Origin of the sequence: Nostoc sp. (assembly GCF_036916575.1) — a bacterium.
Classification (GTDB): Bacteria; Cyanobacteriota; Cyanobacteriia; order Cyanobacteriales; family Nostocaceae; genus Nostoc.
Window position 1 is genome coordinate 1 of record NZ_JBALGC010000095.1, and the last position, 57,671, is coordinate 57,671.

Genomic DNA, 57,671 nt, shown 5'->3' on the forward strand with positions numbered 1-57,671 from the left:
AAGAATGCCGGAGTCTCGAAGGTGATATTTCCACCTGTGCCTTTAGGAGCATAAGCGAGGATATCGCTGTCGTCGAAAGCAACGATGGAGTCAGCGGTCAATTTAATGTCGCCGCCGCCCCCTGCACCTTGGGCAACGAAGGTTGTGATATCACTGTTACCAAATAGGTGAATCTGATCAGCAGTTATGGTGATATCTCCCCCAGAAGACTGATTGGAGGACGTTGCGATCATACCATTTCTGGCTGTTAGGTTTGCGGTGTTAATTGTTACCTTACCAGCAGGAGCCGCATTAGTTGACTGGGCAAGCAAACTCGCCTGATTCAGGTCTAGAGATTGTGTAGCGATTACTGTGATGTTGCCGCCTTTTGCGGGTGAACTAGGGGAGGAGGTGGAAGCGGATACCTGTGCTTCATCCTGAATTGTTAGCCTTTGCGTGGCGATCGTCAAGTTTCCCGCTACCCCAGCGCCGCTCGTCTCGACTAAGAGTTGACCATTGCCCTTAATTGTGACTGCCTGCGGTGCTGTTACCAATAGGTTCCCTCCTTGACCACTGCTAGAGGTAGAAGCGGAGATTTGAGCATTATCTTGGAGATTTACCGTCAAACTCTGCCCGTTGTTATCGGGATTCAACGTCAATGATCCAGCAGGTGCGGCTCCTTGTGTCTGGGCAAATAAGCCACTGTTATTGTCAGAGAGATTAACCTGAGAGGAATTCACCTCAATATTGCCACCCTGTGCCGTGGTGGCAGCAGCAGCCGTCGCCGTGGCAGAGACATTGCCTCCATCGGTAACGGTCAATTGTGGGGTATTAATCATCACATTACCTGCTCCCCCAGCACCGCTTGTCTCGACTGAGAGTTGACCATTGCCCTTAATTGTGACTGCTTGCGGTGCTGTGACAAATAGGTTCCCTCCTTGACCACTGCTAGAGGTAGAAGCAGAGATTTGAGGATTCTCTTGGAGATTTACCGTCAAACTCTGCCCATTGTTATAAGGCTGCAACGTCAATGATCCAGCAGGTGCGGCTCCTTGTGTCTGGGCAAATAAGCCACTGTTATTGTCAGAGAGATTAACCTGAGAGGAATTTACCTCAATATTGCCACCCTGTGCCGTGGTGGCAGCAGCAGCCGTCGCCGTGGCAGAGACATTGCCTCCATCGGTAACGGTCAATTGTGGGGTATTAATCATCACATTACCTGCTCCCCCAGCACTGCTTGTCTCGACTGAGAGTTGACCATTACCCTTAATTGTGACTGTCTGCGGTGCTGTGACAAATAGGTTCCCTCCTTGACCACTGCTAGAGGTAGAAGCAGAGATTTGAGGATTATCTTGGAGATTTACCGTCAAACTCTGCCCATTGTTATAAGGCTGCAACGTCAATGATCCAGCAGTTGCATCTCCTTCTGTCTGGGCAAATATGCCACTCTTGTTGCCTTGTAGGTTGACTTGAGAGGCATTCACTTCAATATTGCCGCCCCGTGTTGTGCTGGTGGCAGTAGCTGTTGCAGTGGCAGAGACATTGCCTCTATCAGTGATAGTCAAATGTGGGGTGTTAATAGTTACATTACCCGCTAACCCAGTACCTTGAGTTCGGGCAAATAGACCACTGGGAAGTGTTTTGTTGACTACACTCGTTGCTGCATTCGGGGTTTCGAGGGAAACCTGGAGGATGGAAGTATTTTCTGATTTAACTTGAATATAGTAAGTACTAGGCTCACTAAAAGCATACCTGAGATAGGGATCATTAGATTCAGACGTACTTCCCCCAGCTCCTAGGGAAAAAGAAGCACCAGAATTAGACTCCAGCTGGTTTCCATTACTATCTAAGAGAACGAGGCTTTTACTTGCACCGCTTTTATTAGGTGTATCCATATCAAAAATCGCACGAGTGCCTGCTGCCGTTACTTTAAAGGAGTAGTAGTGTCCACTATCAGAAGAATCGTGGTCAGAGATATTATTTGCAATGGATACATAGGGAATTCTGGTGGAAAATTCCACATTTGGATTGACATCATTAGAACTATTGAGGAAGAACTGAGTGAGTGGTTGGGCTTGAGCTATCGAGCCATTTGACTTTACTTCATCCAAGCGAGGAGGGTTACCTTCTGAGACATTCAGAGGTTGAGGTGCGATGAAATTAGGGTCAACTCCAGAGATTATGACACCTTCAGTAGTATTAACAGTAATTTTACCTGCATTACCACTACCACTAGTACTTGTAACCAGTTGGGAGCTACCTGTTTGGGACAGCGATCGCGCTGTAATGTCGATGTCACCCCCATTGCCTTCTGCTCCCTCATTTACAGCCGTGCTGATATTACTGCGGTTGGAAAGAGAGATGACACCCCCAGCCTTGACGTTTACGTTACCCCCATCACCCTGATCGGCAGTGATACTGAAGATGGCGCTCGTATTGTCCAGCGACACAGAGTCATCTACCTTAAGTGAAGCGTTACCCGCATTTCCTTTACCAAAGGTGGCGGTATCAATGAAGGAGAAGTTAGTGAGAGAAACTGTGCCCGCATCAATGGTAATATCACCTCCCCTGCCTACTCCTCCTGGCTCTAAAGAGGTAAACAAGCGGCTTTTGTCGAGTTCAACCAAGCCATCAACCGTCATGGAAATGCTGCCAGCATTTCCCATGCCTCTTGTGGTGGTAGTCAGATCGGTGTTAGCTAAGGAAACTGATGCTGCAGCAATCTGAATGTTACCGCCACTACCATTTGCTGTGGCATTGCTGCTGATCAAGCCATCTTTAAGCTCGAATATTCCCGCAGGACTCGTGAGACTTATATTACCGCCACTATTGCCAGAAGCATTAATAGAGCGAGAAGATTCATTATCAGGGCTGATGGTGATTCTGCCGTTGGTGGCGTCAAGACTAATTGCACCCCCATTTCCCGCAGGGTAAATAGAGAACGAGGAAGTGTTCAAATCGCCAGTGATATTGATGTTGTTAGTGGCGTGAAGGTTAATCGCGCCTCCATTTCCCGCAAGATCAGCATCATAGACGGAAGAAGATGAGGAAGTGTTCAAATCGCCAGTGTTAATGCTGCCATTAGTGGAAACCAGGCTAATATTGCCCCCATTTTCCGTGCTACCACCTATAGAAGATGAGGAAGTGTTGAAATCGCCAGTTTTAATGCTGCCATTGCTGGTATTAAGGCTAATATTGCCTCCATTTCCTTCACTGTTATTAGTTGCGGCTGATGAGCTAGAGTTGAAAGAGCCAGTGTTAATGCTGCCGTTGCTGGTACTAAGGCTAATCGCGCCTCCATTTTCTGTACTACCAAACATAGGAGAATAGGTGCCAGAGTTGAAAGAGCCAGTCTTAATGCTACCGTTGCTGGTACTAAGGCTAATCGCGCCTCCAGCTTTTGCACTGCCGTCAATACTAGAAGTGCCAGAGTTGAAATCGCCAGTGTAAATTTTGCCGTTGCTGGCAGTAAGGCTAATGGCGCCCCCATTTCCCGTATCGCTGTGTCTACTGTACGAGCTAGAGTCGAAATCTAGAGTGTTAATGCTGCCGTTGCTGGCAGTAAGGCTAATGGCGCCCCCATTTCCCGTATCACCAAATGCGTTTGACCAAGAAAGCAAATTACCAGTGTTAATGCTGCCGTTGCTGGCAGTAAGGGTAATGGCGCCCCCCTTTCTTGGATCGGCGGAATATTGATAGTACGTGTGAGAGTCTAAATCGCCAGTAATAATGATATCCTTGGCGGCGTTCAGGGTAATCGCACCTCCATCGCCATAAGCACTTGAAGAGGGGTTGCCAGCAGTATAAGAATAAGAGTTTAAATCGCCAGTGGTAATGCTATCCTTGGCGGCGTTCAGAGTAATCGCACCTCCATCGCCAAAACTTGAATAAGTGTTTAAATCGCCAGTGGTAATGCTACCCTTGGCAGCGTTCAGGGTAATCGCACCTCCATCGCCAAAACTTGAATAAGAGTTTAAATCGCCAGTGGTAATGCTACCCTTGGCAGCGTTCAGGGTAATCGCGCCTCCATTCCTAAAACTTGAATAAGTGTTTACTGTACCATGAAGTATAATACTGCCGCGAGAGTTTATAGTAAATGAAGGATTTCCTGCTCCTCCATCCATAGAAATTGCTCCCCAACTTCCCTGTATATTCTGTGGAAATATAGTCTGTGTAACTTTAATGTCGCCACTCAATGAGGAGTTGGGTTGATACTGATTTGTTAACAATACTCTTCCTGCCAAGGGTTGTGAAGATAGTCTTCCCTCCAAGGGTTTTGAAGCGGCATCAGCAAATAAGATCGTGCCGATTCTGATGTCTGCACTTGATTGGTTAGAAGTTGCATAGGCAGGTTCAATGAAAGTGCCAGTGCCAGTCAAAGACAGAATTGATTTACCGACTACATCAGGGTTGACTCCGGCGCGAATATCCAAAGTAGGTTCACTCTTGCCATTGATAGAGATAGTAGTTCCATCAGCTAAATTTACTGTCTCTACTAAACCGTTTTCTGGATCTGCTCCTTGAATCGAGACATAGCCAGGAATCTCTACCTTACCCCCAGCCAAAATGTGTAGAGAAGCTCCTTCGTAGACGAAAATATACACATCTCCCCTAGCTCGAAAAATTGGGTCATGAGGGCTAAACAAATTACCCAAACTCCCATCTAGCTGTTCTATCCGAAAATTACCCCCACTCCAGTAGTGGGCATCGCCTTCCACGGTGTTAGTACTCCGCAATACCATATCTCTACCAGAAAAAAAGCCACTTTCTGGATCAGTTAAGGCAAAAATATCTACCTTTTGATTCCCCTGAACCAGCAGATTTCCCCCAGCAGAGGCGATAAAAGGAATCACAGCACTATCGCGCACTTTCACAGTATCCTGCGCCTGTAACTTTAAATCTCCCCCAGCTTGTAACTGTCCCTGCAAGTCCAGATTGCCAGCCGATAGAGTAAGATGTTTCCCAGTTGATAAATTCCCTTGATTAATGATCGCAGTCGGTTGATTGGCAACCTGACTAAAAAACAATGCTCCCGGAGTGACAGACAGTAAACTACTCGTTTGCGGTTGTGTTGCACTGAAATAGCCACTATCACCCAAATGTATCCGCTCGGCTGTTGTCGCCACAAATGACCCTTGGATATCCAAACTCGCATTCGGGCCAAATACAATCCCATGAGGATTTAGCAAAAACAAATTCGCCCCACCCAAAACTCCCAACCTACCCAAGATGTTAGAGGGATTATTGCCCGTAACCCGAGTTAAGATATTCTCTATCCCAGCAGGATTAGCGAAATAAACACCCCTACCTTCCCCTACATTAAACTTCCCAAAACTGTGGAATAGGTTAGCGCCGCGAGTTGCGCCACCATCAATGCGATCGCTAGGAGTACCCTTTATATTGACATTGGGTGTAACAACAGAACCTTCAGCACCCAGCGTCTTGTCAGGCAAGATTTGAGCTAAAACACGCTCGCTTATTCCTACTGAAAGTGCCCCCATTAAAGCGACACAACCCCCAATCTCCCACTGCCAACACCGACTAAACCAGCTTTTAGCAATCATAGAGTGGTTTCCTTAACATTTTTAGAAATCTATCACTGGAGTTTCCTGGTGAGCATTATAATTAAGTGGGTAGACACAAATAAACCTAACTATATAATTAAGATATAAAAACTTTTAAACCCTTGTGATTGTTTCATTTCGCTTTACTCGATTCGTAATTACATGTTTATAAATTTTCCCACCTACATAAGAATAAACCTTGACTCAATTTGTATAATAAATGTTAAACTGAAGTTAAGCATTCACCTGTTGTGCTAAGTTAATTGCAAACTAAAGCTAGACTGATTGCACAATTAGGTAGTTAGCATGGCTCAGATGTGCAACTTCAGATTGAAATAGAGTTAAAGCTTCGTTTAAAATCCTCCTGAGAGGATGTTTGAAAAGTCCTCTTGTCGGTAGCAAAACGTTCTAGCTCCCTCTAAATCCACGCCACATGCTTCTCCTAAGGGAGACGCGCAAGGGACAAATCAGCAGAGCGCAAGGGCGCAGTGGCTCCCCTTCAAAAGAGGGACTTTGATTCCGGTTCCCCCCTGAAAAAAAGGAGCCAGCGCGATCTTCTCCCAAAGGGAGAGGCTAGCGCCTGCCGTAGGATGCCCGTAGGGCTGTAGGGGGTTTCCCCCATGAGCGACTGGCGTGGGTTAGGGGGGATCTAGAAGTCCCTAAAGTCACAGCGAAACACTTTTCAAACAACCTCTTAGAACCTACTAGATTTCACTATGCCAAGCCGACACCGCCAATTCCGTGTCCGCTGCTTTCTGGTAGTTCTATTCCTGAGCAGCTTCACGCTTTGTCTATGGCTAAATCATCTTCCCTTCACCCCTTTGCAGGCAAGATGGCCAGAAGTAGCAACCGCGCAGTCTCCTAATACAAGCCTTCTAGTACAACAAGGAATTGAACAATATCGTGCAGGAGATCTGCAAGAGGCGATCGCATCTTGGCAAACTGCCTTAAGTGCCTATCAAAGCAGCAACAACCTCGTTAACCAGGCGATTGTTCGAGAAAAACTAGCCATAGCTTATCAGCAAATCGGTCAATGCGAGCAAGCAATCAACTATTGGAAAGAAGCGATCGCCAACTATCGCTCCTCAGGAGAATTCGTGAAGGTGGGACAGTTGCTCACAGAACTTGCTCAAACCTACAGTCGTTTGGGGCAAAATAAAGAAGCGATCGCACTTTTATGTGGTGTTTCTGAGACTGATGAGTATTGCCTTAAAAGTGAAGGAAGTGCTTTGCAAATTGCCCAAAAATTTAGCGATCGCCAGGGAGAAGTGGCCGCCTTGGGAAGCTTAGGAGAAGCGTATCGCTTCAGGGGAAAGTATGACAAAGCCATTGAAAATCTAGAGGCTAGCTTAAAGATTACTCAGGAGATTAACCTCCCAGTTTATCGTTCCTCAGTGCTTAATAGTCTAGGTAATGCTTACTTTAGTAAAGCTCAACTTAATGAGCAACGTGCTAATTCCGCTAGGTTAAGAAGCGCAGAGATTATGGCTAGTGAATTCATTAAAGAAGCTACTTTTTATTACAAAAAAGCTTTAGAATATTTTAATAATAGTCTCGAACTGACCCGCACTCAAAACGACCCATCGGGTCAAATGCGGACACTTCTCAATTTGATTCAACTTTATTACCGTCCAAAAGATTCAAAGTTACCTGATAACACTAATCAGGCAGAACAAGCATTACAATCCGCTTTAACTCTACTTGAGAGGCTACCCAATTCTTTCAATAAAGTCTATGCAGCAATTGATTTAGCCGAATTAGAACAACTTGTTTCTTCTAGTAATTCTACTTCATTTCAAGCTCAATGTCTGCCACGAAAACTCAAAGATTCACAAGCTGAGGAACTGTTGAAAAAAGCTGTTTCTATTGCCCAAAGCATTAAAGATTCTCGCTCCGAATCATTTGCTTTAGGTAAACTAGGTCATCTTTACGAGTGCCGCAAGGACTACAATAAAGCCTTAGATTTGACCAAACAGGCACGCTTGGCAGCCGATCAAAAGCTGCGTGCTAAAGATAGTCTTTATTTGTGGGAGTGGCAGGCGGGACGAATTTTCAAGGCACAGGGGAAAGAATCTGAGGCAATTGCTGCTTACGAACGGGCGATCGCAACGTTACAAGGTGAGGGAGGTATCCGAAATAATTTATTAATTACTGACCAAGACTCGCAATTTAGCTTTCGGGATACCATTAGTCCTCTCTACCGAGAGTTTGCTCGGTTAAAGCTAGAGCGTGCTGAATCACTACACATTGCAAATCAAGAAGAATACCAAAAAGAACTGGATTCTGGACTCGATGCTATTGATTTATTGAAACTAGCAGAATTGCAAAATTATTTCGGCAATGATTGTGTCTTTACCGTTTTTGATCAAGAACGAGTTGATGACTTAGAGAGAGAAGATACTGCAATTTTTAGTTCTATCATCCTAGAAGATCGCACGGCGATTGTGTTGAGCCTACCCAATCCGAAAAATCAGGTCAAGCCAAATGCTGAAAGAAGATTGAAGAAGCTGGTATGGATAAATGAGACTAAAAAATTCACAGAAGAAATCCAAAAATTCCGTAAAGAAGTCCAGAGATATTATGACCTCACTGACGCTTTTTTAACCCCAGCACAGAATCTATATAACTCGATTATTCACCCTTTCACTTCCGATTTAGAACGAGCAAAAATCAAAACTCTCGTTTTCATCCAAGACGGACTATTACGCAGTGTACCGATGGCTGCACTCCATGATGGTCAGGAATTTCTAGTTCAGAAATACGCCATTGCTACGACTCCCGGTCTGCGCTTAACATCTCCTAAACCCCTAAATTTTCAAGGTTTGCGGATGCTAGCTTTGGGATTAACTGAAGCAGCTACCGTTGATGGTGAAAAATTTCAGCCTTTGGAAAATGTCGCTGATGAAGTCAATCAAGTCACAAAACTATTTCCAGGTAGTAAGAAACTGTTCAATAAACAATTCACTGATGAAAGCTTAAAGCAAGAACTTAAACAAACAAATTACCCGATTATTCACATTGCCACTCACGGACAGTTTGGCACTATTCCAGAAGATAGTTTTTTAGTTACGGGTAATAATGAGAAGATTACAATTACTCAGTTAGAGAGTGACATCCGCAGCTTTAGTGGAAGTTCAAAGCCAATGGAGTTGCTCGTGCTCACAGCTTGTCAAACTGGTGTAGGAGATGACCGTGCTACGCTGGGTATGGCTGGGATCACCGTGCAAGCAGGCGTCAGAAGTGCTTTGGCTTCCCTTTGGTACCTTGACGATGCTTTTACACAAGAACTAGTCGTTAAGTTTTACGATAACTTGCGATCGCAAATGAGCAAAGCAGAAGCCTTGAAGGAAGCGCAAAAGGCACTGATTAATCAGAACAAGAAGATTCACCCCGCCCAATGGGCACCTTTTATCCTCATCGGTAACTGGCTTTAGGGCAGGGTAAGCGTGATTAGCGTGCGTTATCTGCAATTTGCTTCAAGTTTTTAATCCGTTTGTTGATCGCTTCCCGTTCTTTTGGTGGCAATTCTGGTGTAGTTTTTGGTGCTTCCCACTGAGCCAAATCCTTTAACAGAGTTGCACCCACTTCTCCCAATTTCGATACTTTAGCCAGTTTGAGTGCTTCATCTAGCGCATCGTACCATAAACCAGCCTCAGCATAGATATTAGCTTTCTCAACACTATTTACTGCTTTGTTCAATTTACTTTGCACAGCTGTTGGCATTCCTATAACCTCAATACTTGCCTCGTCTACTAAATCACCTGATGGATTATCTGGGTCACATTGAATAACAACCTGCAAGAAATATTCTTTCCCCGCTTGCAGCCCTGGTTCGTTCTCCGAGAACGGAGATAACTTCATAATTTCCGGTGAACTCTGCCAGGATTTGTTGCGAACTTCTTTGGGTTTACCGCTTGGAACCGACTCGTAAATCGTGAATTTCATTGGCTTGGAGGCGGAGTCACGAGGGACAAACCAAGCGAACGTAGGATGCTGAGATGTCGTCCGTCCAACATAATTGCCAGAGGCAAGAACGGTTAGCGGTATATCTCCTCCAGAACACCCTCTGGTCGTTCCTCCATCCGATTTGCGGTCTGGCGGGACAGGTTTCTGATCGCCGGGTGTATAACTCGCAACAGCTGCCGAAGTGATAATCAGCACTAAACTCAGGGTAAAACTGATGAATAGTTTGATGTTAATGCGTTTGTTTAGGAACCATCGAACTGGAATCATTTTAATCTTGGTTGAGGAAACATTAATTTAATTTATATACAAATAAGAGTGCGTAAATGGCATATATATGATTTACGCATTGACAGAAAGATAATAAAGTATTATCATAGAAGCCCTTTTTATGGAGTTTCACATGAAATTGATATTACGTTTTATGCGGGCAAAAATCCAGCTTTTTCTTGTAATAGGCCAAGTTAACTCACACAAAGTTCCTTTCCCTTTAACAGAGTTTCGCTGAAACTTTCCTCTTAATTTTCTCGCTATATTTAGACACTGCTTCGTTCCTTGCCCTTCATAATACGAGTTAATGCCAGTACCATTATCTTTAATGCTTAGGGTGTACCAGCCTTCGTTTTGTTTGCCAATAGCACTCAGACGGATCACTCCTTTGGCATGTTTCCCGACATTGCATAATGCTTCTTCCAAAAATTGGCAGAGTTCTTGCTTTTGCTCGATGCTCAAGTATTGCTCGTCAATTGGAGCGAACGAATAGGCTTTAACTTTGAGCGTTTGAAAGCAGGGAAAGTTTCGCTGGAGTGTATGGCTGTAGATTTCATATAAAAGGTTGTGAATTGGCAGCTTTAAGTCTAAGATTAGACCATTGCCGAGACGCAGACTTTCCTCTCGGTCTAGGGCTTCCAATTTCAGGTATTCGCCGATTTCTCGAATTTCGTAGTTCAGATTTTTCAGGTCTTCGAGCAATTGATCTTGTTCTAAATCTTGGTCTTGAACGTGCCTCAAAATCTTGGCTAGTGTTTGCAGGGGTCCATTATGGATTACAACAAATGTCCGCTCAATGGTGTGTTGGCGGATCTCAATCTGAGACCTCAAAGATCGATCATATTGATAAAAAGTACTGAAGATTGCACCATTGATGACTAAAACGAGTAGTGCTGGCGCTACTGGAATCCACCATCCCCTAACGATAAAGGTATAACTAATTCCAACTAAACTAAGGCTGGCAACGGCAACATACACAAAGTTTTTCAATGGAGATTGAGTCAGCCGACCGAGATAAATGGCTAAAACGCCCCAACCGACAATCCAAAGATATTCCCAACCCTGTGACCAGGTTTTTAAAACGGGTCGCCCGTCGAGAACTGCACTGACAATTTCGCTAACAACATGGGCATGAAATTCTACCCCATAAATTTTCCCAGGCGGTTGCAAATTAGCGATCGCATCGGTATTGATGAAGTCTTTAATACTAGGAGTAGTTACCCCAATCAGAACGATGCGTCCAGCGAAAACATCGCGCAGCAGATTGGGATTGGTTTCAATATCGTTAATATCTTTAAGTGATAGCGTGCGAAATCGTTCTCGACCATTGCGATAATTGAGGAGTAGCTGAACTCCAAAATCATCAGTTCGCACGTAGCCCCCAGAATTGGGGAAAAAGCGAGGGAGTTCAGTAGAACCAAACCGCATCGCATCGTGATCGCGAATGCCCTTGTTCAATTCAATGCCTTCAACCTTGAGATACGTTTCTGCTAGCCGTAAAGGCAGGGAAAATGCATATTTTTTCTCGTCTTCAGGTCTCTTCGTTCCAAGTATTGCACGCCTGACTTTGCCATCATTATCGGAAAAGATATCTACAAAACCGATTTGTTCTGAAGGTAAGTTGGGGGGTGGCTTAATGACTTGGGGTAAGACTTTTTCAACCGCAATCAGATTTTTGATGTCTTTAAAGGCTGCAACCAGTTCGGCATGACCCGGTTCAACGGGTATATCTCTAACAATATCAAGACCAATCACTCTCGGCTGGTACTTCTGCAACGTTCTCAGCAGTTTGGCAATCTCATGATCGGGTATAGGGTAATTTCTTATACCTCGTATATCCTCGTCATTAATTCCGACAATAACAACTCGTTCGTCGATAGGTTCAAAACGACGCAAGCGGAGAAAGGAGTCAAGAGTTAGCCATTCTATAAATTGTAGTGACCCATTCAGGCGAAGGAAGATAATAAGTGCCAAAACAATAATTCCTGGCAGTGTTGTTATAGACCAGATGGTAATTCCTTGTTTAAATTTGTTCCAAATACCTAGTAACAATAGTTTCTTCCTTAACAAATTTGCTCAATCAATAAACCCCTCTTCTCTAGCTCGTTTCTCCGTTTGAATGCGGAGACTTTTGCCATCTTCCGGGTAAACGCCTAAAATGTCTTGAATTTTAGTCCAGTAGTGGCGTACCGTTCTAGGTGCTACTCGCATCCGTTCGGCAATGACTTTATCTTCCAATCCTTCTTCAAAGGCTAGATTGAGTACCTCTATCCATTCTGTCTTAACTTCTTTTGGTGGTATTTTGAGGTCTTTGGTATGTGTGACTCCTTTGAGTGCCAAGTCAATCCGGCTCAACATCTCCTGGCTGGAAAGTCCTTTGTCCGCTACAGTGAACCCTCCTTCATGAACATCAATGTCCGGTTTAATCCGCACCAGTGCTTTGACATAACTGCTTTGCACGACCAGATTGAGAGTAAGATAGTTTTTCATTAATGTTTCCAAGCTTTTAATCCCTCGATTGATTTCGGCAGTGTCCCCGGAAGTTTCTGGCAAGGAAAGATCCATAATAACTAAGTCGGGCCCAAATGCTTCGACTTGCTGGAGAGCATTCTGGGTTGTTTTGGCGGTGAGGATTTGGGCTTGTGGGTAGTGCCGTTTGAGCAAGTCAAGCGTTCCATTCAGGATTAGTTCATGGTCATCCACCACAAGTATTTTGAGTCTCCCTTGTTCTGGTAAATCTTGACTCATCGTTGAAACCTCGAATTCGATAACGTTACTGTACTGAATTCCATCGGGTCGTGATGGGGAAAAAGCCTGAAAAATCAATGTTTTTTCTTTAACTGAAATCTTGCACCAACTTTTCCAACCACCAGGGATTTAACCCCTCTTCTGTGAATAAAAAGCTTTGTCCTCTGCCTCCCCTCGCGTCGGGGAAATAGAGGAAGGTAAGAAGAGGGTTAGGTTTTCCAAACTTGCTAACCGTATCCTTAAACTTTTGGCAGATCAAGGGATAGTTACAAAATGTGAGTTTAAGTCTTTTTGTTTAGTGTAATGATAATACAAATCGTCGATCTAAGCTATAAAATGGTCAGGGCTGAATGGTACTAAGAAAAGCTGTAAACTATGTTTCATTAGGATTACAGGCACTCAAGTTATTAAGCAGTGGACGAGTCAAGCGATCGCCACAAAGAAACTAAACCATAGAATCTTTCCTACGAATGATTGATTTACCATTTGGGGCAAAGAAAGGAGTTGATGATTTCATTGTTGCCAAGGGTCAATCGGCATTGGATGCACTCTATAACACTACCGTAGTTTTGAGACTTACTAGGAAAAATCAGAGAATGATTGCAGAAAACTGTAATCCATATTGCTTTATTATGCAATGGACTCATTATGACTTGAGCAATCAACTTTGCACAAGCACCCAATGCATTATTTAATAATAAGATTTTTTACTATATTTATCAAGCAGACAAAAACACTGCTTTTTGAAGAAAACAAACAAGATAAAGGAGAGTAAATTAGCTAGCATCTTTACTTGCTGTCCTCCGAAAGGAATACTTTAATAGCGCATTTTTTGATAAATTTAAAATAGATACCTCACTTATCTTCTTCTCTAGTAAGAGAAAAAGAATCTTCACCTTTGGAATTGAAGCAACTGGTTGACTTTAATATTTATAGGACTTACGCACAGTTAACGGAAAACGTAGACGCAAAGCGGCTTGCCGCAGCGAAAAGTCGGAGCGGCGGTTCCCGCCGATCTGAACTTTTCAAGACAGGCTACCACAGAGAACACAGAGGTTACGGAGAAACGAGAGTTTGAGAGGGTTTTTGCGTAAGTCCTAATTTAGTCAATCTATACTTGCTTGAGTAAAGCTATCCACATATCAGATGGATCGGAGTAATAATCAATTTCTTCAACTTGATATTGATAAGATTCACAACCTTGTTGTAAAATAATGCGATCGCAAGGTTTGATGCCTTTCCCTACTCCAGTCATATACCCGATCATTCCTTGATTAAGGCGCTCAAATACGTAGTCGTTTCCCCAAACTTGTTGGCTATAATCGTGTATTTTATTCTTTTGTTTTAATTCATTTGCTGGAAAGCTAACTAGGGCTAAGTTACTTAAAAAACTAAAACTTAAGTTTATACCTGTCCTGATTAAAGACATAAGTGAGTTTTCCCAAAGAAGAAATCTATAACGAAGAGTTCTGGACTATAGGTGAATCTCAATTTATTTCAATCAATAATCCAGAATTGAACAGGTAGACACTAAAAATTAAAAATTAATTTATCTTAAATCTTGATTTTTAATTATTAATATTTCATTGTTATGAAATTATATTTACTGCTCAATAATCCTTACAAATCACTCATGATGCTGTATAAATCAGGTATAAATTCACTGTTGATCATACTATTAATTACTTGATTTCGTTGAATTTTGCTCATTTATTCATATCATATTACCCAATACCATGCCAAAAATATATAACATTTATTTACTAACTAGTTAACTTTATAGTAATACTAACAGCAGCATCAACTGTAAAATCACCGAATTATTGGACAAGTTTAAGTTATTTTTCCTTAGTCAGATAATAATCAAAAATAAATATTTTGTATCAGGATAATGTCATCTATGTATATTTTTTAAGATAAATAGGATTTAGTCTCTCTTGTGGTTTTTAGAGCTTCATCTATAAGCTTCAGTAGCACTTCTAAGGTGGAGGAGTTATCTAAAACGACATCTGCATTAGCCACTTTTTCTTTGATAGATAATTGGCTGTTAATCCGGGCTTGTGCCTGTTCTCTATTTAAATGGTTTCGTTGTATCAATCTTTGTAGTTGTTGCTCCTGGGAACAATGCACTACCCAGATTTCTGTAACCAAATCAGTCATCCCAGCTTCAAATAATAGAGGCACTACTAACACCAGTGTTTGTGAGGTGGACTGAGCTATTGCTTTGAGGAAGCGAGCGCGCACATCAGGATGAATCAAATCCTCTATCCATTTGCGTTCATCTTGACGATTAAAGATAATTTCGCCTAGCTTTTGGCGGTTGAGGCTGCCATCTGGTAGTAAAATTTGTTCACCGTAACGTTGAGCGATCGCACCAAGAATAGGCGAACCTAAAGATACTGCCTCTCTAGCATAAATATCTGCATCCAAAATCGGCAGATTATAAGCGCTAGCTAAATAATTGGTGACAGTGGTTTTGCCTGTGGCAATACCTCCGGTTAAGCCGATTATACGTTTAGTCATTAGTCATTAGTCATTGGGCATTGGGGAGCCACTGCGCCCTTGCGCTCTGCCGACTTAAAGCAAGTGGCGTCATTGGGCATTGGGCACGGGGCATTAGGCATTGGGCATTGGTTATTTCCTCCCCATCTCCCCCATCTCCCTGATCTCCCTTATCTAAGAATTTGTCGCCCATGTTATCAGTGCTTGGATTAAACCATCTAAAGTATATTCTTCTGCTTCTACATCGACGCGTCCGAACAAAGCATGACAAGTTTTGGAGGTTTGCGGGCCGATAGAAGCAATACAAACTCCTTCTAAGAATTGGCTAGCATTAGAGTTGCTGGAAAATATGTTGTTAGTAAGTTGACAGAAAAATTGTACAGTTTTAGAACTGGCAAAGGTAATCACATCTACCTTGCGGTTTTGGAGAGCTAACTCTGCCACAGGTGGAATACCACTAGGACAACAAGATTGATATGCGGCAACTTCTATCACCTTTGCTCCCTTGGCAGTTAATTCCTTAATCAAAACTTCTCTTCCGCCGCTTTCAACTCTGGGAAATAAAACCTTTTTACCATCCAGTTTATCTGGGAAATTTTCCACTAAAGAATCAGCAACAAAGTTAGGGGGAATAAAATCTGGTTGGAGAGAGTGTTGTTTGAGACTATGGGCTGTTTTCTCGCCAACAACGGCAATTTTGACGCCTGCTAAGGCACGGGTATCTTTACCTTGGGCGATTAGCCTTTCAAAAAAGTAGTCTATACCATTGGTAGAAGTGAGAATTAACCAGTCGAAGTCAGATAAATGAGCGATCGCATTATCCAAAGCTTCCCAACTGGAGGGCGGGCCAATTTCTAAGGTAGGCATTTCGATGACTGTTGCACCTGATGCGATCAGGCGATCGCTAAATTGACTCGACTGTCCCACTGAACGTGTCACCAGGATTGTTTTCCCAGCGAGGGGAAGAGGAGATGACGGGGATGGGGGAGGGAAGTTACTTAACATAGGTTGGGATGTGGGAGTACTCTCGTTCCCAGGTTCTGCCTGGGAATATCTTTCTCCAGGCTCCTGCCTGATAATTTCGTCTAAATATATATTCTCAGGTTGTAAGTACTTGCGTAGCCCAACAACTTCGCCAATAACAATTACTGCTGGAGAAAGGGATAATTCGCTGGTTTGTTCTAAAATATTGCCCAGTTGCGCTGTCCAAATTTGTTGAGCAGGAGTTCCTGCCCAACGGATGATGCCAATGGGTGTTAAGTGCGATCGCCCGTGTCGCACCAGTTGATGTACAATCTCTGGCAGATGTTGCCCTCCCATCAAAATTACCAGTGTTTCTAAGTGTGAGAGTGCCTCCCAGTCTAAAACCTCTGGTTCATGAGCTGTAAGCACTGCAAAAGTGCGACTCAACACCGGATCTGTGAGGGGAATTCCTGCCAACAAAGGTGCTGCAAGGGCTGAGGAAATTCCTGGTACTAGTTCAAAATCACAACCAGATGCTTTCAAAGCTTCAATTTCGGAACTACAACGCCCAAAAATCAACGGATCGCCTGATTTGAGCCGTACAACTTGTTTTCCTTGCTGGCAATGCTTTACGAGTAACTTATTAATCTGTGCTTGGGTTGTACTAGGTTTACCACCGCGTTTGCCGACATCCAACTTCAAGCAATCAGGCGGTACGTACTGCAATAATTGAGCATCTACCAGGGCATCGTAGACTAAAACTTGAGCAGCAGCTAAGAGATTGTAAGCTTTTACCGTCAGGTATGCAACATCTCCAGGCCCAGCACCTACAAGGTAGACTTTACCCCTTTCTTGAGTCATGGTCATTATTAGTCATTAGTCATTAGTCATTAGTCATTGGGCACTTATACTGAGCGTAGTCGTAAAGCCTGCCGCATAGCTACGCTTAGGGCGCACCCTCTCCAAGAGTTGTATTGGGCATTGGGTATGGGGGCAGAGGAGATATGTTTTAAAATGCAATTTGGCCTCAATATTAGTTTAATAAGTCTTTAATACTCATTAATCAGGCTACGAACTCCGTTAATGAGTCTTTAATACTCGCGAACGAGTCTTTGATACTCGCAAACGCAGATCAGAACTTCACTCCTCTCTCTGCCCCTCTGCCTCCCCTGCTTCCCCTGCTCCCCTGCTTCTTTCCTAATCCCAGTCCCCTTTATTCAATTCGTTTGCCTATTAATTTTTTGGATTAGCTGATCAACTTGCTCAACCATCTGCTTGTTTTCCTCAGCTTGAAATAATTCTCTGGCTTTTTTGAGATTAATGATCGCTTCTTCTAGCTGTTGTTGCCTTCCCAAAGTGATTCCCAAATTATAGTAAGTCAATGCATCGTTAGGTACAAGGCTAATGGCTTTTTTGTAATGTGCGATCGCTTCTTGTGGTTTGCCTTGATCATCCATCGCATTTGCCAAACCCGTGTAAGCTTTTGCATGTTTGGGATCAAGGCGAATCGCTTCGGTATAGTCGGCGATTGCTTCTGCTAGCTTGCCTTGAGCATAAAAAGCGCTTGCTAAATTATAGTGAGCGTCTGCATAGTTGGGAGCGAAGCTAATGGCTTTTTTGTAATCTGCGATCGCTTCTTCTAGTTTGCCTTGAGCATACAAAGCATTTCCTAAAGCATTATAACCTGCTGGATTTTTGGGTTCGAGGCGGATGGCTACTGTATATTCAGCGACTGCTTCTGCTGACTTTCCTTGAGCGTACAAGGCATTCCCTAAGTAATAGTGAGCGTCTGCATAATTGGGATCAAAGCTAATGGATTTTTTGTACTGGGTAACTGCTTCTGCTACCTCACCTTGATCGTACAGAGCATTTCCCAGACGCGCGTAAGTCGGGGCATAATCTGGTTTGAGGCGAATGGCTGTTGTATATTCGCTAACTGCTTCTGTTAGCTTGCCTTGAGCGTACAGAGCATTTCCTAAGTTATAGTGAGCATCAGCATACTTGGGTTCGAGGCTGAGGGCTTTCTTATATTGGCCAATCGCCGCTTCTAACTGATTGAGTCTTGCTAAAGTTAAACCCAAATTAAAGTATGCTCCAGAGTCATTAGGATCGAGGCTAATGGCTTTTTTGTAAATAGCGATCGCTTCTTGGGGTTTACCTTGATCGTCGAGAGTATTTGCCAACGCAATATAAGCTTGTGCAAAGTTCGGTTGCAGTTCAATTGCTTTCCGAAAAGCCGCCTCTGCTCCTTTTAAATCTCCTTGTTTGTAGAGATTGGTTCCTTGCTCGAAGTTAGCAACTGCGTTTTTGTTCTCAGAAACTGCTGCTTGATCTGAGTCTGAAATTTTTGATAAAACAACGCCAACATCTTTACCAAAGGCAATATTCCCATTACTCAAACACAAGCAGATAATAGCTGCTACCAATAGATTCTTGTTTTTCAGCATTTTTATTACCTTATCTGCTTGGTTTACATCTAATATCCAGTTCGGCTAATTGCCATCATAAAAACACCCTACTTCCAGCCTTTAAGAGCTTGCTCTTAAAGGAGCAAAAGCGTAGTTTTAGTGGGGTTATAGCAGGAATTATAAATGATTAACCTAACTTCATACAAGTGTCATCTCATCTAATTGTCTATTTGTACATAATAAGTGAGGCTTTATTAGGAGTAAAAAGTTGTTTTTTAGGTAATTGCTGACGATTTTATTTAGATAAGTTGAGCAATGGCTGCAATTAATTCTTTTGGATTTAGAGGCTTGGGTAAATGCATCTGAAACCCAGCTTTTAGTGCTTTTTGCTGGTCATCGTTTTTAGCAAAGGCAGTCAAGGCAATTGCTGGAATTTGTCCACCTTGTTCTGGTGTCCAAGTTCTGACTTGATGTATTAACATATAGCCATCCATATCGGGCATACCAATATCGCTGACCAACACATCTGGCTTTACCTCTGCTAGGGTTTGTAATGCTTCAAATGCAGAAGATACCGCGATAACAAAAGCCCCATCTTGCTCTAATACAAAAGTAATAAAATCTCGCGAATCAGCATCATCATCAACAACTAAAACCCGGACGCCAGTCAGAGGTAAGGAGTTAGTAGCTAAGAATTCCGGGTAGTTTTGTTCATCCGTCAAGCTTAGGCTATCATCTGGCAGAAGCGGTAAGCTAACAGTAAATATTGCCCCTTTACCCTCACCGTGGCTATCTGCTTTGACGATGCCGCCATGCATTTCAATGATATTACGTACAATTGCCAATCCCAGTCCTAATCCACCAAAATTTCTAGTAGAGGTGCTATCTGCTTGGCGGAAGTAATCAAACACATAGGGCAAAAACTCAGCGCTAATTCCCTTACCTGTATCGCTAACTATAATTTGAGCATAGCCATCAGCTTGCTCTAATCGCACTTCTACCGTTCCCCCCTTGGGTGTAAATTTGACAGCGTTAGAAAGGAGATTCCATACAACTTGCTGCAAACGCGTAGAGTCGCCTATAACTTGTCCCACCTGCGGTTCAAATGCTGTATTCACCTGAATCAACTTTGTTTCTGCCGCTAAGTGCATTGTCTCTAGTGCGGATAATACCGTAGACTCTAGGTTAATTTTCGTAATATTCAGCGTCAGTTTACCTTGTAAAATTCTGGAGATATCCAGCAAGTCCTCAATGAGTTGAACCTGTAAGGTGGCATTCCGCTCGATTGTAGCTAGTGCTTCAGATGTCTTTGCTTGGTCAAAAGTGCGGGTTTGCAACAACTTTGACCAGCCGAGAATTGCGCTCAGTGGAGTACGTAGTTCGTGAGAGAGGACGGCTAAAAATTCATCTTTAATTCGATTGGCTGTTTCTGCTTTAGCTCGTGCTACTTGTTCTAATTCCAGCAGGTGCGCTCGTTCTTCAAGTATTTGTTTTTGTTCGTGGATATCCGTACATGTTCCAAACCACTTCACTACAAGACCTTGCTCATCTTTGAGTGGTAAACCTCGTGCTAGCTGCCAACGATAGGAGTTATCAAAAGCCCGTTTGAAGCGATATTCATTGTTATATATAGTGCTATTTTTGACAGCATTAGACCACACTTCATCAGCACTTTGGACATCATCTGGATGCAATGCCGCCAACCAACCAGAACCCAAGGATTGCTCAAATGTTAGCCCAGTGTATTCGCACCAATTTTGATTAAAGAAATCACATTCACCGTTAGCATCGGTTGTCCATACAAGTTGAGGAATTGCCTCAGCTAAATAACGATAGCGTTCTTCGCTTTGTCGAAGAATTTCTAAAATGCGTTGGCGTTCAAGGATTTCTTGTTGTAATTGCTCGTTGGTATTAGTAATTTCATTGGTGCGAATAGTAACCATTTCTTCCAGATGATTCTGGTATTTTCGCAGTTCCTTCTCTACCCGTAAACGTTCGGTTATTTGGGTTTGAAGTTCTTGATTTGCCTGTTCTATTTGAGCAGGGCTAGGAAATGCTAGTACTTGTGGAATTAGAGACACAAGATTTACTGCTGTAATTAAAGATATTGTGGCAGTTACTGCTTTGAGAAACCCTGATAACCAATAGGTTGGATGCCAAAGTGTCCAAATCTCTATTAAATGAGTGGTGCCACAAGCTACGATAAATGCACTAAATAGTAGAAAAATCCAATCAAAGGGCAAATCCTGCCGCTTACGGACAAAGTAAAATAGTGTCGCTGGAATCGAGTAATAAGCTAGGGTAATGGACGCATCAGATAATATATGTAACCAAACTAAATTCCTTTGCCATAGATAGCAGTGTCCATGTGGAATAAATGATCCTGATGTAAAAAAATTAGTCCCCAATTCTGATATTATGTCTGACATAAACACTGGATTTTTTATTTATAAATTTTACTAGTAAAATATTACTGATACAGTGTGTCTAATTCCTGTACTGCTGAAGGAGACTATAGCTGTTTTCGCTTGGATACAATACATAGTAGGAGCAGAGAAAAAGCTCATGCGTGTCAACTTAATGTGAAAGTCTTTGTAGCGCATCAGATTGCAATTGTAAGGACGATGAAGGGAGTTGTCAAACTTGCGAAAATTGCGGACATAAATTACGGCAGACACTGGTAAATTCCAAAAGAAAAACCATTCTCACCATGATGATGAGAATGGTACAAAAATTAGGAGACGGAACAAAAAATTTAATCTCCGCAATTCTCACTCAATTTAAGATTCACTTGACTTAGCACTCATTTTATCTAATAGTTGAGTGATTTTTTTAGCTTTTTCAGGTTGCCGCTGTTTTTGTAATAAATCTTTAGCTTGTAGCAGGTTAGTTTTGGCTTCCTCTTCTCGCTCTTGCTGCATGAGAATATTTGCCAGACGCAAGTAAGCATCAGGATTTTTCGGACTGCGGCGAATCACTTCTTGGAATAATTCTGTTGCTTCCTTTACTTGACCTTGCTGGTTTAATACATCTCCCAAAAACAAACGCACCACATCATTAGTAGAGTTGAGGGAAATCACTTTGCGAAACGCTGCTTCTGCACCTTGATAATCTTTTGCTTGAGCAAGATTGATTCCTTTTTGAAACAAGTCTGAGGTAATCAAAGTTTTCCAAGCAAAATAGCCAAGAATTGACAGACTCAGAACAACTACAACAGCAGCAATCAAAGAACTGGTAGGAAAAGTTTCTAGCATTGTCTAAGCCAAAAGACAGGCGATAGGAAAAATCAGATATTCGATAAAAAAGAGTTTCCAGATAAATTGATAGAATTGAGCGATCGCACTTTTATCTTGTAAGTCTACTGCCAAACTCCGCAACCACATCCAAACTAGCAGCGCTAAATGAGCAATTACCAGAAATATGGGGTTAACTGAGGTAACACGTAGCACACCAACTAGAATTATCCCCAAATAGCAGACAGTTATCACCCAAAGAGCTAGATTAAACACAGCTTGCGAACCGAGTTGGATAGTGAAAGTAGAGATATTATAAAGGCGATCGCCTTCCATATCTGGTATATCTTTAAAGATAGCGATCGCAAAGGTAAACACCAAGATAAATAATGTCAGCACCCACACCTCGGGCGGAATTCCTTGGCTTTGTTTCAGCACCCAACTATAGTGCAAATACAATCCTAAATTAACAATCGTGCCGCGCACCGAAAAAATACACAGTGCTGCCCAAAATGGAAACTGTTTCAAACGAATGGGCGGTAAAGAATAAGCGGTACCAATGGCCAAACTAATTGCTACCATGCCCAATAAGAATGGCCCAGTTAGCCACGCCATAACTAGCGCCAAAATCCCAGTCAAAGCAACAATAATTTGCCCCGTCTGTTGGGAAAACTCACCTGATGCCAACGGTAAATGAGGCTTATTAATCTTATCAATATCAACATCTTCTAATTGATTCAGCCCCACAATGTAGACATTGCCACACAGACAAGCAATCCACGCACCCAAAACCCGACTCAGTGGAATGCCAGAAAATCCATTCGAGGAAACAGCAATGGCAATTAAATACAAACCCAACACACTCAGACTTGTACCAATAATCGTGTGAGGGCGAGAGAATTTCCAAAAAGCGTATAACCAATGGAAATATGATTGAACGGGTTTACCTGGCAAAGGGCTGTTTTGATAACTCTGGCTCATGAGTAGCTTAGATTCAGTATTCTGACTTATTGTTAATCATTGTTAATCATTGTTACAGAATTTGGTCATTAACAAGAGCCAAAAGTCTAGATGCATTGTATTTTTGTATAGGAGACAGGATGAGCGACAGCTACCACCGTTAGCCCAGCCCACCCTACAATAGAATCAATCTAGCTCATGCAAAACACTTAATTCCGATAAAATCTCACAACCAATCATAAAAATATTTTTTTCCTACTCCTTATAACGGTACAATCTCTTCAATAGAGGAAAGAAATAGTTAATCTAGAGTGCCTTAATGACCGCTCATTTAACATCTACAGCGACATTTAACTTTGTTGTGACCGTGCTATCCCATGCTGCGGCTGCGTATCGAGGACACAGAGGCACACCCCCTAGTGCTGAAATATTAGTAAATGCGTTGCTACAAGCAGAAAAATCTGCCAAGCAGCAACGGTTGACTTATCCGTTTGAGTCTCTTTCAGGTAAATGGCAACTTTGCTTTGTTACTGGCACTAATAAAGTCAGAAAGCGCGGGGGAATTCTATTAGGTAAGGGTTTTTATATACCTAAGTTTATAACAATCCATGCTTCCTTTAATGCCATTTTGGAACAAGATTCAGGCAGAGGCGAAATTGTTAATCAGGTTGAATATGGGCCAGTTTTATTTAAGTTCACGGGGCCAGTGCAATATTTAAGTAAGAAAAATTTATTGGCGTTTGACTTTAACCACATGCTTATCAGTCTGTTTGGTCGTGTTGTTTACAACAGACCAATCCATTTTGGTAAAGTTAAAACAGAAGATTTCTACAACCAGTCCATAGCTAAACTACCCTTTTTCGGCTTCTTTTTAGTGACGGAAGATATCATTGCAGCTCGTGGTCGTGGAGGAGGATTGGCATTGTGGATTCGAGAAACTTAAAGACGTTGGAGAGCAAACCCCCGCCATATAAACGGCTTTCTCTACACTTATAATTTTTATTTTTTTGTACTAACTATCAAACTGGACGACAAATAGACAAAATACTATGCATATTTACTACTTGTCCAATGACTGCGATCGCAGGCGCACCAAATCCAGTTTGGTCTACCTGCTCTACAATTGTCTCCAAGGTTGCAATTAATTCTTCTTGTTCCGGTCGCGTACCCCAGCGCACCAAAGCAATAGGCGTTTCTAAATTCACCCCAGCTGCTCTTAATTGTTCCACAATATAAGGCAGATTGTGAATTCCCATATAAATTACAATGGTTTCGGAACCGTGAGCGATCGCACTCCAATTCACTATCGGTCTATACTTACCCGTTGCCTCGTGACCAGTAACAAATGTCACAGATGAACTATATAGCCGATGAGTCAAAGGGATACCTGCATAGGCGGCCGCTGCAATCCCCGATGTGATACCTGGGACAACCTCCGTTGAGATTCCCGCTTTGACTAATTCTTCCATCTCTTCGCCACCGCGACCAAAAATAAACGGATCGCCACCCTTTAGCCGCACTACAATTGCATTATCCTGCGCTTTATCAATTAGCAATTGAGTTGTTTCTTCTTGGAACAGCGAATGTTTTCCCCTCCGCTTACCAGCATTAATTTGCTCGGCTTGGGGATTAATCATTGCTAGAATTGCTGGACTCACCAAGGCATCATAGATAACGACATCTGCACATTCCAACAAACCTTTCGCCTTCAGGGTAATTAGTCCTGGATCTCCTGGGCCCGCACCTACTAAATAAACCTTTCCCAAATACTTGTTCTTCTCTGTCATTGTGCAGTTCATCTATCCGTTAAATCCCAAATTAGCTCGGCTAATTCTGCACTTGCTCCCAGTGGCTCTGCCAATTGGAAATTCACCGCAGAAAATTGTAATTTTAGCTCCTCTATTGAGATGGCGATCGCATCGGTTATGCCACCAGCAAATAAAAAGTATGGCAAAATTGCAATTTCTTGATAACCAGCAGCTACCAACTCTTTTACCCGCAATTCTAAACTAGGAGGTACAGACCAATAAGCAACCACTGCTCCCAAACTCGCCGCCATTGCTTCCACAGTTTCTTGAGAACCTGGGCGACGGCTACCATGAGCTAAGAGAATCCATGCTTCTGCTTTTATAGCAGCTATTTGCTTTGCCAGCAATTTCTCTAAATTGGGATGAAAGCCTAAATATGGTTGCAACTCAATTATGACATCTTGATCGGTAGCCTGTTGTGCTAGTGCTACTTCGGCGGGAATATCTGTCATCACATGGACTCCCGGCAGTAGAAATAACGGTACAATTTTGAGGCGATTTTCATTTTGAGATAGTTTGTCATCGCCAAAAGCGCTCTGAGCAAATTGTTGAATCTGCTCGTGTAAAGGCTGAGGATTCATTTCCAAAGCAGCGATGCCAACCAAATGTTCGCTATTTGATGGATTGTAGTTTTTTGACAATTTCTGACATACCAGCCTTGCTAGTTGCTGCATAGCAATTTCTGGGCGCGGATCGCGACTTCCGTGAGATACTAGCAGATAGGCAAATGACATCGGCAAAACTTGAACTCTTAGTTACTATTTTTCATATTTTACTTAATATTAAGCTGGAGATAATAGGTACTCTGGTAATTATTAAAACTATTATCAATTATTAAATAGAGGCATCTTAATCACTTTTATATTATCCCCCTGCTGCTTGTCTTATTGTTTTTCGCCAGTATAAGTATAAAATTGATCAAAAGCTCCCACCGTTTCAAATTTGTAAGAAGGTATCCAAGAATTTATTTTTAAATCTGTACGGTAAATGCTAAAGATAATGTAATTTTGTCTTTCTGTAGTCCTGGCAATAATTTCTTGCATTTGCGGGTTAGCCGAGTCAACCAACTTATCACAATTAAAGCGGATTAAATTTTCGATAATATTCGTAGTTTTTTTGCATACATCGGTTTTTAAGTATTCTGTCAGCCGTTGCACTGCATATTCTTCATATTCAACCTGACTAGGATTGGTCTTCGCCATTGTCACACCCAAGGCGGCGAGTCCTGCTGCTGCTCCAGTATATGCAATGATGGTTAAGGGTTTCATGTTTACCAAGTAAAATTCATTGTAATCCTTAGATTCAGGAGACTCTAAATTAACTGAGTCCGTTCCTTGAACAAAAACTCTTGATCGCTTGCCAAATAATTGCTATAATTCAAATTGTTGAATGGCGAGCGTAGCCAAGTGGTTAAGGCAGTGGTTTGTGGTACCACCATTCGTGGGTTCGAGTCCCATCGTTCGCCCTATATAATTTCATATAGATATCTATACTCCTATAAATGGTGGATTGTGTGGTGTCAACACTTATAACCATCACTTTAACAAGAATCTGTCGTCTATAGCTTTATAGACTTGGAAGGATTACAAGCTCACTGTAATTCATTAGCTTATCTTATTTAGGACTCACGCAAAAATCGCTCTTAAGCTTAATTTATCGAACCGCCTTCTCTGCCAGAGACTCCGCCAACCCGGAGCGTCTGGCAGAGAATAAATTTTAGAGTATGCATAAGTATTACTTATAAAAGATTTAATACTGATTAAATGAACATCTGCGCCTTTTGATAGAGAATGGCTCATATGACTTATTACTCTTTAATCGAAAGAGAATCGATTATGGCAGGTACACCAAACTTATATAGTCGTCAGGTTGAGACTCAGACGCTAATTCGTCAGCTAAGGCAATTGCTAGGACTTACACAAAAGCAATTTGCAGCTGAGGTTGGGGTAACCCTGGTGACAATCAATCCTTGGGAAAATAATCGAGCCAAGCCGCTACCCCTGGCACTCAAGCAAATTAAAGTCAAGCTTCATGAAATGGAGAATTCACCGATTGAAGCCTATCGAACAGGTGCTAAATCCCTACTGCTCGATTACTTTGGAGAAGCGTGATCAGGGGAATGGATGCTGAATTTTCAAACTTTATTTGAATCAATACCGGGATTGTATATTGTCTACTCACTCGACTTTGTGATTGTCGGGGGAAGTGATGCTTACTTCCGAGCAACAAAAACCAAACGAGAAGAAGTCGTTGGTCGTTCTTTGTTTGAGGTTTTTCCAGACAATCCCGATGATCCAAATGCTACTGGAGTTCGGAATTTGCGTGCCTCGCTCTCAAGCGTGCTGAAGTATCGCAAGCCTCATACGATGGCAGTGCAGAAGTATGACATTCGCCGCCCCGAATCAGAAGGCGGTGGTTTTGAGGAGCGGTATTGGACGTTAACCAACTCGCCAGTCTTTGATGAAAACGGTGAGATGACGCACATTATTCACCGAGCCGAAGATGTTACTGAGTTTGTGCGGGTGCAGCAACAGCGAAATGAGCAGCGTCAGTTGAATCAATCACTCCAGTCTCGCACCGAGCAGATGGAGATGGAAATCTATGCCAGAGCGCAGGAGTTACGAGAGGTCAACGAACAACTGCAAGCGGCGGGGGGAGACAAGGGGAGTATTGCCAAGGAATTCTCTTTATCCTCGGAAGTTCTGTTCGTCGAAGACGTTGGCGTACCCCTACGGGGAAGCGAGCTACGCACAGCGTCTCCCTTAGGAGAAGCCATCGCTGGAAGTCTTTGCTCAGACTTCTCTCATTATCCCCTTAAAAGCGTGTCCTCTTCCTCTGCCCGAATTTTGCTGGCAGATGACAACGCTGACATGCGCGATTATCTGCGGCGATTGTTGAGTCAACGGTATGAGGTTGAGGCAGTCGCCGATGGAGCTGCGGCTCTGGCTGCGATCCAGGCACAGCGTCCGGATTTGATTCTCAGTGATGTGATGATGCCGGAGCTGGATGGGTTTGAGTTGCTGCGTCAACTGCGGGCTGACCCCCAAAGGAGCGAATTGCCCGTGATTTTGCTGTCAGCGCAGGCGGGCGAAGAGTCACGTGTGTCAGGATTGGCAGCGGGAGCCGATGATTATTTAATCAAACCGTTTTCGGCTCGTGAACTACTGGCTCGTGTTGAGTCAACCTTAAAACTGGCAGAGATCCGCAAACAAGCGGCTCAGGCACTACAAGCCAGTGAACAGCAGCTTAAACTCGCCCTTAAGAGCAGCAAACTCGGCTCCTGGCAATTTGATCTCAAAACAAACGTTCTGTCTACTTCTGACCAGTGCAAAGTCAACTATGGTCTACCCATTGACGCTGATTTTTCGCACCAAGTTCTGATGGAAGGGATTCATCCAGAGGATCGGACTTGGGTGCAGGCGGCAATTCAAGACTCGATTACCAACCGCACCGATTACGATGTGGAGTACCGGACTGTTTGGGACGATGGCAACACGCACTGGGTAATCGTTCGGGGGCATCCGATTTACGACGAGGCGGGTAATCCTGAGCGGATGGTTGGGATATCACTCGATATTACCAATCGCAAACAAGCCGAAGTTGACTTACGGGAAGCCCATGTGCAATGGGAGGCCGCTTTAGCGGCAGGAGCCATTTACACATGGCGGTGGAAGATTCCGGAGAATCTGGTGATCGTGAATGCAGCCTTTGCTAACTTGTTTGGCGTTGACTCTGTGGAGGCGGCGATCCGCTTACCAATTGAACTGTTTATACAGGCGATACACGAAGAAGACCGCCCACGAGTGGTCGCTGCAATTAACCAGGCAATTGAAACTGGCAAAGAATATATCAGTGAGTACCGCGTTTATACGGTGACGGGTGAGGAGCGATGGCTTGCCGCACGCGGTCGAGTTGAATATGCTGCTGATGGCAAACCGATTGCTTTTCCTGGGGCCCTGGCAGACATCACAGAACGCAAACAAGCCGAATCCGCTTTGCGGCAATCTGAGAAACGTTATCGAACCCTGTTTGAGTCCATTGACGAAGGTTTTTGTGTGATTGAAGTGCTATTTGATGCAAACAGTAAGCCGATCGATTATCGCTTTTTAGAAATCAATCCAGCGTTCGAGAAACAAACGGGACTGAGCAACGTACAAGGCAAAAGGATGCGCGAGTTGACTCCAAATCATGAAGAGTATTGGTTTGAAATTTACGGCAAAATTACGCTAACGGGGGAACCCCATCGCTTTGAGAATCGCGCCGAAGCCCTGCACCGTTGGTTCGACGTGTATGCGTTTCCCATTGGGCAGCCAAAGAGCCGAAAAGTTGCGGTATTGTTTAATGACATCACCGATCGCAAGCAAGCAGAAGCAACCGTGCAAGCTAGCAACCAACGGCTGAAGCTACTTTCAGAAGTCGCCAACGATCTCTTGCTCAACGAAGATCCCAAGGCATTTTTAGCGAGTTTGTTTGAAAAGGTTTCGACTCATTTAGGACTCGAAGTTTACTTCAATTACTTGTTTCAAGAAGACCAGCAACGCCTTGAGCTATACACCTCTGGAGGCATCTCAGAAGACGTTGCTTTATCCGCTAAATTTTTGGAGTTAGGGCAGGGGGTAGGTGGTTATGTGGTGCAACATCGCAAGCCAGCTATCGTTGAAAATGCGCTCTCAACAACTGATCCACTTGCTGTTAGAGTTCAGTCAATCGGTATCAGAGCTTATGCCTGTTATCCGCTGATTGTGGGCGATGCCTGCGGCGGGCAAAGCCAACGCGTCTTGGGCAGCCTGGGACTGGGAACTCGTCAACGCGATCGCTTTACCCGTGACGAACTCGATCTCATGCAAACGGTTGCTAATCAAGTCGCGGCTGCCTTAGAACGATCGCGCCTGGTTGCAGAACTACAGGCACGAGCTGAAGCGTTAAATCAAACTAATCGTATTAAAGATGAGTTTTTAGCGGTTCTCTCCCATGAGTTGCGTACTCCCCTGAATCCAATTCTGGGATGGTCAAAACTGTTGCAGGGGGGAAAGCTTAATGCTGAAAAAACGAATATTGCGATCGCCACAATCGAGCGCAATGCCCAGCTACAGGTGCAACTGATTGATGACTTGCTAGACATTTCCCGGATTCTGAGCGGCAAAATGAGCTTATCAACTTCACCCATTGACCTGATTACAGTAATTTCAGCCGCGCTGGAAACGGTTCGGCTAGCCGCAGAAGCTAAATTAATCCAAATTCAGACGATCATCTCGCCCGTTCTAGGAGTGGTAGTCGGGGATGCAGGGCGATTGCAGCAGGTTGTGTGGAATCTGTTGTCGAATGCCGTTAAGTTTACACCTCAAGGAGGGCAAGTCACGATTGCGCTATCTCAAGCTGAAAATCACGTCCAAATTCAAATCACCGATACCGGAAAAGGAATTCGTGCCGACTTTCTACCCTACGTATTTGAGCATTTTCGACAAGAAGATGGCGCAACCACCCGCAAATTTGGCGGGTTAGGGTTGGGACTGGCGATCGTGCGCCAAATTGTGGAAATGCACGGGGGAACGGTAACAGTAGACAGTCCAGGTGTTGGGCTAGGAGCGACATTTACTGTTCAAATTCCGCTTACGCCTCAGTTAACTCAAGCACCAACCTTAAATCAATCACCCGTTAAGGATAGTGATTTAAGCGGTATTCACATTTTAATCGTCGATGATGAAACGGACTCGCGGGAGTTCATCGCTTTTGTTCTAGAGCAACATGGCGCGATCGTCACTGCTGTCGCATCTGGGACTGATGCACTGCAAGCGATCGCTCAATCCATTCCCAAGATCATCATCAGTGACATTGGGATGCCACAGATGGATGGCTACATGCTGATCCGACAAATTCGTGCCTTTGGGCTTGAGCAAGGGGGACAAATTCCCGCTATTGCCTTAACAGCTTATGCCACAGAAGTGGATCAGCAGCAAGCGATCGCCGCTGGATTTCAACGTCACGTTGCTAAACCGATTGATCCAGAGGTTTTGGTGGCGATCGTTGTCGAAATCTGGACTTCTATGCTATTCCCTTAGTACAGCATTTCATTAATTCGTAGCGAATCAAATTTAGCAATACCCTGCAATCCCAATGCGTCGGCTGACAATGCCAATGCGTCGGCTGACAATGCCAATGCCTCATTTGACAATGCCAATGCGTCGGCTGACAATGCCAATGCCTCATTTGACAATCCTAATGCGTCGGCTGACAATGCTAATGCCTCGTAATGCGTTGGCTGACAATAAAAAACGCTATGCTTTTACGCAAAACTGTACTTAGTTGAATAAAGACTTTGAGATTGCTTCTCTACACTACCTGCGAGTTCGCAATGACGGGTTTTGGATCATTTATTTTTTAGAACACTCTAACTGTTAAAAAATGCCTGGAATAATCAGAAAAGTTAGCCTACAGAAGGCTAGTAAACAGATAAGCAGTTATTTTATAACATCTATCATAAGAAATAAAAATTGTATTCCTTTAGTGAGAGCCAAAAATAGTTAGTCATAGATACTTTAGGGAAAGTAGAATATGATTTAGGTTTCTGCTGAAAAGTTGATAATTGTAAGTACACAGATAAATATGATTTATCTGTGTAATTTCGTGTTTATACGTAGTCTAACAAAAGGTGGAGGCGCTGATTTATCTCGTCTTGAAAGTCAACAATGTAAACATCGTTATCTAGTGGAGTTGCCATGTCTGAATTGCTTCAAGCAGTCTTAGATAGTGAAGAAAGAAGTGATTTGCGTTCCTTTATTAGTGAATTACGCCAACAAGAAAAGAAGTACTTGCTGCGGAACGACATACTGAATGTATATAGTGAGTATTGCTCAAAGTCCCAGAAACCTAAAGCTTTTAACACTTTCTCTGAGTTAGGCAAACTTATTTACTATACTCAGGAAATTATTCAGGAGGACTCAAACTTCTGTTTCATCATCCGTTCTAAGATTGCCAGCCAAGAAGTTTATTGGTTGACATCAGACTTGAGCATTGAGCCGATGACGGTGCAGGATTTGTTGGATCTGCGCGATCGCTTGGTGAACAAATTTCATCCTAACGAGGGCGGCCTGCTAGAATTGGACTTCGGCCCGTTTTATGACTACTCTCCAACAATCCGCGACCCGAAAAATATTGGTAAGGGGGTGCAATTCCTCAACCGCTATCTTTCCAGCCAACTATTTCAAGACTCCAAAGAATTGCTGGATAGCTTATTTAATTTCTTGCGGCTGCACCAATACAAAGGGGTTCAACTGCTGATTAACAATCGCATTCAATCACAGCAGCAACTTTCAAAGCAAGTTAAGAAAGCTATCGATTTTGTTAATAATCGCCCCGATGATGAACCCTATGAACAATTCCGGTTCCAATTGCAGACAATGGGTTTTGAACCGGGTTGGGGTAATAATGCAGAGCGCGTGCGGGAAACCCTAAATATTCTCGATGAATTGATTGATTCTCCCGATCCCCAGACCTTAGAAGCCCTGATTTCTCGTGTTCCGATGATTTTTAAAATCGTCTTGGTGTCAGCTCACGGTTGGTTTGGACAAGAGGGAGTGTTGGGGCGTCCCGATACTGGCGGTCAGGTGGTTTACGTTCTTGACCAGGCAAAGAGTCTAGAGAAGCAGCTACAAGAAGATGTCCTGCTTGCTGGTTTAGAGGGATTGAACGTCCAGCCAAAGGTAATTATTCTTACCCGTTTGATTCCCAATAATGATGGCACTCTGTGTAATCAACGACTGGAAAAAGTTCTCGGTACTGAAAATGCCTGGATTTTGCGAGTACCTTTACGGGAATTTAATCCTAACATGACTCAAAACTGGATTTCCCGGTTTGAGTTTTGGCCTTATCTAGAAACTTTCGCCATTGACTCAGAAAGAGAACTGCGGGCAGAATTTCACGGCAGACCTGACTTAATAGTTGGTAACTATTCTGATGGGAACTTAGTGGCATTTTTACTAGCGCGACGGCTGAAAGTTACTCAATGCAATGTTGCCCATGCTTTGGAAAAATCTAAATATTTGTTCAGTAACCTCTACTGGCAAGAATTGGAGGATAAATATCATTTTTCATTGCAATTCACAGCTGACTTGATTGCAATGAATGCTGCCAATTTTGTGATCAGCAGCACTTACCAAGAAATTGTCGGCACATCAGATAGTGTGGGACAGTACGAATCTTATAAGTGCTTCACCATGCCAGAGTTGTATCATGTAACGAATGGGATTGAATTATTTAGTCCCAAATTTAATGTCGTACCGCCTGGAGTCAACGAAAATTACTATTTCCCCTACTCGCAGACTCAAGACCGAGTAGAGAGCGATCGCCAACGCCTTGCAGAAACACTCTTTACTCTGGAAGACCCGGCGCAAATCTTTGGCAAACTCAACGATCCTAACAAGCGTCCTCTCTTCTCAATGGCACGTCTTGACCGCATCAAAAACCTCACAGGTTTAGCTGAATGCTTTGGTCAAAGTAAAGAATTGCAAGAGCATTGCAACTTAATTTTGGTGGCGGGTAAATTGCGCGTCGAAGAATCAGACGACAACGAAGAACGTGACGAAATCATCAAACTCTACCAAATTATTGACCAGTATGATCTCCACGGGAAGATTCGCTGGCTGGGTGTGCGCCTGTCTAAAACTGATTCTGGTGAAATTTACCGAGTGATTGCTGATCATCAAGGAATTTTTGTACAACCAGCTTTATTTGAAGCTTTTGGTTTGACAATTTTAGAGGCGATGGTTTCAGGATTACCGACTTTTGCCACACAGTTTGGTGGTCCACTAGAGATTATTCAAGATAAGGTTAATGGCTTTTATATTAACCCAACGAATTTAGACGAGACAGCCGCAAAGATTGTGGACTTTATTACTAAATGCAATCAAAACCCTAATTATTGGAATGAGATTTCGCAGCGAGGAATTGACCGAGTTTTCAGCACTTACACTTGGAAAATTCACACTACCAAGCTGTTATCATTAGCACGGATTTATGGCTTTTGGAACTTTACCTCGAAGGAAAATCGGGAAGATTTATTGCGCTATATAGAGGCTTTGTTCTATTTAATTTACAAGCCCAGAGCGCAACAGCTATTAGAGCAGCACAAATATCGATAATAAATTAGGAGTAAAATAAGTGAGGAGTAGCGAAATAAGTGAGGAGTGAAAAGTGAGTAATTATGAAAATCATAAATTTTCCTAACTCCTAACTTTTGACTCCTAACTAAATTGTTAACGCCCGCCAAGTTCGTTGACCAACTATTCCATCCACTCTTAAATTCCGCTGATTTTGAAAGGCTTTGACAGCAATCTCTGTCAGTGCCCCAAAAATCCCATCCACTTTAACAGCATAACCGTTAGCCACTAACAGCTGTTGTAAGGCTCTGACAGCAACACCAGAGCTACCGAAATACAGAGTTGGCATAGGTTGGCTACTAAACTTCTGGAACCGTCCTGTAACCTTTGCACGAACTTTACCTCCAGACTGAGAATACTTCTTAGACTCATCTAAGTTAGAAGAAGCTAGGAACTGATTCTTTTTGCTGATTTTCTTAAGTATGTGTTCTTTATCTAGTGCGATCGCACAGGGAGAAGCCTGGGAAACCTCATTTGTTTGCATGAATTCAGGTGGTGTGACTTGAGCAGTTATCTCTAACTGACTCTGTTTTGACTGGTTTACGTCATTTTCCATCTGAAATAATTGCTGCTGTGGCAAATTGGCCCCAGATGCTTGTCTTATTGTTAACACGCCCGTCATCATCAGGCCAATTTCAGTCATTGTAGTTCATTTTACTTCAAGCAATATTTCTTTTAACCAACAACATTGTTGCTGTCTAGGATAGTGCATACTGACCCAATAAAAAAGTCATGTACTAATTTTTTCAGATAATATTGTCAGAATCATATTTGCTTACCTCCTATTCCATCTAATCAGACTAATATTATTAGCTTTGTGCTTTTTTTATCTTTAATCAATCCCTAAAGTTGTTAGAGATGGTATTGAAATCAACGGTTTAGAGAATAACATACTATATGACCATATGGGAATGCCATCAAGCAAATTTGCCTAGTTATCTTTGGATCGCGCTTGGTATGATAATGCTACTTTTATCATATTTATACTGCAAGCCAAAATACTACTTAATTCATAGAGTCACTTTTTTAAGTATTGATTAATGCAACATTTGGCAGTAATAATCAACTTTTATTTTCAAACAACTTGTCCTCCCTCAGAATGGATTATAAAATTTTGAGCAATCACTTTTATCTCATAAAATACATATTGGTCGTCGCCGTATTATCTGGTTTTACTAACTTCACTCTGGAAGTATTCAGCCATAATTTCTAAATATTTGCTTTGTGATTGAATCTGTATGGCTACTTCGCCGTATTCTTGGAAAGCGCATACTTCGACCTTAATAAAATGAAAGCGCACAACGTTGTTGCACGGACTTGAATTTGAACTAGAGTTTAGACTACTGTATGACAAAATTACACAAGGGCACTGAACATAATGTCTGTGCAATTCTCTTGCCTAAACTGGGTTAATTTTTATATCATTTTAAAATGTTGAGAAAAAAGCACTTTCATAAAAAGTGCAAGGTGTAGCCTGCCCTTAGACATCGCTTAGTATACCAGTTGTGGATAAGATGTTGAAAAACTTTTTACTTTTTCTCATCTCGCCACAAAGCAATACCACCTAATAAACCAGTGATATTGGGGATGAGTTTTACATTTAACGGTAGCTGGAAATTCACTCTTACGGCTTCACCACCGCCAATGTAAAGGTAATCATAATTGAACAGATGTTGCAAGGATGCGATCGCTTTTTCTAAACGCCTATTCCATCTTTTTTCACCAATTTTTTCTAACTCTGCACGCCCCAACTGCTGCTCATAAGTCTCTCCTTTGCGAAACGGATGATGCCCCATTTCCATATTTGGCACCAGCTTACCATCTACAAATAAAGCCGAACCAAACCCCGTACCCAGAGTAATCACTAATTCTACACCTTTAAGAGCGATCGCTCCAAACCCCTGCATATCTGCATCATTAATCACCCGCACAGGCTTGTTTAAGTGTTTTGATAATGCTGTTTCCAAATCAAATCCGATCCAATCTGGATGTAAGTTTACCGCTGTTTCCGTGATTCCAGACCGCACCACACCGGGAAAACCTACCGAAACGCGATGAAATTCACCTTGAGCGGCTGCTAACACAACAATTGCATTAATTACAACCTCCGGTGTAGCCGGTTGGGGTGTATCTAAACGCGCCCTTTCCGTTACAGGATTCCCCGTAATATCTAAAACCATAGCCTTAACGCCACTACCACCAATATCTACCGATAGAGTCCGAATCGATCCATTTTCTTCAACCATTAGCTTAAGTCCTTGTTATTAGTCCCTATTTGGTTATTATCCTCCGCTGCATCTTGATTAGACTGGATATAGCTAGAGTTCTTCACATGGGGATTTACAAGCGATCGCTCCCAATTTACACATAGGAAAAAATCCGGCTTGCTTTGGGCGGGGTTATACAGCAGTTTTCTTTTGCATGAAGTACAAAGCTACGGATTTGGAGGCAGTCCGACTTGAGGCAGAAGGTAGAAACTTTTTATGAACCTATCCCAACTAATCCCCAAATATGATAGCCTATTTCTGAATTGAGAAGAGTGTATCAAGCGATGGTAGGACGTTTCCAGGGGTTAAGCGATCACGGATGAGAAAGGCTTGATTGACCTTGCAACTATCCATATATAGATTCAAAGGATTTTATTAGTGGGATAGGGTCATATATGATGAAAGAGTCTTGCGTTTTCTACCTCACTTACTTACAAACTGCTATAACTAAATTACTGAGCGTCCCTAATCTTCAATCCTACAAATCGGAATGCTAATTGTAAACTGTGAGCCATGTCCTGAAACTGACTCGACTTCTAGTGTTCCTCTATGCTTTTCTACAATAATTTGATAAGCGATCGCTAATCCTAAACCAGTTCCTTTACCCACGTCTTTAGTAGTAAAAAATTGTTCAAATATACGCTGTTGTACTTCTCTAGACATTCCTATCCCATTATCACTAATTTGAATTAATATAAATTTTTGGTCTTTAGTTAGTTCTGTGCGAATTTTGATTTGAGGTGTGAATTCGATTTCCGATTTAGCTAATATAGAATTGGGAGTTAGGAATTGAGTTGGTAAGGAAGTTAATTTATCTACCTCTGCTTTCTCTGTTTTCGGGAGTTGCACATTATTAATCTTCTCATCAATTGCATCAATAGCATTGGATAAAAGATTCATAAATACTTGATTCATTTGTCCGGCATAGCACTCTATAGGTATTATTTCACCGTACTCCTTAATCACTTCCATAGTTGGACGCTTTTGTGTAGCTCTCAAGCGACTATGCAAAATCATTAAAGTACTATCAATACCTATATGTAAATCAACTTCTTTGATTTCCGCTTCATCCAATCGTGAGAAAATTCGGAGCGATAGCACAATTTCTTGAATGCGGTTAGATCCCACCATCATTGATGATAAAAGTTTAGGAAGGTCTTCCTGGAGAAAATCTAATTCAATAAATTTTGAAAATTCTTGAATTTCTTGGATAGTATCTGGTGTATAATTTTCGTATAATTGCAATAATTTTAATAAATTGTCAATATATTTTTGAGCATAAATTAAGTTGCCAGAAATAAAACTAACTGGATTATTAATTTCATGAGCAATTCCGGCTACCAATTGTCCCAAAGAAGACATTTTTTCTTCTTGTACTAACTTTAACTGCATTCTCCGCAGTTCTAAGTGGACATTGATCCGGGCTAAAACCTCTTCATGTTCAATAGGCTTAGTAATATAGTCTACCGCACCCAGATGCAATCCCTTAACTTTTTCCACAGTTTCAGAAAGCGCCGTCATAAAAATCACCGGAATATCTTTAGTTTTTGGGTTATTTTTTAGACGACGGCAGGTTTCAAACCCATCAATTCCTGGCATCATTACATCTAATAAAATTAAGTTTGGTAATGTCTCTTGCGCTTTTTGTAATGCACTTTCACCGCTCTTGGCAATAGAGACTTTAAAGCCAGAATTGTTTAAAATATCAAATAGAACCTTGAGGTTATTTGGAATATCGTCAACAATTAAAATCAATTCTTTTTGAGAATTATTCATTTCTAATTTTAATTAAATTCATTTTTGATTAAATTAACAATCGCTTCATCATCAAATTCTTCTGCTAATTTTAATATTTTATTAGCAAAACTTGCATATTTTTGGTCTAGATTTTTAATATGATCTGCTTCATATTGAATATCTTGAATATAACCAGTTTTCGCTGCTTTATATAAATTAACAAGCTGCTCTAAAGGGGGAAATATCATTTCTTCCAGAGGAATAGTAGTTTCTAAAAATTCATTTTCTACTTCATAAATCCATGTTAAATTTAAATAATGTTGTAATTTCTCAAATAACTCGAAATTTTGGACTGGTTTAGGCAGAAAGTCATTACAACCTGCCTCTTGGCTCTGTTGACGATTCAAGCTGAATACACTTGCAGAAGAGGCGATAATTACCGTATCTTTAAATTCAGATTGAGCGCGTAAATGTTGCGTCATTTCTAAGCCATTCATTATCGGCATTGCTAAGTCGGTAATAATCAAATCTGGTTGAAATTCTTGAGCTTTCTTTAAACCTTCTTCGCCATTTTCTGCTTCCAGGACTTTAAAACCAACAGGTTCAAGCAGATTGATAATTACAGAGCGATTTTCCCAACGGTCATCAACAATTAGAATTATTTGTTGTGTACCTTGGTAAGAAACTACATTTTTGTTTAACTCAGGTGTCTGTGATGATATCCAGTTATTAGCTTCTGGTAAAGCTAAGTCAAACCAAAATTTGCTACCTTTATTCGGTGTACTTTCGACTTTGATTTTACCTCCCATAATTTCCACAATTTGACAACTGATTGCTAATCCTAAACCTGTGCCTTCAGATTTATGTTTGCTATCCCCTACTTGCTCAAAAGGTAAGAAAATTTTCTCTAATTGTTCAGCAGTCATACCAATGCCTGAATCTTCAATTTGGAAGCGGATATTCCAAGTATTAATATTATTTTTCTTTTCTATTGGATATTTTTCATCTTCTATGACTCCTACTGAAAACGTTACTTTTCCTCGCTCTGTAAACTTAATAGCATTACCCAGCAGATTAATCAATACTTGTTTTAAACGCTTTTCATCAGTATGAATAGCAGTAGGCAACTGATTAATTACTTCATATTGAAAATCTATTTCTTTTTCTTCAGCTTTAATACTACAGATATTTATTACTCCCAGAAGAAAGTTTTCTAAATGAAAGTCAGTAGTATAAATATCGAGTTTTTTTGCCTCAATTTTAGAAAGTTCTAAGATGTCATTAATTAGTGTTAATAGGTGAGAACCACACTCCTGAATAATGTTAAGTCCGTTCTTTTGTTTAGAAGTAGCGATTTGATCGCGTTGCAGAATTTGAGCGTAGCCGAGAATTCCGTTGAGAGGAGTGCGGAGTTCATGACTCATGTTTGCTAAAAATTCGCTTTTTGCTTGATTAGCAACATCGGCTGCTTCTTTTGCTGCTTTGAGTTCTATGGTACGTTCTTCAACCCGCTTTTCTAAGTCTTGATTGGTTTTTTCTAAATTGGTGAAAGACTCTCGTAATTGTCCTGCCATTCGGTTAAAGGATTGGGCAAGGATGCTGAGTTCTTTGATCCGAGAAACTTTTACTGCTAAGTCTAAGTTACCAGATGCGTAGGCGAAGCCCATCGAAGATATCGCACTACTTGCTTGGCTTAACTCCCAAATAGGTTTGATGATCCAACGAGAAGTGTAGATTCCCAAAATTGTTGCTATACCTAATGCACCAAGACACAGTAAAATTGTTGTCTGGTTATGGGCGTTGATTTGTGCCATAAAATCGCTTTCTGGTACAACGACAACTACTAACCAGTCGAGACCGAACTCGTCTTGCCAATTCATGACGTGGACAAATTCGCGATCGCCTTTAAACTCAAAATCTAGTATTTGGGTGTCTTTAATTGTCTTAAAGTTGCCAAATTTATGCTGTAAATACTTTGCTGTCGCTTGAATTAAGGAATCACTACTATTTAATGCGCTTAAGCGTTGCGCTTTACCATTTATTAACGTAAATGGCCTGTGGCTACTAGAATTAGCTATTAATAGCCCGTCGCGTTCAATAATAAAAGTTTTTGCTCTTGGGCTAACTTTTAAGTTGCTCAAAAAATCACTGATACTCGACAGCAGCAAATCAGCGCCGATCACACCAATCATTTTGTGGGTCTTGTCGTAAATAGGACGATCTGCCGAAGCTACGATATATCCTTCATATCCCTCTACTACGCAAATTTGACTCCAAATGGGTCGGCCTGCTTTTACCGTCTGAGCGTACCAGTCCTCAGTTACCGGGTCATAGTCTGTAAATTTTAGTAATTTAGTGCGATTTCCCTGGCTATCTACTGCGTAAGTGTAGTCTTTATTAGCAAAACCTTTATTAATTACAATTCCTTGACCTGCCAGCCAACGACCCGCCCCAGCCTCTTCAGAGGTTTTTAGATTATAGCCAATCCAGCTAACATTTTTAAATACCTGCGCTTGTTTCCAAAAGTAACGCCCTGTACTTTCCAAGTCTTTTAAGTTGAGTAGCCCTTGTTCTATGGCATCAATGTTGATTTGATTAATCTGATGCGGGGTTGCTAAGTAAGTATCAAGGTGTTCGTCAACTAGGCTATCAGTTTTGCTCATTAACTGATTAGCAAGGTCATTAACTGCCTTCTGTCCATTTTTAAACGAGAGATACCCCACCAGCCCGACAGCAGCAAAGATTTGGATCACAAAAGGGACTATGAGTATAAGGCGCAGTGGTAACTTTTTGGAATATGGCAAGCCAAGAAGGTTCATTGCTTAAAGTTTTGGGCAGTTTAATGACTCCTATCTTGCACTTAGCGATCAGAGTCACCAGGGCTAAATGCAAGATGTGAGCAAAGAATAAATTTTCTGGCTAGAGTTAGTTTGCCCACAATCTTGTTTCTTGTATCAATTCCATTAAGATAGGAATGGCACAATCCAAGTAATATGCACAGTTTCATTCCACCAGAACAGTCAGAAAGTAGTTCACTGAGTTGGTAGAGTAAGTTATCTGTGGCTTGGGTGACGCGAGATATCAGTAAAAGTGGAGTGATTGGCGACGCCACAACTGCAACTAAAGAAAAAGGCGAGCGCATCGTCGAATCTGTCGCTAACGGTTGGATGCAAGTTATTCAAGATATTTATGCCTATCGATAACCAAAAGTGGATGGGAAAGTAGGGAAAGGATTGACGCGTTTTACTCAAAGTTAAAAATCCAATACATTAGATGCGGGACAGCATTTAGATTTGCTAATGTAGAAATAATCGAAATAGTACTGGCATAGCTGCTTAAAATCTATTAGGCAGCGAATTTCTATTAAAAGTAATATAAGAGAAAGAATTATGACGGCATTTGAACCCAAGAGCCTCCGCTCTTATAGCCAAGAAGATGTCCAACAAATTCTGCACTTAGCGATCGCTCGTCAAGCTGATGACAAAGACACAGAATTTTCTTATGAGCAGATCTTAGAAATTGCTGCTGAGTTAGAAATTTCGCCAGAGTCTTTAAAATTAGCAGAACGCGATTGGGTAGGGCAACAGAGCCAAGTCCAACAACGAAAAGCTTTTGACGCCTACCGCATTAGAAGATTTCAGAGACGTCTAGGCAATTATGCAATTTTCAATGGCTTTTTGATCCTGGTCGATTTAATTACTGGTGGCGGAATTTCTTGGTCGCTGTACATTTTACTATTCTGCGGATTGCCAGTAGGGCTTGATGTCTGGAATACCTTTCAAATCAAAGGTGAAGAATATGAAATGGCGTTCCAGAAGTGGAGTCGTAAACATCAGATCAAGAAAACCATCAGTACAGTTTTGAACAAGTGGTTTAAGGCATTACAGGCTTAGTAGATTTGCTTATTTGGGTAAGCGTACTTATACAAGGAAGCAAGCTACACGTAGCGTCTCGTAGAGAAGTTCGTCGTAGACATCGCTAATTCCAAGAAAAATCCCGCAGGAGATCGGGGTAATATTTGCCGCAACATTTGTTATGTAACACCACTGAAAGAAAATCTGAATAAACACAGCAATTATTAGGATTATGTTACCTGATTGGGTGAGGTATTCTTTCTATCTTTCTACAGTTATTGGGTTTATCAATAGTCTGAAAGATGATTTTATCTAGAGTGGTTTTTAGATAACACTAGGTGAGCGTTAACACAACGCCAGTTGCTACAACTTTGTGAAAGTTCGCAACGCACTGTCTTCCCTACAACCATTGGGTGGATATTTTTTAATTGGAAGTCCCTAACTTGAACTTATTGGTATTTATTTAAGTTTTTCGTGAGCAGCCAAAATAATTTTTTCGGTTTCTTCCCAGCCAATACATTTATCAGTTACAGAAATACCATATTTTAGTTCTTCTTTTGCTGTAATTGGTTGACTACCTTCATATAAATGCGATTCTAGCATCATGCCAACTATTGATGTATTACCATCCACTATTTGCTGAATAATATTTTCTAAGACAGCACCTTGGAATTTATAATCTTTGTTGGTATTACCGTGACTACAGTCGATAACAATTCTCGGTGGTAAATTTGCCTGTTTTAATTTCTCTTCTACCAATTTGACATTTGCTGCATCAAAGTTGGGTTGACTACCACCCCTTAAAATTACGTGACCGTAGGCATTACCTTTAGTTTTAAAGACGCTGACCTGTCCGTTTTGATTAATTCCGAGAAAATTATGCGGGTTTCCAGCTGATTGTAGAGCATTTAAAGCTACTTGAATATTGCCGTCAGTACCGTTTTTAAAACCCACAGGCATCGAAAGTCCACTTGCCATTTCGCGATGAGTTTGTGATTCGGTCGTGCGTGCTCCAATAGCAGACCATGTAATCAGTTCACTAATGTATTGAGGGATGATTGGATCTAGTGCTTCTGTACCAGCAGGTAATCCCAATTCTGTAATTTTTAATAACAGGTTTCGGGCAATTAATAAACCATTCTCTACATGGAAAGAATCATCCATATCTGGATCGTTAATTAACCCTTTCCAGCCTACGGTTGTTCTTGGTTTTTCAAAGTACACTCGCATAATTAGTAGCAAGTTATCCTTGACTCGCTCGGCCAATACTTTCAACCTCTCAGAATATTCGATCGCTGCTTTTAGATCGTGGATTGAGCATGGGCCAACGACTATGAATTTTCGGCGATCTTGAAAATCCAGGATATGTTCTATTTCCTGCCTAGATGCTAAAACTCTTTGTTCGGCTAATTGTGTTAAAGGTAATTTGGATTTGACTTGATTGGGAGTTAATAAAATGCGATCGTTCTCAATGTTAGCGTTGTCGATATTACTATTAAATAATTTGTTGTGCATGGGGATGCTCTGGCAATTTTATATACGCACTTCAACTCCAAAGTGTAACACAAACCTATGATATTTTAAAATAGCCTATTTTAGGCTTGACAAATTTTCAATTATACTGTGTAAGTAAGATAAGAATTTAAAAAGGGGAAATATTTTCCCCTTTTCTTTGCTATTGGACTACTGACTTACCGGTAGTGTATATGATTACTGCCATACAAACACTTTGGCTTCGTATGGTCCCAAATCAGCTATGATACCATCGTCACTACCTTCGACATCATAATTGCCTGTCCACTCATGCCATGTACCACCACTTGCTAAGTTAGGAACATGATAGCTACCTAGAAAGTTTTCTGAAAAATTAGCTACCACGACTACACGAGAACCTTTATCATTCCAACGGCTATAAGCTAGTACTTTTGCTTCTGGATTTTCGTGGATAAAATCAATATTTTCTGTATAGAGGGCATGATTATTTTTACGCAGGTTAGTTAAGCCTTTGTAAAATTCAAATAAACCACGATTTAAATCATTACCTAATAGTGTCCAATCAATTTTGGATGATTCAGGTTGTTTAGGTTTATACTCACCAAATTCTTCTCCCATCCAAATTAAAGGTACGCCAACGGCAGTCATTAGGATGGCTACTCCTAATTTAGCGCGCCTAAAGGCTTCTTCGTCAAAAATTTCGCGGTTTCCCAATTCTACCATGACATGGTTATGGTCGTGGTTGGTGAGGTAATTTACCACATTAGTGGTACCCATAAAGCCTTGACGCTTGCAGTCAATGACATCTTTGAGACGCTCTAAATCAAATGTATCGCCACAGATATGTTCTAGAATGCAATGATAGAAACTGTCATGCCAGCAACCATCCATTGGCCCATCTACATTGGTAATACTGGGAGTTTCAGGAATGTGTTCGGCAACGTTGTAAAAAGGCTTCATGCTAGCAGTGTTTTTGGCTTCCTGAACAATCCAGTGCATGAAATCGTAGTTGGCAATTTGCCGCGCTGCATCATAACGAATACCATCAAGATGATATTCTGATATCCAAAAACGGATTGTATCACCAATAAATTTCCGGGCTGGATAAATATTTAATTTTTCGTCATAATGTTCGTAATTAAACTCAGGCCCCCAGTTATTACCAGGGTCACGGGGTGAGTGATGAAACCAATAATCGTGGTCAATTTGTGTTAACGGACTGGATGCTTCCGAGTGGTTATAAATACCGTCGATAATTACACGAATGCCTCTGCCATGACACTCGTCAATCAATTTTTTCAACTCAGCAGTAGTACCATAACTAGATTCAGTTGCAAAGAAGTGGCGAGGGTTATAACCCCAACTATAATCACCAGGATATTCTTTAAGTGGCATCAACTCAATAGCATTGATTCCCAATTCTGATAGATAATCTAACTTTTCAACGACGTGTTTGTACTTGCCTCGTGCATAAGGGTCATCCTCGCCACCAGAAAAGTCACCAACGTGCAATTCATAAATTACTAATTCGTGGTCAGCAGGTAAAGGTTTATCATCATGTTGCCAAACATATACATCGGTAATCCTTTTGCCATCTTTGACCTCGATTACACCGTTATCTTTTCCACTTAGTTCATCAATATCAGTTGCATAAGGATCTGTGACATCAACCCATTGTTCTGGTTCAAAAAACCATGAATTAGTTTGAACACGGAATTTATATTGATAAACGCCGTCTTCTAGTTCAACACTTATGCGAAAATAACCATCATCACCTTTTTCCATTGGAATTTCTTGCCAATCAGAGAAAGAACCAATTAATGCGGCTCCTTTGTTGTAAGGTGCAAATAAATTAAATTCAATTGGCTTTGCCATAGAAGTGTTTGTAATATTAAAGGTTGATAGAAGTATTCTCTGATGGTCAATTTAATTTGCAAATCGCTCTATAGAAAGAATTAGATAAAAAGTGCTTCTATCTTCAGGAATAATTTAGTAATTATTTATAAAATTTAACTGGATTTTTTTGATTTTTGGCTATTTATAGCATTTCTTGATTGACGAAAAGACAGATTGACTGGATTACAGCTTCTGTCTTTAATAATACTAAATTTGAAATTATATTGCATACAGATGTATAAATTTTTCAAAGAAATTAATAGTTTTTTATGAAATTTTAATAAAGCAGATATTCGCTAAAAATAGGATATTATTTGCCAAATATCTGCTGAGAATATTACTCAATTTTGTCGTTGGTTTGTTGGAGATAACTTAACAACCAATTTGCCGCTGTCGCCCTGCGAGTTTGCCGAGGACCAAATTCACCAATTTTGTAACCTTTAAAACCAAGTTTTTCTTTGAGCATTTGTTTATTTTCAGCAGGAATGGAACGAGTCAACTTGACTGTTGCGGGGCGAGATTCAATGAAATCTGGTGGTTGTGGATACTCATCCTGCCATTCTGGTGCAACTTGGCTAGTGTTCCATTGTGCAGTTGAGGAATCATAGCGATAGCCTAAATAATGCCATAGCAATTGATTGACTGTGGCATCATCAAGTTTATCGTCGAGAATTGCCCAAATTGTTTCTGTATTGAGTGGTGGCAGGTTAGACATAAATAATTTAAAATTCCCAGTTGAAAAAAAGATTAGTGATTAATTAAATTTACAACAATTAGTAGCTAGGAAAAAACACTTTATCACTACCCTACTACACTTCCAGAGATAGGGATGATTTGATTTTTATTTACACTTGCTGGAAGATTTATCTGCCACAAGCATTAGACAAACTACTAAAGTGACCCTAAATAAGGTGATTCACTAACTCATACCATTTTGGATTTTAGATTTCGGCTTCTCTACGAGACGCTCTTGCATTCGCTCAGTCAAACGATTTTAGATTGGGAAAGAGTTACTGGTAATCGCTTTGAGACCTTCATCTGTCGCAATCATTTTTCAAACTGGTATTAGGAAGAACATTATGGGAATAGAGGATTTGTTTAGAAATATAAAATATAATCGGTGGCAACCATAAACGAGGTGATCAAGAGTGGGATAATCGCGATCGCCACTACAGAAATCGTGATGACGAAGACCGCGAGTACAGATATCGCGGTGATGACGATGATGAGGAAGACCGGGATTAATTTCACCAGTTAGAGTTAAAAACAGGTTGTGTATACACAAACTAGGTAGACTAGAACGTAAAGATTAGACCAGTCTATGCAGAATTCCACAGCACTGCCAAAGATCATCCGCGCCCATGTACTCATTTCTGGCCAAGTCCAAGGAGTGGGCTATCGCTATGCCACTGTGGATACAGCTAGCCAGTTGGGATTAACTGGTTGGGTGCGGAATCTCCCCGATAGTCGAGTAGAGGCAGTCTTTGAAGGGGCGCGAGAGGTTGTAGATAACATGGTTCGCTGGTGTTACTCTGGACCACCTGCTGCTGTGGTTAAAGATGTTGTGGTTGAGTATGAAGTACCGGAAGGGTTGCAAAGATTTGAAGTTAAGCAGGTTGAGTAGAGAGTTTACAAGGGAACAGGTTATAGGCCAATACGCTTAAATTAAAGAAATTTATCCGTTAAGGCAGGCAGGGGAAGCAGGGAGAGAAAAAAAGGCTTAACCTAAGCGTATTGGGTTATTGGTCAATACGCTTAGGTTAAGGGTTAACTCTTTGTCAAAGTCAATTTTTTTAACGTAGACGCAAAGCGGTGAAGCAGCGCGGGAACAGGGGCTTCCACGCCAGTTGCTTCTCCTGTCGAAGACGCTGCGCGTAGCTTGCTTCCCTGTAAGGGTACAAGTCGGCAAAGCCGCCCAACGCACTGGCTCCCCATGAGCGACTGCACCAGTTAGCGCCACGCAAAGCGAGTCCGCGTACCCCTGCTCTTAAGCAAGCTACGCGTAGTGTCTCATAGAGAAGAACCCAAAGCAGAGAAGGAACAGAAGGAATTTATAGCGCAATACGCTTGGGTTAAGAATTTCTTCCTTCTCTTTGCGTCCTTTGCGTCCTTCTCTATGAGACGCTGCGCGTTGGCGGAAGCCTCTCGTAGAGAAGGCGGTTCGTTAAAAAAATTCACTTGAAGAAAGAGTTTTAGCCTTAACCCAAGCGTATTGATTTATAGCGGGTTTTATATGAATAAAGCACTAGAGGGTGGACATTGCAAAGTCTAATTCCAAGGCGGAATAACTGTAGAGAAATTTTGAGAAGCTTGGAGGAATTAAATTTACGTTAACAGCGTTGTTGTTTTTTGAATACTGACAACAGTAAACACATAAGTCCCATTACTACCAGCGATACTGAAGAAACAGGTTCTGGGACAGGCTGAGGGTTTTGCACAAACTGATAATCAATTACATTTCCTTGAATTGGGCTGAGTGATGCCAAAAGTTGCTCAATATCCTTAGATATATTAGTGTCATTAATACCATCACTTCTAGAAGAGATGAGTCGGTTAAACGTCTGGCTACTGGATGCATCAAAATCTCCTGTGAACCCAATAAAATTTTGACCTATTTTACCTATAAGGGAGTCAATCAGATTGTTAACATCAGTCTTGATACCTTGCGGAGATAACTTTAAACTGCTGGGGTTATTGATGTTTCCAATGGTTGTGTTGTTACTATCCACTAGCCATTGGCTATTACCAATGATTTCATTTCCACTTGTAAAAACCCAGTTACCATTACCAATAATTGTGTTGTTACTACCGAAGTCCCAATTACCATTTCCAATGGCTGCGTTGTTACTTCCAAAGTGCCAATTACCATTACCTAGTGTTGCATTATTACTTCCGTTGTCCCAATACCAGTTACCGTTACCAAGAGTAGTGTTACCCTTTGCAAATAGCCAGTTGCCATTACCGATAGTTGCGTTGTCATTATTAAAGTTCCAGTTCCCATTGCCAATAGTTGCGCTGTTGCTGCCATAGTCCGAGTTAAAATTACCAATGGTTGCGTTGTTACTACCAAAGTTCCTGTTGCTCTTACCAACGGGTGCGTTGCCCTTATTAAAGGATGGGCTACCAGCACTAGTAATAGGGTTACTACTACCAGCATTAAACGTATTGCCACCGTTACTAAAGGGTATATTATTACCAAGGACTTCTCTCAACGGATCGAAAGGCGATTGTTGAAGCAGACTTCCAGCACCTGCGATCGGACTACTGTTGCCAGCAAAGGGGTTAATACCGCCACTTGCAATGAGATTGCCACCGTTTAGAAATGGGTTACTTCCACTTGCTAATGTATTGTTAGTGTCTTGGAAAAAATTCTCACCCAGAATTGACTTCAAACGATCAAAGATTAATTGCTGAAGCTTACTGCCAGCATCGCCAGCAAAGGGGTTGATACCGCCACCGGGAATGGGACTGTTACCTACAAAGGAGTTGCTACCGACACCTGGAATGGCACTGTTACCTGCAAAGGGGTTGATACTGCCACCTGGAATGGCACTGTTACCTGCAAAGGGGTTGATACCGCCACCTGGAATGCCACTGTTACCTGCAAAAGGGTTGCTACCGACACCTGGAATGCCACTGTTACCTGCAAAGGGGTTGCTACCACCCGTCAACAAGCTGCTTTCAGTATACAAACTGCTATTGGTAGCAAAGGAACTACCGCTATACAGGTTGCGATCGCCAGTGGCACCAAAGCTATTAACACCACTATTAATGGAATTGACAGCAGACGCTTCCATTAGTACTAATTCTCCTATTTTTAGTTAAAAAATTTTAGGGTCTTCAGTACATCTTATGTCAAGTATGAATTTGCTCAACCCACAATTTCTCTAAATAAAGGCTTTAACAGTTATCAGTAGAGAGTAAAGAATGAGGTGTTTGTCCTTGGGTTTTAGTTTCCCACCAATTGGTGGTAAGCGTTGGTGGCGGGTTTAAATCCCCCACCATACGCTAATGATTTCTGTTTACTGTTTACTGTTCACTGTTTTAATCATCTTCACTGACAACCTGATAGAAAATCTTACCTAAAGTCCTTACTAATAAAGAGTTTCAGTGCATAACATAGTCAACTAAGATAGTATGTACTGAAGAACTCATCATTGTTCCAAAGATTCTAATGACTGTCGCTACTAAGGGAACGGGATGCCGCTACCAGCACCGCCACTAAATGATTGGATGCCGCCACCAGCACCGCTACTAAATGATGGGATTTCATTACTACCAAATGATGGGATGCCGCTACTACCAGATGATGGGATGCCGCTACTACCAGATGACGGGATGCCGCTACTACCAGATGACGGGATGCCGCTACTACCAAATGATGGGATGCCGCTACTACCAAATGATGGTATGCCGCTACTACCAGATGACGGGATGCCGCTACTACCAAATGATGGGATGCCGCTACTACCAGATGACGGGATGCCGCCACTACCAAATGATGGGATTTCATTACTACCAAATGATGGGATGCCGCTACTACCAGATGACGGGATGCCGCCACTACCAAATAATGGGATGCCGCCACTACCAGATGACGGGATTTTGCTGCCACTCTGTGCCTCTTTAAGCCTTGAGTTAACTAGGTTATCAATAGTAACCTTCAAACCGAATCCGTCCGGTATTTCAGTGGTGCTAATACTACTGCCCTGGCTGCCAACACCAGTCAAAGGGTCGGTGGTACTAACCTGGTTCCCACTGCCTGCGGATGGATTTTTACCGCCTGCAAAGATATTCCAAAAGTTGTCACCAGCGAAAGGATTACCACCATAGGCTAAATCAGGCTTACTACCACTAGCACTACCACTACCACCAAATGGACTACCGCTACCTTCTCCATTACCAGCACCACTGAATATCTTAGAAAGTTCTTCATCACTGAGAACTGCACTCAAGCGACCGAAAGGTGAATCTCTCAATACATTGTTCCCGGCAGTAGAAGAGTTATCGGTACCACTATTATTCAAATCTGCCATCCGGACTAATCCTCCTAATTCTTAGAATAAAAATCTTGCTAGCATGGCAACATAAAATAGACAATATTAAGTCTTGATGATGACTTTTATGTTATTATGCTAGCAAAAGTAGTTAGTAGCTATTGGTTGATTTTGTTATCTTATAAAGTGTAGATAATCAATTTTTAGTCAATGCTACTTAACATTTACAATTTATCTGATTTAACTTCTAAGGACAATGGAAAATCTTTTGATGTATTTATCAAAAGATTAGATATTTATAGACAATACATTAAAAAACTTGACTAAAATTTTGGGTGAGTAAATTAAATTTTGATTAAATATTAGATTGCAATGAATAATCTTTTGAGAAATTTGTCAAATATTTAGATACTTAATTAATCTGCCTTGATTTGAGGCTGCATCACTTTTATTTGATGTTCTACTACGTGACTATTCGTAACAGATTAAGGTTATGGTGCATTTGTCAATATGTAATAGGACTGAAAAAAAGCCAGAAAACTGTGGTCTAAAACATGATTTTTGGGTTAGCGAATATATGAGTCCTATATTTCGTGCGTTGATTGGTAGAGAACTAAGGCATTTTCACGTAAAATTGCTACAGCGATCGCCTCTGCTTCAGCCACAGTAATGTCAGAATCTGCAATTGCTTGCTCCAGCACTTCTCCCAAAAGCTGGCGACCCCACTTTGCACCCAAGTAGTACAATTCTGGAATTGAATGTGCATCAGAGGAATACATTAATTTAGTTGTGGGAGTTAATTCTAACAGCTGCCTGATTGTTTCCCGCATCCCGGATACGCTTAAAAAAGGTATTGCCAAACCGAAATCTAAATAAACTTGGGGATATACAGAAGCTAAATAACCAGCCTGCTGCATATAAGGATAGGAAGCGTGTAGCAATACTAATGGTACACGGCGGTACTGGGGTAACTCTAGTAAATATCGCAGATTTAGGGGATTAGCCAATCGTAAATCTAAGTCGGGATCACCATAGCCAGTATGTAATTGCACTGGTAGGCGATATTTCGCTGCTATTAATAACGCCTGTTGTAACAGAAAATCAATCAGGGATTTATCAGTCAGTCGCAGAGGTTGATTTTGCAGTTGTTGTTTGAGGTTGTCAAAATGAGCCGCCGCCACCTCGTCGGCTACAGGTTGAATATCCAAGCCACTCCGGTAACAGGCAATACTTTTAAAAGCCACCACCGTTTGGGGTGGTGGATCAAGTTCGCTGTTGAATCTTGCTAAAAAAGTTGCAAAATCTTCTGATTGCGGAATTAGCTGTTCTGCTAATACTTCTAATCTCAGAATTCGTCGCACAGGAATAAACCTTTCATGCCACGATAGAGGTAAAATTGTTTCTGGCTGCAAACCATCATCTAAGTAAATCGCCTCTAGGTTAGCAGCCTGAAAATAAATCTGCGTCAGTTCTTCTAATCCTAGACTTTCCCGCTGTGCCAAAATTGCTGCTTCTTCAGCTTCGCAGTTTAATAAAGCTGCAATCTCGCGCAAGCTACGCCGATAAAAGAACGTATGACGGGCGTGGTAGTTGATGATTTCTGGATCATAGCTTTCAGTGAAGGCAGCCGCGTAAGGATATTGGCCCACAACTTCTGGTCTTAAGATGTTGTGGGCGTGTTGGTCAATTAAAGGAATGTCAGCTAGATTCATTGATAGGTAATCAGATCGCTAGTATTTTTCTAATAAAGTTTTCACTTCTGCCTTTAAGTCCCAATCTTTCATAGCTAGCCACTCTGCTTGACGCACTGCTAAGAAAGCTTTCGCTAACTGGGGATTTAAAGCTGTTAATAGAATATCGTCTTGCTGAAGGTGAATGATCGCTTGCCCCAAATTATCTGGTAATGGATCTATTTGATTAGCATTGCGTTCTTCAATTGATAAATATCCCGGGTCTTGATTCACCGGGTTTCCAGGTGTTAAACCACGCTGCACACCATCAAGTCCGGCGGCAATCACTGCTCCTAAAGCTAAGTAAGGATTAGCTGAGGCATCCACAGTTTTCAATTCCAAGTGGCTGGGACAGCCCAAACCAGGGTCACTGGGGACTCTCACAGCTGCCTCCCGATTATCTAATCCCCAACAGCGAAAAGCACCACTCCAACTATGAGGAAGAATACGGCGGTAAGAATTAGTACTTGGGGTAGTTAGTGCCATCATTGCCGACAGATGGTGCAGAATGCCACCAATAAATTGTAATGCCACCCCAGAAAGACCACAGATTCCCTGTGGGTCAGGTAACAGGTTTTTCTCGCCCTGCCAAAGGCTTAGATGGATATGACAACCACTACCAGCCGCATCTGGGAAGATTTTGGGTAAGAAGGAAACGATCAGGTTGTGGTTGTAGGCGATCGCTCTGACGGTTTCTCGAAAAGCAATCTGCCAATCAGCTGCTTGTAAAGCATCGGTATAGCGAATGGAAATTTCCTGCTGACCGGGCCCAGATTCAGGATAATACTGTTCTACAGGTATGTCTTGAGCGATTAATGCATCCGCGATCGCATCAATTACTTCTCGGTTGAGATCCATTGCCTGAGTTGAGCAAAAAACTGTGGAGTCGGCAGGAATGATTCCCTCAGGTGTTTGCCGAAGTAAGTAAAACTCATTTTCAAATGCTGCCCGCACTTGGCAGCCATTAGATTCGGCTGCCGCAATCATCCGCCTCAAGAAATCTCGCGGGCATAATGGCCAAGCAGAACCATCTAGTACCATATTGCCCATAACACGAGCATGATTAGGAGCATAAGGTAAAGGCTTGAGGCTAGACCAATCTGGTACTAAGCGAATTTCACCTACTGGCCCTAAATCAGTTTCTGGCACAACTGCATCATACATCACAGGAATTCCCTGCTGCCCTACGGAAATACCCACCCCATGCTCAAAGTAGTGAGCTAGCATCCCCACATGTACGGCTTTGCCACGGATAATGTTAGCATTATCGCACCAAAGAACTCGCACGAATTTGACACCAGTTTCTTCAAAATATTTAAGTGTTTTTTTAAAGTTATTTTTTTCAACCATTGCTAGTTATTTTGTAAAGATTCAGGTTTAAAGGCTACCGTGTATACACAAGTCTTTTAAAGTTGCTAGATAACGTAGGGTGTGCATTGGCATTGTCAACCGATACAATCACATTGTCAATCGATACAATCGAATTGTCAGCCGATACAATCGCATTGTCAATCGATACAATCGCATTGTCAGCTAATACAATCGCATTGCAGGTCAAAATACTTGTGTGTATACCGCAATACGGTTCAGTTAAGAGCAGGACTTACCCGAAAATTAAGAAAAACGAACCACAAAGGGGAGGCAGCGCGGTCTTGGGGGTCTCCCCCATGAGGGACTGCCGTCGCAAAGGACACAAAGGAATAAGAGTTCCAGAGAGTTTTTCCGTAAATCCTGAAAGGTTTTTGGCGCTAACTGAACCGTATTGGTGTATACCGTAGCCTTTTAGGGGAGAGGAATGGAAGTGAGGTTTTGCAGATACCGTAAAAAGTCAGACCAAAACTAAAAGTGATACCAATTCTGTATGAAGATGCGCTCAACTATAGCGATCGCTCGTTTGTATGCCATATAGATAATTATTGTTAAGGGAAGAAGCCGTCGGCGGCTTCTTCCCTTTTTTGTAGTACATTATGAATTCCGAAACTTTTCCTGGCTACTTATTTAAAAGCCTTAAGAGATTTGTTAGTGTCGTTCCTGAGTAGTATTGAATATCGGGAGAATGAGTAACTTTATCTACAACGAAACCAATTTTCATTCCAGATGTATAGGTGACTCCGGAACGGGTAGTTTGTTCAATGCGAATTTCATACTCAACAGGTTGCCCTGGTTGAAGCCAAGAATCAAAGCGATCGCCCAAATTGATCGGATAAGCATCTGCCCAGTGAGGATAGGGCCGACGTGGATCAAGTGGGTAAGGCATCTCGCTGACTTTGGAGTTGTTCTGGGACAAAATAATTGTCAATTTAACCGTTTTTAACTCGCCCAGAAGCTTACCTTCATCTAAAAGAGTAAAATTGCGGGGATCGCGCAAGCGATCAAATCCTTTAAATTTAAAACGTCCTAAACGTTTAGGGTGAATACCTCCAGTAATCACAATTTCGGTTTGGTTTGGCGAATTATTGAGTTTATATTCCAATGTGCCTGGAATATAAAATTTTAATTTCCCCGATTCAGTAATTTCAGCTTTGAGCGGAGGATCTCCTAAATCTTCTGGGCGTTTAACAGTTTGCCAAGACACTTTAAAAGAATTTTGGACGGTTTCTAATAAACGATAACTATCTCGGACATCCGAACCAGTACCCAGTAGACTCTGTAGCCCCATTTTTTTCGACAAATTTTTCTTGATCAGCCCAATGCTTCGATCGACTAACAGGCTAACGCGATCGCCATAACTAATTTGTTCTTGAGGAATTTCTGTACCCTTGACTAACAAAACTTGACCGTAACTACCAGGTTCCCCATCTATACCGTTGCGTCCCGGTTGACCAATAAGGCCATTCTCACAAATAAAATCTCTCTGTTGTGATAGACCAATATATTTCCAGCCATAGCGGTAGTTTGGATCTAAATTTGGAAGCTGCTGGGGTCGATATTGTTGTTCGTCATAAAACGCATCACCCGTACAGCGAAATAATTCTCTGTTAATTTCATTCCACTGTGCGTTAGCTACATTGATTTGTTGCGCCATCAATGCCCAAGTACAGTAGTTTACACTCCAGCGCGGTTGAGTACAGTTACATCCACTACCTGCTTGTCCGCCCTTTCCTCCAACACCTGCCCTCCCGCCTCGATTACGTAACACCACATTCTTGAGTTGAGATAATGACTCAAAGTAAATAGTAGCATTACCGCCATGACCACCATGACCACCATGACCACCATTACCGCCATTGCCGCCTTTAGCACCGCATACATTCACTGTTACATCCTGCGGCTGTTGGCATCCAGAAGCTTGTTCACCAGAGGTAGCAGATTCTCCCGCTTCGCCATCTGTACCGGAGAGGTCAATCGGTTGTAGTTGTTCGCTAACGCGAATTATTTGCTCGGTAGCAGAGTTCCCATCTCGTCCAGAGCGACCATCTACCCCATGTCTACCATCTTGGCCAAAAGGTTGCACTTCAGCAGCGACAAAATTGACAGCTAGAGCATTAACAGTTGTTGCCAAAAGGCATAGTTTGAGAATGTACTGAAGTGGCTGATTAATATTCACACATTATTATTTAGCAATTAACCTAATAAAATTTCATTCTCAAACTCAAATTTTTCGCAAAAACTTAAAAATTTTACAAACCTTTACAAACATACCCCTCAAACTACGACGAACGCTACTGATTCCACTTCACCAGCGCCCCATCCACACAAACGATACCCCACTGCGGAAACTTCGCCAATAGTTTTTTAATCACAATTTGCAAAGCCGGATCATCGTCCCAGCACTCTTGCAAGAAGTCAAAGCCTGGATTCTGCTCCGAATTCGCCGCAAGTTTCAGTTTTTGCATACGCTCCGGCCGCGCATTTGACCTTGCAACAATCGCCTCATGTGACCATTTTTCAGCACTGGGGACAGATGCGGCGGAACCTTCTCTACGAGACGCTACGCGAATATGACAATCTTTCGTTTAACACTACAATCTTGATTTTCAACCAGAGGCTGTAAACGAGGTTTTAAAAGGGTTTTGGCTTAAGAACCTTTGTAGAAACGTAGCACTGCTACGTCTCTACATTCTTTTTCATTGCTATGTCTAATAAATAACTATCTGAGGTTGCTCAATCGTGCCATTAGGCATGATAGTATCCCGAAACTTCGCATAAATTAGCTTTGCCTCCCAAAGATTTGCCTTACTCAAGTTTGCCTTGGTTAAATTTGCCCATGTCAGGTCTGCACCAGTTAAATTGGCCTGAGTCAAATTAGCTTCTAGTAATTTTGCTCCACATAGCTTTGCTCCTGCGAGATTTGCAAAACTTAAGTTAGCTTCAATCAGCGATGCTTCAATTAATTTGGCTTCACTTAGGTCTGCTTCTCTCAAATCCACATCACACAAAGAAGCACCTAAAAGATTACTACTTATGAATTTCACCCGCCATAAAAAAGTTCCGCACAAATTTGCTTGTGTTAAATCAGCATTAATCAAATTAGCTTCACACAAAGATGCTTCATACAAATTAGCTTCACGTAAGCTAGCTTGCATCAAATTTGCGCCACTTAAATTAGCACGAGTGAGGACACACCCACACAGATTTGCACCACGCAAATCCGCTCCTATGAAGTTAACACCACTTAAATCAATTCCTTTGAGATCGACTTCACTCAAGTCACATCCACTGAAATCTCGGCGTTGAAAATATTTATTTGTGATTTGACTTAATATAAATTCTTGCTTATCAGCATAGTTTTTCATGGTATTCACCTCTGGGTATAATTTATCTTAAAGGTCGAGTGTGGTAGTTATCCGTATATTGAGAGTACACCCCAAATGGAGATAAGCTCAGTAAATAATCAAAAATAAATTATTAAAAAATCGCCAATTACCTGAAAATAGGTTTTTGAAGTGATTTTTAAAACAAAAAATGCTGACATAGGTCAGGAAATATTCATATAACAGGAATTAGGAGTACAGACGCGATTAATCGCGTCTGTACAGGAATTTGGAGTTTAAAGTTTGGAGGGAAAAACTTTCTGTTTGCTCCTCTGCTCCCCCAATGACGCCACTTGCTTTAAGTCGGCAGAGCCGCCCAACGCAGTGGCTCCCCAATGACTAAAATTCGCGTTGTGAAAAAATAAGAATAGCGATCGCTAACAACATGGTACTATAAAGTAAGCCATAGCCAGCATTTGTAATCAGTGCAGTTGTATCAGGTAGTGCTTGCAGACCATAAACGGCATCATTTTTCAAATCTAATCGAGATAAATTTGGCAAGATGAGAAACAAACCTTGAGTTAAACTTTCCATACCAGGGTTGCGGCTAAGACGCCCAAGTTGTACTAAATCTGGAGTAATATTTCCGATTAAATATACCGCAAAGGTTAAAATAGTCGCTAGCAGAGAAGCAGTAAAAACACCGAAGGTAATAGCCACAGCGGTGATTAATGACAACTGCAAAAGTAAGAAAATTGCAGCAATTAGAATGCTTACTGTTGGATGAGGAATGTTACCAAATTGCAGAAATACCAGATAAATTGCTGTCATCGTGGCGATAAGTACAGCTAGTACTGCGGATAAACCCAAGTATTTGCCAATGATTATTTCGCTGCGGCTGACAGGTTTAGCAATTAACATCAAGACAGTGCGTTTTTCAATTTCTTTATTAACCAGTCCCGTACCAACAAATATCGTAACAATTAACCCGATGGCATTCATCGCCGCCATCCCAAAGTCTAAAAACATTTTGTCTTCAGTCGTAGCTGCAAATTCAGGAAGGACGCGGAAAGCAGTGGCGAGTATTAGCGTATAAAAACCAATAATATATAGGATGCGATCGCGTACTACTTCCTGAAATACATTCTTTGCCAATACAAAAATTTTGTTAATAGTCATTTGTTATTAGTCATTAGTCATTAGTCATCGGTTCTTACTCTTGTCCCCACTGCCCCATTTTCCACTCCTCACTGCTGCGGAGGCGGTGCTCCAGGAATAAATTTACTAAGGCGATCGCATTCAATTTCTGCAACTGTAATCTTATTCCCAGAACTATTGGCTGCTGCAACTGGTTCAATCCGACAAGATTTTTTCAAGTAATAGCCCCGTGGGTTAGAACTCGGGCCTGTCCAAATACTTAATAAATCTAATATATATCCAGACTTAGTA

General features: G+C 41.8%; 38 protein-coding genes, 1 tRNA gene and 1 pseudogene (1 of these 40 running past the window's edge). 9 read left to right on the top strand and 31 right to left on the bottom strand.

The features are described 5' to 3' along the window. On the bottom strand, positions 1–5,543 hold a 5,543-nt coding region (locus tag V7L29_RS20495; protein WP_334736643.1), incomplete at its 3' end, for a two-partner secretion domain-containing protein. Between the two features lie 716 nt (positions 5,544–6,259). Here V7L29_RS20495 and V7L29_RS20500 point away from each other — a divergent pair. Then, positions 6,260–8,977 (top strand): CHAT domain-containing protein, encoded by a 2,718-nt coding sequence (locus tag V7L29_RS20500; RefSeq protein ID WP_334736644.1) that lies wholly within the window; start codon positions 6,260–6,262, stop codon positions 8,975–8,977. A 16-nt stretch (positions 8,978–8,993) separates the two neighbouring features. On the opposite strand, the gene V7L29_RS20505 is transcribed toward V7L29_RS20500, so the two are convergent. The 10 genes from V7L29_RS20505 to V7L29_RS20550 form a co-directional block, all read right to left on the bottom strand. Then, positions 8,994–9,776 (bottom strand): DUF928 domain-containing protein, encoded by a 783-nt coding sequence (locus V7L29_RS20505; RefSeq protein WP_334736645.1) that lies wholly within the window; start codon positions 9,774–9,776, stop codon positions 8,994–8,996. A 129-nt stretch (positions 9,777–9,905) separates the two neighbouring features. Beyond that, positions 9,906–11,828 carry a sensor histidine kinase gene (locus tag V7L29_RS20510; RefSeq protein WP_334736646.1) on the bottom strand — a complete coding sequence of 641 codons (1,923 nt, stop codon included), beginning with the start codon at positions 11,826–11,828 and terminating at the stop codon, positions 9,906–9,908. 24 nt (positions 11,829–11,852) lie between these two features. Beyond that, the gene (locus V7L29_RS20515) at positions 11,853–12,524 is read right to left on the bottom strand and encodes a response regulator transcription factor (RefSeq protein WP_334688488.1); all 672 of its coding nucleotides are present in this window, start codon (positions 12,522–12,524) and stop codon (positions 11,853–11,855) included. 1,111 nt (positions 12,525–13,635) lie between these two features. Beyond that, positions 13,636–13,953, bottom strand: coding sequence for a hypothetical protein (locus V7L29_RS20520; RefSeq protein ID WP_334688451.1), 318 nt, complete (start codon positions 13,951–13,953; stop codon positions 13,636–13,638). A 482-nt stretch (positions 13,954–14,435) separates the two neighbouring features. Then, positions 14,436–15,047 (bottom strand): dephospho-CoA kinase, encoded by a 612-nt coding sequence (gene coaE, locus V7L29_RS20525; protein WP_334736647.1) that lies wholly within the window; start codon positions 15,045–15,047, stop codon positions 14,436–14,438. 153 nt (positions 15,048–15,200) lie between these two features. Then, positions 15,201–16,850, bottom strand: coding sequence for a uroporphyrinogen-III C-methyltransferase (cobA, locus tag V7L29_RS20530; RefSeq protein WP_334736648.1), 1,650 nt, complete (start codon positions 16,848–16,850; stop codon positions 15,201–15,203). Positions 16,851–17,206: 356 nt separating this feature from the next. After that, a complete protein-coding gene (locus tag V7L29_RS20535) occupies positions 17,207–18,436 on the bottom strand; it encodes a tetratricopeptide repeat protein (protein WP_334736649.1) in 1,230 nt (409 codons plus the stop codon). A gap of 260 nt (positions 18,437–18,696) precedes the next feature. After that, complete coding sequence (locus V7L29_RS20540; RefSeq protein ID WP_334736650.1) at positions 18,697–20,826, bottom strand: hybrid sensor histidine kinase/response regulator; 2,130 nt, start codon at positions 20,824–20,826, stop codon at positions 18,697–18,699. Between the two features lie 351 nt (positions 20,827–21,177). Further along, positions 21,178–21,651, bottom strand: coding sequence for a tetratricopeptide repeat protein (locus tag V7L29_RS20545; RefSeq protein ID WP_334736651.1), 474 nt, complete (start codon positions 21,649–21,651; stop codon positions 21,178–21,180). Positions 21,652–21,654: 3 nt separating this feature from the next. Further along, positions 21,655–22,611 (bottom strand): homogentisate phytyltransferase, encoded by a 957-nt coding sequence (locus V7L29_RS20550; RefSeq protein ID WP_334688456.1) that lies wholly within the window; start codon positions 22,609–22,611, stop codon positions 21,655–21,657. A gap of 298 nt (positions 22,612–22,909) precedes the next feature. On the opposite strand from V7L29_RS20550, the gene V7L29_RS20555 reads away from it, so the two are divergent. Next, a complete protein-coding gene (locus tag V7L29_RS20555) occupies positions 22,910–23,533 on the top strand; it encodes a hypothetical protein (protein ID WP_334688457.1) in 624 nt (207 codons plus the stop codon). A 76-nt stretch (positions 23,534–23,609) separates the two neighbouring features. Here the strand turns inward: V7L29_RS20555 and cobA (V7L29_RS20560) are convergent, their stop codons facing one another. From cobA (V7L29_RS20560) to V7L29_RS20570, 3 genes are all read right to left on the bottom strand, one after another. Beyond that, positions 23,610–24,389, bottom strand: coding sequence for a uroporphyrinogen-III C-methyltransferase (cobA, locus tag V7L29_RS20560; protein WP_334736652.1), 780 nt, complete (start codon positions 24,387–24,389; stop codon positions 23,610–23,612). Further along, the gene (locus tag V7L29_RS20565) at positions 24,386–25,132 is read right to left on the bottom strand and encodes a sirohydrochlorin chelatase (RefSeq protein WP_334688459.1); all 747 of its coding nucleotides are present in this window, start codon (positions 25,130–25,132) and stop codon (positions 24,386–24,388) included. The genes cobA (V7L29_RS20560) and V7L29_RS20565 overlap by 4 nt, the downstream gene beginning before the upstream one ends. A gap of 150 nt (positions 25,133–25,282) precedes the next feature. Next, the gene (locus V7L29_RS20570) at positions 25,283–25,666 is read right to left on the bottom strand and encodes a DUF4359 domain-containing protein (protein ID WP_334688460.1); all 384 of its coding nucleotides are present in this window, start codon (positions 25,664–25,666) and stop codon (positions 25,283–25,285) included. A 124-nt stretch (positions 25,667–25,790) separates the two neighbouring features. Here V7L29_RS20570 and V7L29_RS20575 point away from each other — a divergent pair. The 3 genes from V7L29_RS20575 to V7L29_RS20585 all read left to right on the top strand — a co-directional run bounded on the left by V7L29_RS20575 (position 25,791) and on the right by V7L29_RS20585 (position 30,457). Next, a tRNA-His gene (locus V7L29_RS20575) sits at positions 25,791–25,863 on the top strand. Positions 25,864–26,197: 334 nt separating this feature from the next. Next, positions 26,198–26,509 (top strand): helix-turn-helix domain-containing protein, encoded by a 312-nt coding sequence (locus V7L29_RS20580; RefSeq protein ID WP_334688461.1) that lies wholly within the window; start codon positions 26,198–26,200, stop codon positions 26,507–26,509. Between the two features lie 12 nt (positions 26,510–26,521). Further along, on the top strand, positions 26,522–30,457 hold the full coding sequence (locus V7L29_RS20585) for a response regulator (protein WP_334736653.1): 3,936 nt from the start codon (positions 26,522–26,524) through the stop codon (positions 30,455–30,457). Here the strand turns inward: V7L29_RS20585 and V7L29_RS20590 are convergent. Next, complete coding sequence (locus V7L29_RS20590; RefSeq protein ID WP_334688463.1) at positions 30,454–30,633, bottom strand: hypothetical protein; 180 nt, start codon at positions 30,631–30,633, stop codon at positions 30,454–30,456. The genes V7L29_RS20585 and V7L29_RS20590 overlap by 4 nt on opposite strands. Before the next feature lie 481 nt (positions 30,634–31,114). Here V7L29_RS20590 and V7L29_RS20595 point away from each other — a divergent pair, with 481 nt between their 5' ends. Then, complete coding sequence (locus V7L29_RS20595; RefSeq protein WP_334736654.1) at positions 31,115–33,535, top strand: sucrose synthase; 2,421 nt, start codon at positions 31,115–31,117, stop codon at positions 33,533–33,535. Positions 33,536–33,641: 106 nt separating this feature from the next. On the opposite strand, the gene V7L29_RS20600 is transcribed toward V7L29_RS20595, so the two are convergent. The 4 genes from V7L29_RS20600 to V7L29_RS20615 form a co-directional block, all read right to left on the bottom strand. After that, on the bottom strand, positions 33,642–34,196 hold the full coding sequence (locus V7L29_RS20600) for a peptidoglycan-binding domain-containing protein (RefSeq protein ID WP_334688465.1): 555 nt from the start codon (positions 34,194–34,196) through the stop codon (positions 33,642–33,644). Between the two features lie 886 nt (positions 34,197–35,082). Further along, positions 35,083–35,799, bottom strand: a complete 717-nt coding sequence (locus tag V7L29_RS20605) for an ROK family protein (RefSeq protein ID WP_334688466.1) — start codon at positions 35,797–35,799, stop codon at positions 35,083–35,085. A 486-nt stretch (positions 35,800–36,285) separates the two neighbouring features. After that, positions 36,286–37,596 (bottom strand): sensor histidine kinase, encoded by a 1,311-nt coding sequence (locus V7L29_RS20610; protein WP_334736655.1) that lies wholly within the window; start codon positions 37,594–37,596, stop codon positions 36,286–36,288. Positions 37,597–37,604: 8 nt separating this feature from the next. Beyond that, entirely contained in the window at positions 37,605–40,376 is a 2,772-nt protein-coding gene (locus tag V7L29_RS20615; protein WP_334736656.1) for a hybrid sensor histidine kinase/response regulator, read from the bottom strand. A gap of 189 nt (positions 40,377–40,565) precedes the next feature. On the opposite strand from V7L29_RS20615, the pseudogene V7L29_RS20620 reads away from it, so the two are divergent. Continuing rightward, positions 40,566–40,760 (top strand): annotated as a pseudogene (locus tag V7L29_RS20620) (creatininase family protein); the annotation flags it as partial. Between the two features lie 186 nt (positions 40,761–40,946). Next, complete coding sequence (locus tag V7L29_RS20625; protein WP_334688470.1) at positions 40,947–41,450, top strand: 2TM domain-containing protein; 504 nt, start codon at positions 40,947–40,949, stop codon at positions 41,448–41,450. A gap of 420 nt (positions 41,451–41,870) precedes the next feature. Here V7L29_RS20625 and V7L29_RS20630 read toward each other — a convergent pair whose 3' ends face one another. From V7L29_RS20630 to V7L29_RS20640, 3 genes are all read right to left on the bottom strand, one after another. After that, positions 41,871–42,926 (bottom strand): 3-deoxy-7-phosphoheptulonate synthase, encoded by a 1,056-nt coding sequence (locus tag V7L29_RS20630; protein WP_334688471.1) that lies wholly within the window; start codon positions 42,924–42,926, stop codon positions 41,871–41,873. A gap of 195 nt (positions 42,927–43,121) precedes the next feature. Continuing rightward, positions 43,122–44,780 carry an alpha-amylase family glycosyl hydrolase gene (locus V7L29_RS20635; RefSeq protein WP_334736657.1) on the bottom strand — a complete coding sequence of 553 codons (1,659 nt, stop codon included), beginning with the start codon at positions 44,778–44,780 and terminating at the stop codon, positions 43,122–43,124. Positions 44,781–45,138: 358 nt separating this feature from the next. Further along, positions 45,139–45,516, bottom strand: a complete 378-nt coding sequence (locus V7L29_RS20640) for a DUF1823 family protein (RefSeq protein ID WP_334736658.1) — start codon at positions 45,514–45,516, stop codon at positions 45,139–45,141. 606 nt (positions 45,517–46,122) lie between these two features. Between V7L29_RS20640 and V7L29_RS20645 the strand changes: the two genes are divergently transcribed. Continuing rightward, the gene (locus V7L29_RS20645; RefSeq protein ID WP_334688474.1) at positions 46,123–46,425 is read left to right on the top strand and encodes an acylphosphatase; all 303 of its coding nucleotides are present in this window, start codon (positions 46,123–46,125) and stop codon (positions 46,423–46,425) included. Positions 46,426–47,131: 706 nt separating this feature from the next. Here V7L29_RS20645 and V7L29_RS20650 read toward each other — a convergent pair. The 9 genes from V7L29_RS20650 to fraD form a co-directional block, all read right to left on the bottom strand. Continuing rightward, the gene (locus V7L29_RS20650; protein WP_334736659.1) at positions 47,132–48,598 is read right to left on the bottom strand and encodes a hypothetical protein; all 1,467 of its coding nucleotides are present in this window, start codon (positions 48,596–48,598) and stop codon (positions 47,132–47,134) included. A gap of 390 nt (positions 48,599–48,988) precedes the next feature. Next, positions 48,989–49,837 carry a hypothetical protein gene (locus V7L29_RS20655; protein ID WP_334736660.1) on the bottom strand — a complete coding sequence of 283 codons (849 nt, stop codon included), beginning with the start codon at positions 49,835–49,837 and terminating at the stop codon, positions 48,989–48,991. A 545-nt stretch (positions 49,838–50,382) separates the two neighbouring features. Then, on the bottom strand, positions 50,383–51,510 hold the full coding sequence (locus tag V7L29_RS20660; RefSeq protein WP_334736661.1) for an amidohydrolase family protein: 1,128 nt from the start codon (positions 51,508–51,510) through the stop codon (positions 50,383–50,385). A gap of 18 nt (positions 51,511–51,528) precedes the next feature. After that, positions 51,529–52,878, bottom strand: a complete 1,350-nt coding sequence (locus V7L29_RS20665) for a glutamine synthetase family protein (protein WP_334736662.1) — start codon at positions 52,876–52,878, stop codon at positions 51,529–51,531. 640 nt (positions 52,879–53,518) lie between these two features. Beyond that, on the bottom strand, positions 53,519–55,075 hold the full coding sequence (locus tag V7L29_RS20670; protein ID WP_334736663.1) for a hypothetical protein: 1,557 nt from the start codon (positions 55,073–55,075) through the stop codon (positions 53,519–53,521). Between the two features lie 115 nt (positions 55,076–55,190). Then, positions 55,191–55,364, bottom strand: coding sequence for a hypothetical protein (locus V7L29_RS20675; RefSeq protein WP_334688480.1), 174 nt, complete (start codon positions 55,362–55,364; stop codon positions 55,191–55,193). 243 nt (positions 55,365–55,607) lie between these two features. Then, a complete protein-coding gene (locus tag V7L29_RS20680; RefSeq protein WP_334688481.1) occupies positions 55,608–56,264 on the bottom strand; it encodes a pentapeptide repeat-containing protein in 657 nt (218 codons plus the stop codon). Between the two features lie 357 nt (positions 56,265–56,621). Then, positions 56,622–57,401 (bottom strand): ABC transporter permease, encoded by a 780-nt coding sequence (locus V7L29_RS20685; RefSeq protein ID WP_334688482.1) that lies wholly within the window; start codon positions 57,399–57,401, stop codon positions 56,622–56,624. Between the two features lie 68 nt (positions 57,402–57,469). After that, positions 57,470–57,671 carry the 3' end of a septal junction protein FraD gene (gene fraD, locus V7L29_RS20690; RefSeq protein ID WP_334688483.1) on the bottom strand. It continues 806 nt past the right edge of the window, so 202 of the gene's 1,008 nt are visible here — the last part of the coding sequence; its start codon lies beyond the right edge, outside the window; its stop codon occupies positions 57,470–57,472.

Bases quoted from the DNA above. Each gene is read 5' to 3' on its own strand.
- V7L29_RS20585 (WP_334736653.1), top strand. From the start codon at position 26,522: ATGCTGAATTTTCAAACTTTATTTGAATCAATACCGGGATTGTATATT.
- V7L29_RS20655 (WP_334736660.1), bottom strand. From the start codon at position 49,837: ATGGCAGATTTGAATAATAGTGGTACCGATAACTCTTCTACTGCCGGG.
- V7L29_RS20660 (WP_334736661.1), bottom strand. From the start codon at position 51,510: ATGAATCTAGCTGACATTCCTTTAATTGACCAACACGCCCACAACATC.
- V7L29_RS20600 (WP_334688465.1), bottom strand. From the start codon at position 34,196: ATGACTGAAATTGGCCTGATGATGACGGGCGTGTTAACAATAAGACAA.
- V7L29_RS20500 (WP_334736644.1), top strand. From the start codon at position 6,260: ATGCCAAGCCGACACCGCCAATTCCGTGTCCGCTGCTTTCTGGTAGTT.
- V7L29_RS20605 (WP_334688466.1), bottom strand. From the start codon at position 35,799: ATGGTTGAAGAAAATGGATCGATTCGGACTCTATCGGTAGATATTGGT.
- V7L29_RS20640 (WP_334736658.1), bottom strand. From the start codon at position 45,516: ATGTCTAACCTGCCACCACTCAATACAGAAACAATTTGGGCAATTCTC.
- V7L29_RS20515 (WP_334688488.1), bottom strand. From the start codon at position 12,524: ATGAGTCAAGATTTACCAGAACAAGGGAGACTCAAAATACTTGTGGTG.
- V7L29_RS20545 (WP_334736651.1), bottom strand. From the start codon at position 21,651: ATGCTAGAAACTTTTCCTACCAGTTCTTTGATTGCTGCTGTTGTAGTT.
- V7L29_RS20520 (WP_334688451.1), bottom strand. From the start codon at position 13,953: ATGTCTTTAATCAGGACAGGTATAAACTTAAGTTTTAGTTTTTTAAGT.
- V7L29_RS20505 (WP_334736645.1), bottom strand. From the start codon at position 9,776: ATGATTCCAGTTCGATGGTTCCTAAACAAACGCATTAACATCAAACTA.
- V7L29_RS20565 (WP_334688459.1), bottom strand. From the start codon at position 25,132: ATGTCATTTGCCTATCTGCTAGTATCTCACGGAAGTCGCGATCCGCGC.
- V7L29_RS20615 (WP_334736656.1), bottom strand. From the start codon at position 40,376: ATGAACCTTCTTGGCTTGCCATATTCCAAAAAGTTACCACTGCGCCTT.
- V7L29_RS20680 (WP_334688481.1), bottom strand. From the start codon at position 56,264: ATGAAAAACTATGCTGATAAGCAAGAATTTATATTAAGTCAAATCACA.
- V7L29_RS20650 (WP_334736659.1), bottom strand. From the start codon at position 48,598: ATGGAAGCGTCTGCTGTCAATTCCATTAATAGTGGTGTTAATAGCTTT.
- V7L29_RS20540 (WP_334736650.1), bottom strand. From the start codon at position 20,826: ATGTCAGACATAATATCAGAATTGGGGACTAATTTTTTTACATCAGGA.
- V7L29_RS20535 (WP_334736649.1), bottom strand. From the start codon at position 18,436: ATGCTGAAAAACAAGAATCTATTGGTAGCAGCTATTATCTGCTTGTGT.
- V7L29_RS20570 (WP_334688460.1), bottom strand. From the start codon at position 25,666: ATGAAACCCTTAACCATCATTGCATATACTGGAGCAGCAGCAGGACTC.
- V7L29_RS20630 (WP_334688471.1), bottom strand. From the start codon at position 42,926: ATGCACAACAAATTATTTAATAGTAATATCGACAACGCTAACATTGAG.
- V7L29_RS20555 (WP_334688457.1), top strand. From the start codon at position 22,910: ATGACCGCTCATTTAACATCTACAGCGACATTTAACTTTGTTGTGACC.
- V7L29_RS20675 (WP_334688480.1), bottom strand. From the start codon at position 55,364: ATGCAAAAACTGAAACTTGCGGCGAATTCGGAGCAGAATCCAGGCTTT.
- V7L29_RS20595 (WP_334736654.1), top strand. From the start codon at position 31,115: ATGTCTGAATTGCTTCAAGCAGTCTTAGATAGTGAAGAAAGAAGTGAT.
- V7L29_RS20645 (WP_334688474.1), top strand. From the start codon at position 46,123: ATGCAGAATTCCACAGCACTGCCAAAGATCATCCGCGCCCATGTACTC.
- V7L29_RS20580 (WP_334688461.1), top strand. From the start codon at position 26,198: ATGACTTATTACTCTTTAATCGAAAGAGAATCGATTATGGCAGGTACA.
- V7L29_RS20635 (WP_334736657.1), bottom strand. From the start codon at position 44,780: ATGGCAAAGCCAATTGAATTTAATTTATTTGCACCTTACAACAAAGGA.
- V7L29_RS20685 (WP_334688482.1), bottom strand. From the start codon at position 57,401: ATGACTATTAACAAAATTTTTGTATTGGCAAAGAATGTATTTCAGGAA.
- V7L29_RS20625 (WP_334688470.1), top strand. From the start codon at position 40,947: ATGACGGCATTTGAACCCAAGAGCCTCCGCTCTTATAGCCAAGAAGAT.
- coaE (WP_334736647.1), bottom strand. From the start codon at position 15,047: ATGACTAAACGTATAATCGGCTTAACCGGAGGTATTGCCACAGGCAAA.
- cobA (WP_334736652.1), bottom strand. From the start codon at position 24,389: ATGAACTGCACAATGACAGAGAAGAACAAGTATTTGGGAAAGGTTTAT.
- V7L29_RS20665 (WP_334736662.1), bottom strand. From the start codon at position 52,878: ATGGTTGAAAAAAATAACTTTAAAAAAACACTTAAATATTTTGAAGAA.
- cobA (WP_334736648.1), bottom strand. From the start codon at position 16,850: ATGACTCAAGAAAGGGGTAAAGTCTACCTTGTAGGTGCTGGGCCTGGA.
- V7L29_RS20610 (WP_334736655.1), bottom strand. From the start codon at position 37,596: ATGAATAATTCTCAAAAAGAATTGATTTTAATTGTTGACGATATTCCA.
- V7L29_RS20550 (WP_334688456.1), bottom strand. From the start codon at position 22,611: ATGAGCCAGAGTTATCAAAACAGCCCTTTGCCAGGTAAACCCGTTCAA.